Annotated in this window: 31 protein-coding genes and 2 riboswitches; of the genes, 8 read left to right on the forward strand and 23 right to left on the reverse strand. The window is 38.9% G+C overall.

The features are described 5' to 3' along the window. Positions 1 to 357 precede the first annotated feature (357 nt). From ptsG to ypfJ, 8 genes are all read right to left on the reverse strand, one after another. Positions 358 to 2,403, reverse strand: a complete 2,046-nt coding sequence (gene ptsG, locus AAHB15_RS27650; protein WP_335574135.1) for a glucose-specific PTS transporter subunit IIBC — start codon at positions 2,401 to 2,403, stop codon at positions 358 to 360. A 188-nt stretch (positions 2,404 to 2,591) separates the two neighbouring features. After that, the gene (gene glcT / locus AAHB15_RS27655; protein ID WP_098532235.1) at positions 2,592 to 3,434 is read right to left on the reverse strand and encodes a glucose PTS transporter transcription antiterminator GlcT; all 843 of its coding nucleotides are present in this window, start codon (positions 3,432 to 3,434) and stop codon (positions 2,592 to 2,594) included. A gap of 175 nt (positions 3,435 to 3,609) precedes the next feature. Then, positions 3,610 to 4,935, reverse strand: coding sequence for an NCS2 family permease (locus AAHB15_RS27660; RefSeq protein WP_335574136.1), 1,326 nt, complete (start codon positions 4,933 to 4,935; stop codon positions 3,610 to 3,612). A gap of 107 nt (positions 4,936 to 5,042) precedes the next feature. Further along, positions 5,043 to 5,144, reverse strand: a riboswitch (purine riboswitch). A gap of 240 nt (positions 5,145 to 5,384) precedes the next feature. Continuing rightward, positions 5,385 to 6,923: a glutamine-hydrolyzing GMP synthase gene (guaA, locus tag AAHB15_RS27665; protein ID WP_144567742.1), complete on the reverse strand. Its 1,539-nt coding sequence runs from the start codon at positions 6,921 to 6,923 to the stop codon at positions 5,385 to 5,387. 129 nt (positions 6,924 to 7,052) lie between these two features. Further along, positions 7,053 to 7,154, reverse strand: a riboswitch (purine riboswitch). A gap of 160 nt (positions 7,155 to 7,314) precedes the next feature. Then, a complete protein-coding gene (locus AAHB15_RS27670) occupies positions 7,315 to 9,522 on the reverse strand; it encodes a DUF4129 domain-containing transglutaminase family protein (protein ID WP_342043742.1) in 2,208 nt (735 codons plus the stop codon). Then, on the reverse strand, positions 9,519 to 10,541 hold the full coding sequence (locus AAHB15_RS27675) for a DUF58 domain-containing protein (RefSeq protein ID WP_335574138.1): 1,023 nt from the start codon (positions 10,539 to 10,541) through the stop codon (positions 9,519 to 9,521). The genes AAHB15_RS27670 and AAHB15_RS27675 overlap by 4 nt, the downstream gene beginning before the upstream one ends. Before the next feature lie 200 nt (positions 10,542 to 10,741). Next, positions 10,742 to 11,683, reverse strand: coding sequence for an AAA family ATPase (locus tag AAHB15_RS27680; protein WP_342043748.1), 942 nt, complete (start codon positions 11,681 to 11,683; stop codon positions 10,742 to 10,744). A gap of 427 nt (positions 11,684 to 12,110) precedes the next feature. Next, positions 12,111 to 12,941, reverse strand: a complete 831-nt coding sequence (gene ypfJ, locus AAHB15_RS27685; protein ID WP_335574139.1) for a KPN_02809 family neutral zinc metallopeptidase — start codon at positions 12,939 to 12,941, stop codon at positions 12,111 to 12,113. Positions 12,942 to 13,202: 261 nt separating this feature from the next. Here ypfJ and AAHB15_RS27690 point away from each other — a divergent pair, with 261 nt between their 5' ends. After that, the gene (locus AAHB15_RS27690) at positions 13,203 to 15,590 is read left to right on the forward strand and encodes a M14 family zinc carboxypeptidase (protein WP_342043743.1); all 2,388 of its coding nucleotides are present in this window, start codon (positions 13,203 to 13,205) and stop codon (positions 15,588 to 15,590) included. Between the two features lie 47 nt (positions 15,591 to 15,637). On the opposite strand, the gene citG is transcribed toward AAHB15_RS27690, so the two are convergent. The 6 genes from citG to citC form a co-directional block, all read right to left on the reverse strand. Continuing rightward, entirely contained in the window at positions 15,638 to 16,501 is an 864-nt protein-coding gene (citG, locus tag AAHB15_RS27695; protein WP_342043744.1) for a triphosphoribosyl-dephospho-CoA synthase CitG, read from the reverse strand. Positions 16,502 to 16,615: 114 nt separating this feature from the next. Continuing rightward, complete coding sequence (gene citX / locus AAHB15_RS27700; protein WP_342043745.1) at positions 16,616 to 17,146, reverse strand: citrate lyase holo-[acyl-carrier protein] synthase; 531 nt, start codon at positions 17,144 to 17,146, stop codon at positions 16,616 to 16,618. Position 17,147: 1 nt separating this feature from the next. Beyond that, entirely contained in the window at positions 17,148 to 18,698 is a 1,551-nt protein-coding gene (gene citF / locus AAHB15_RS27705) for a citrate lyase subunit alpha (protein ID WP_342043746.1), read from the reverse strand. Beyond that, positions 18,691 to 19,593: a citrate (pro-3S)-lyase subunit beta gene (gene citE / locus AAHB15_RS27710; protein ID WP_335574145.1), complete on the reverse strand. Its 903-nt coding sequence runs from the start codon at positions 19,591 to 19,593 to the stop codon at positions 18,691 to 18,693. The genes citF and citE overlap by 8 nt, the downstream gene beginning before the upstream one ends. Before the next feature lies 1 nt (position 19,594). Further along, positions 19,595 to 19,909: a citrate lyase acyl carrier protein gene (citD, locus tag AAHB15_RS27715; RefSeq protein ID WP_335574146.1), complete on the reverse strand. Its 315-nt coding sequence runs from the start codon at positions 19,907 to 19,909 to the stop codon at positions 19,595 to 19,597. 26 nt (positions 19,910 to 19,935) lie between these two features. Then, on the reverse strand, positions 19,936 to 20,994 hold the full coding sequence (citC, locus tag AAHB15_RS27720) for a [citrate (pro-3S)-lyase] ligase (protein ID WP_342043747.1): 1,059 nt from the start codon (positions 20,992 to 20,994) through the stop codon (positions 19,936 to 19,938). A gap of 305 nt (positions 20,995 to 21,299) precedes the next feature. Here citC and AAHB15_RS27725 point away from each other — a divergent pair, with 305 nt between their 5' ends. The 5 genes from AAHB15_RS27725 (at position 21,300) to AAHB15_RS27745 (ending at position 26,430) form a co-directional block, all read left to right on the forward strand. Then, on the forward strand, positions 21,300 to 22,877 hold the full coding sequence (locus AAHB15_RS27725; protein WP_335574148.1) for a sensor histidine kinase: 1,578 nt from the start codon (positions 21,300 to 21,302) through the stop codon (positions 22,875 to 22,877). A 19-nt stretch (positions 22,878 to 22,896) separates the two neighbouring features. Continuing rightward, positions 22,897 to 23,601 carry a response regulator gene (locus AAHB15_RS27730; protein ID WP_335574149.1) on the forward strand — a complete coding sequence of 235 codons (705 nt, stop codon included), beginning with the start codon at positions 22,897 to 22,899 and terminating at the stop codon, positions 23,599 to 23,601. Positions 23,602 to 23,981: 380 nt separating this feature from the next. Continuing rightward, complete coding sequence (locus AAHB15_RS27735; protein ID WP_335574150.1) at positions 23,982 to 25,337, forward strand: 2-hydroxycarboxylate transporter family protein; 1,356 nt, start codon at positions 23,982 to 23,984, stop codon at positions 25,335 to 25,337. Positions 25,338 to 25,419: 82 nt separating this feature from the next. Further along, positions 25,420 to 25,578: a hypothetical protein gene (locus AAHB15_RS27740; RefSeq protein ID WP_335574151.1), complete on the forward strand. Its 159-nt coding sequence runs from the start codon at positions 25,420 to 25,422 to the stop codon at positions 25,576 to 25,578. A 48-nt stretch (positions 25,579 to 25,626) separates the two neighbouring features. After that, on the forward strand, positions 25,627 to 26,430 hold the full coding sequence (locus AAHB15_RS27745) for a fumarylacetoacetate hydrolase family protein (protein WP_335574152.1): 804 nt from the start codon (positions 25,627 to 25,629) through the stop codon (positions 26,428 to 26,430). Between the two features lie 99 nt (positions 26,431 to 26,529). On the opposite strand, the gene AAHB15_RS27750 is transcribed toward AAHB15_RS27745, so the two are convergent. The 6 genes from AAHB15_RS27750 to AAHB15_RS27775 all read right to left on the reverse strand — a co-directional run bounded on the left by AAHB15_RS27750 (position 26,530) and on the right by AAHB15_RS27775 (position 33,845). Continuing rightward, entirely contained in the window at positions 26,530 to 28,281 is a 1,752-nt protein-coding gene (locus AAHB15_RS27750) for a CocE/NonD family hydrolase (RefSeq protein WP_335574153.1), read from the reverse strand. A 93-nt stretch (positions 28,282 to 28,374) separates the two neighbouring features. Beyond that, positions 28,375 to 29,853, reverse strand: a complete 1,479-nt coding sequence (locus AAHB15_RS27755) for a sodium:solute symporter family protein (RefSeq protein WP_335574154.1) — start codon at positions 29,851 to 29,853, stop codon at positions 28,375 to 28,377. Then, positions 29,846 to 30,037 carry a DUF3311 domain-containing protein gene (locus AAHB15_RS27760; protein ID WP_335574155.1) on the reverse strand — a complete coding sequence of 64 codons (192 nt, stop codon included), beginning with the start codon at positions 30,035 to 30,037 and terminating at the stop codon, positions 29,846 to 29,848. Before AAHB15_RS27760 ends, AAHB15_RS27755 begins: the two co-directional genes overlap by 8 nt. Before the next feature lie 192 nt (positions 30,038 to 30,229). Further along, positions 30,230 to 31,318, reverse strand: coding sequence for a tartrate dehydrogenase (locus tag AAHB15_RS27765; RefSeq protein ID WP_335574156.1), 1,089 nt, complete (start codon positions 31,316 to 31,318; stop codon positions 30,230 to 30,232). Then, positions 31,318 to 32,757, reverse strand: coding sequence for an aldehyde dehydrogenase family protein (locus tag AAHB15_RS27770; RefSeq protein WP_420491191.1), 1,440 nt, complete (start codon positions 32,755 to 32,757; stop codon positions 31,318 to 31,320). Before AAHB15_RS27770 ends, AAHB15_RS27765 begins: the two co-directional genes overlap by 1 nt. Before the next feature lie 5 nt (positions 32,758 to 32,762). Beyond that, positions 32,763 to 33,845, reverse strand: a complete 1,083-nt coding sequence (locus tag AAHB15_RS27775; RefSeq protein WP_335574158.1) for an aromatic ring-hydroxylating oxygenase subunit alpha — start codon at positions 33,843 to 33,845, stop codon at positions 32,763 to 32,765. A 397-nt stretch (positions 33,846 to 34,242) separates the two neighbouring features. Between AAHB15_RS27775 and AAHB15_RS27780 the strand changes: the two genes are divergently transcribed. After that, a complete protein-coding gene (locus tag AAHB15_RS27780) occupies positions 34,243 to 35,607 on the forward strand; it encodes a sigma-54 interaction domain-containing protein (protein WP_335574159.1) in 1,365 nt (454 codons plus the stop codon). Between the two features lie 132 nt (positions 35,608 to 35,739). On the opposite strand, the gene AAHB15_RS27785 is transcribed toward AAHB15_RS27780, so the two are convergent. After that, positions 35,740 to 37,863, reverse strand: a complete 2,124-nt coding sequence (locus tag AAHB15_RS27785) for a glycoside hydrolase family 3 protein (protein WP_335574160.1) — start codon at positions 37,861 to 37,863, stop codon at positions 35,740 to 35,742. 262 nt (positions 37,864 to 38,125) lie between these two features. Between AAHB15_RS27785 and AAHB15_RS27790 the strand changes: the two genes are divergently transcribed. After that, complete coding sequence (locus AAHB15_RS27790; protein WP_335574161.1) at positions 38,126 to 39,034, forward strand: AraC family transcriptional regulator; 909 nt, start codon at positions 38,126 to 38,128, stop codon at positions 39,032 to 39,034. Between the two features lie 213 nt (positions 39,035 to 39,247). Here the strand turns inward: AAHB15_RS27790 and AAHB15_RS27795 are convergent, their stop codons facing one another. Next, the gene (locus AAHB15_RS27795; protein WP_141561070.1) at positions 39,248 to 40,627 is read right to left on the reverse strand and encodes an amino acid permease; all 1,380 of its coding nucleotides are present in this window, start codon (positions 40,625 to 40,627) and stop codon (positions 39,248 to 39,250) included. A 451-nt stretch (positions 40,628 to 41,078) separates the two neighbouring features. Continuing rightward, positions 41,079 to 41,408 carry a TNT domain-containing protein gene (locus tag AAHB15_RS27800; RefSeq protein WP_335574162.1) on the reverse strand — a complete coding sequence of 110 codons (330 nt, stop codon included), beginning with the start codon at positions 41,406 to 41,408 and terminating at the stop codon, positions 41,079 to 41,081. Positions 41,409 to 41,649 lie beyond the last annotated feature (241 nt).

The following is a 41,649-nucleotide window of genomic DNA, read 5'->3' on the forward strand; positions in this document are numbered from 1 at the left end:
TTCGTCCTGAGCCAGGATCAAACTCTCCATGAAAGTTGATTAGCTCATTTTGTTACATTGGCTTAGTTTCTTGAGAAACTAATATTATTGTTTGTTGACGTTTTTGTTTGTTTAGTTTTCAAAGAACAATCATTTCGTTAATGCCTCAGCAGAAGCAACTTTACTAATATAACACATCGTTAAAACTGAGTCAATAACTTTTTTGTTTGAAATTGTTATTAACTTTCTCTCAACGACCGCTTAAATATAATACCACCATGATTAGTTTGGGTCAATACTAAATTTCACTTTTTCATTTCTTTTCTCCTATCAATTAAAAAAAAGAAGCCAGCCATTCGGCCAGCTTCTTTTTTAAACCTACTTAGTTATCTTAACAATACCTTCTTGTTTCATATTAACTTGACCCGACTTCTCAATTACCACCTTTTCGCCTTCAGCTAGGTTTGTAAATACAACCGGAGTAATGGTAGAAGTTGCATTTTCTTTAATATAGTTAATATCGAACTTCAAGAGTGGTTGACCTTGCTCAATGATTTCATTTTCTGTTACTAACGTTTCGAATCCTTGACCTTTTAAGTTAACCGTATCAATCCCTACATGGATGAGGATCTCACGTCCAGTATCAGAAAGAATGCCAATCGCATGTTTAGTTGGGAACAAGTTAACAATCTTACCATTAACAGGTGATACCACCATACCTTCTGAAGGTACAATCGCAAAACCATCACCCATCATCTTACCAGCAAACACTTGGTCAGGAACTTCCGTAATTGGCTTGATTTCGCCCTTAAGTGGTGCAGCGAATACTTCGTTTTGACGTGCATTCTGCATAGCATCAGTAGTAGTCGTCTGAGCCTGCTTTTGTTCAGGAGCCGCTGCACGAGGACGTTTCCCTGACATGATATCTTTCATTTGACCTTTAATGGTTTCAGAACGTGGGCCAAAGATAGCCTGAATATTGTTACCTACTTCAAGTACACCTGCCGCACCAAGTCGTTTTAATTCATCTTTGTTAACATTTTTAATATCTTTTACCGATACACGAAGGCGTGTAATACACGCATCAAGATTTGCGATATTATCCCTACCGCCCATAGCATCTAAAATATTAGAAGCTAAATCTCCACCTGCAGCCTTTCCTGCTGTTTGTTCGCCTTCTTCTTCCTCTAGCTCACGACCAGGTGTTTTAAGATCAAACTTACGAATTGCAAAACGGAAACCAAAGTAGTAAATAACCGCAAACACAAGGCCAACTGGAATTACAAGCCATGCATGTGTCTGTGGATTGATTAAACCAAATAGTACATAGTCAATTAAACCACCAGAGAATGTCATACCGATTTTTACATTTAACAGATGCATTACCATAAATGATAAACCAGCAAATATAGCGTGAATACCAAATAATACTGGCGCAACGAATAGGAATGAGAACTCAATTGGTTCAGTAATACCTGTTAGGAAAGCAGTTAGTCCAGCCGAAGCCATTAAACCACCAACAAATACTTTCTTTTCAGGCTTGGCTTCATGATAAATTGCTAATGCAGCTGCCGGAAGACCAAACATCATGAACGGGAATTTACCAGTCATAAATGTACCAGCAGTAAGATTTTTCACATGATCTGAAATCTGAGCCATAAAGATACGCTGGTCACCATGTACAACCTGACCTGCCTTAGTAGTATACGTTCCGAATTCATACCAGAAAGGTGAATAGAAAATATGATGTAATCCAAATGGAATCAATGCACGTTCAATAACCCCGAAAATAAATGCAGAAAGAGTTAGGTTCGCATTAACCATGTTGTTAGAGAATGCGTTCAATCCAGATTGGATTGGCGGCCAAATAACTAGCATGATTAATCCAAGAATGATTGCTGTAGCAGCTGTGATAATTGGAACGAAACGTTTTCCTGCAAAGAATCCTAAATAGGATGGAAGCTCAATTTCAAAAAACTTATTGTACATAGTTGCAGCGATGATACCAACAATAATACCGCCAAATACCCCAGTTTGAAGAGTTGGGATACCTAGGACACTTACATAACTTGTTCCATTAATAGACTTTGCATCAATACCTAAAACTGTACCCATTGTTACATTCATAATTAAGTAACCAATGATTGCTGCTAGTCCAGCTGTTCCTTCTCCGCCAGCTAAACCTACAGCAACACCGACGGCAAATAACAACGGCAGGTTACCGAAAACAATATCCCCGGCGTTCTTCATAACAGATGCAACCATCGCAACTCCACTATTATCTAGCCAAGGTGCTAGATTCAATAATGCCGGATTGACTAACGCAGCACCTAATGCAAGCAAGATTCCAGCAGCAGGTAAAAGAGCAACCGGAAGCATCAGTGCTTTACCAACTTTTTGTAAAGTACCAAAAGCGTTTTTCATTTAAATGACCTCCTGAAAATTTTTAGCTCATAAAGCGGTTACACAATAGGTAAAAAACAACAAAAAAGGCATGAGTAAAAGTACTATTGAAACGAAGTTTAGGTATAGACTACCCCAAATCCTTCAATTCAATTAATACTTTTCACTCATGCCTGATCGAATCAGTAACACGTAAAAAATAATAAGTGCTATTTAAATTTGTTTTGAAGTCTCTGCAAATGCATCGTTAAATAAACGGCTTCTGCATCGAAAACCTTCATTTTTAATGTTTGCTGCATCACTTTAATGAGCTTCCATGAAAGATTATAACACACCGGATATTCAACTTTCAATAGGTTTGCAATTTTTTCTGGTTCCTCAACCTTCTCAGCTTTTATCACGCGCTCAATTGCGAAACGGAGATGGCGGACAAGCCTCATGTAATCAATACTTTCTTTGTCAATTTCAATATCAAATTGATCCTCAACCATGGCAACTAATTTGCTGACAAGCTGTGAGTGCTGATTAACATCCGATAAATTTTTATTGGTCAAGGCACTATGAATGTGTAAAGCAATAAATCCGATTTCCCCTACCGGAAGGAGTATTCCTGTTTTTTCACCAATGTGTTCAACAACCGTTGAAGCGATTTCATATTCATGCCGATAAAGCGCCTTTGTTTCGACTAAAAATGGATTCCTCATTTCCATTCCTTTCGATGCTCTTGTAAGGGCGAACATTAAGTGGTCTGTTAGGGCAACATGAATATGTTCATTTAAATCTGTATGTGTACGCTGTTTGATTATATCAATCGCAGAGATAATGACTTCTAAATAATCCAAATCAATAAACGGAAGCAATTTAATGTAATTTTCTTGCTCCTTTTCATCTTTCAAAACAAAAAGCTTTTCAACGGTTTCTGTTTCTATATAGTCGCCTCGTTTTCGATTAAACCCTATACCTTTCCCGATCAAGACAACTTCTTTGAAGGAAGGGTGTTCAGCAATTAATACATTGTTATTTAATACTTTATCGATTAATAGGTTCGCCAAACCTTCACCCCCGTTTCTCCTGCAAACACTTACTATTTTCATGTTATAAGAGGTTAAACAGGAAGTCAACGCCATTGTTCGACAAAGATTCAAATAAATGAATGTAGTCTGTCACAATTTCGCCAGATATACAAAAAGGGAACTGTATGGTCACAGTTCCCTTGGAGTATTTGATTTATTTTAAGATAAAATATAACACAAAGATTACAAAGAATAGGTACATGATTGGGTTAATCTCTTTTACACGACCCTTTACAATCATAGTAATTGGGTAGAAAATAAACCCTACTGCAATCCCGGTCGCAATACTGTATGACAGCGGCATCGCAATCATTGTTAAGAAAGCAGGCACCGCAATTTCAAATTTTTTCCAATCGATGTTTCCTAATGACGATACCATTAATACTCCAACAATGATTAAAGCTGGTGCTGTTACAGATGATGTAACCACGGATAATAACGGAAAGAAAAAGATTGATAAGATAAACAGTCCAGCAGTTACTAGAGATGCAAATCCTGTTCTTGCTCCAGCAGCAACACCCGCTGACGACTCAATATACGATGTCGTAGTCGAAGTACCCAAAATCGCACCAACAGTTGAAGCAATCGAATCTGAAATTAAAGCGCGGCCGGCACGTGGCAGCTTATTATCTTTCATAATTCCCGCTTGGTTTGCTACAGCTACAAGCGTACCTGCATTATCAAAGAAGTCAACAAATAAGAAAGTTAAGATAATACCAAGCATTGATGTAGTATAAAACGAACTGTCTCCAAAGGAAGAAAAGGCTGCACCAAAAGTAGGCGCTAAACTCGGAACTGTGTCTACTACTTTATCTGGCATCTTAATTTCACCAAAGATCATACCCACAATAGCAGTGATAACCATACCATAGAAAACAGCACCATTAATGCCTCTTGTCATCAAAATTACTGTTATAACAATCCCAAATATAGCTAAAAGTGTAGGACCTGAAGTTAAGTCTCCTAAACCAACAAGTGTTGCATCATTATTTACAATAATCTTAGCATCTTGTAAGCCGACAAAGGTAATGAACAAACCAATACCAGCCCCAACTGCGTGTTTTAAATCAACAGGAATTGCGTTAATGATTTTCTCACGAAGACCAGTAAGTGTTAGTAAAAGAAAAAATATACCGGAAATAAGAACGGCACCGAGTGCATGCTGCCAAGGGATTCCACTCCCTAAAACAACTGTATAAGCAAAGAAAGCATTTAATCCCATACCAGGTGCTAGTGCCAGTGGATACTTTCCAAGTAGTCCCATTACGATAGATCCAAGGGCAGAGGCAAGGGCCGTAGCTACAAATACTGCACCATAGTCCATTCTAAGGGCATCTGGATAGTCTTTTATAGAAGCTAGTGATAATGTTAAGGGATTTACCACCAATATATATGCCATCGCCAAGAAAGTCGTTAATCCCCCAATAAATTCACGGCGATAATTTGTGCCATGTTTTTCAAACTCAAAATACTTTTGCATTTCTTTTCCCCCTATAAATCTTTTCTTTATTATGCAAAAAAATGCTCCGGTATATTCTACCGGAGCATGACTATAGGCTCGTGCAATATAAGAGGAAAAGAGAGCCTCTTTATTTCACACTGCCTCGTAGTCAAGCCATTTACGGTGGCTCGGTAGAAACTCTTGGGCCATATTCCCAATATTATACGATGCAATTGATTATTTACCTTATTTCCATTTTAATTTTAACAGGTCGTAAATAGCTTGTAAATAAAAAATACGAACGTTGTTATTAAAAAAAATAGCATTGTTCGTATTTTTGTTTAATCCTTCCAAAATTCATCCCCATTCACCATAAATCGACATGAACCATAACCCATATTGTGCATCTAGCTCCATGCCGACATAAAAATAAGACGAGCCTGCTATCGGCTCGTCTTATTTTTTTGCCCTAATAAAGGCTATTTAGTTTATTCCCATTCAATGGTCGCAGGCGGCTTGCTCGTGATATCGTAAACCACCCGGTTCACGTGAGGTACCTCATTCACGATTCGAGTAGAGATCAGTTCTAATACATCCCAAGGAATTCGCGCCCAGTCTGATGTCATCCCATCAATAGAAGTAACGGCGCGGATCCCGATTGTATAATCATAGGTCCGTGCATCACCCATAACACCAACACTGCGGATATCTGGCAGCACGGTGAAGTATTGCCAAATTTCGCGATCAAGCCCAGCCTTTTTGATTTCTTCGCGTAAAATCCAATCCGATTCACGGACAATTTCAAGCTTGTCATCTGAAATCGCTCCTAAGACACGAATTCCAAGACCCGGACCAGGGAATGGCTGACGCCAAACAATATCATCAGGAATGCCGAGTTCCGTACCAAGGGCACGAACCTCATCCTTAAATAAGGTATTGAGCGGTTCGATTAATTTAAATTGCATGTCCTCTGGAAGACCGCCTACATTGTGATGCGATTTAATGGTTTGTGCTGTTGCTGTTCCACTTTCAATGATATCCGTGTAAAGGGTACCTTGAGCTAAAAACTCGATTCCTTCAAGCTTTGTTGCTTCATCATCAAACACATAAATAAATTCATTGCCGATAATTTTTCGCTTTTTCTCCGGATCTGAAACGCCCTCTAATTTTGAAAGGAAGCGTTCCTTTGCATCGACTTTAATCACATTCATATGGAAGCCTTCCGAAAAAGTCTTCATGACACTCTCCGCTTCATTTTTCCGAAGCAGTCCATGGTCAACAAAGATACATGTAAGTTGGTCACCAATTGCTTTATGAATTAGCACTGCTACAACAGAAGAATCTACTCCGCCGCTCAACGCACAAAGGACTTTTTTGTCACCAACAGTCTCGCGAATCTTGGCCATTTCCATCTCAATAAAGTTTTCCATTGACCAAGTGGCATTGCATTCACAAACCTTAAAGACATAGTTCTTTAGCAATTCATTTCCATATACGGAATGAAGAACTTCCGGATGGAATTGAACGGCATAAAGTTTGCGCTGTTCATCGCTCATCGCCGCAATTGGACAAGATGGGCTTGTTCCATTAACGGTGAACCCTTCTGGTGTTTCAACAACAAGATCCCCATGACTCATCCAAACAGTCTGTTCACTAGGCAGTCCAGCAAATAAGGTTGATGGTTGTTCAACGACCACTGTAGCCTTCCCGTACTCACGCTGCTGCGCTTTTTCAACTTTCCCGTTAAAATGTACGGTCATTAACTGCATTCCATAACAAATCCCTAGAATTGGCAAGCCCATTTCAAAAATGGCTTCATCACAGCGGAATGAATTTTCATCATAAACGCTGTTTGGACCACCAGAAAAGATAATCCCCTTTGGATTCATTTTGCGAATTTCTTCTGCAGTTATCGTATGTGGATGAAGCTCACTGTACACACCGAACTCACGAATGCGGCGAGTAATCAGTTGATTATATTGGCTTCCAAAGTCTAACACAACAATTAAATCTTGCTTTTCCGTCAAAACAGTCACCCCTCAATTTCTAAATAATAATACTAGCTTATACAATTAAGCGGAAAAATAAAAAAAACTAGAATTCTCTTCCCAACATAAACAGGAAGGCAGAATTCTAGTTATCTCGCAAAAGTATCACTAAAAAAATTCCGCCTTCATAGTCAGGCCATTTACGGCGGCCCGGTAGATACTCTCGAACCCTATTTTCGAGGATATATGAAGGTATTCATACCCTATTAGAAAAGCGCAAGGCGCCTGTCTATCGGCGACAAGCACAAGACGAGCCGGCAGGAAGGTTGGTTTTTACCTTCATGACGGATTGGCTTGTGACCTCGAGCCGATGGCGCCTGGAGCTAGACATTGAATTAAAACTTATTGTAACAATAAGGCGTTTTTCCGGTCAAGCGATTGTCTTTTTAATTAAATTTTCCCACAATTTACGCGTTTCTTTCCAAGTTCCTTTTGGCAGACGTTGATGATAAAGATATTGTTCATAGCGTGCGGTTAAACGGGTCATTTCTCTTGTTGAAAAAAACGTATCAATATAACGTGCATAACTTCGAAGGGTTTGATCTTCTTTTCGCTTTAAACCATAACGCTCTAACTGATTTAATAATATCAGATACGCAGAGCCAAAATTTTCATCCTTTTTCTTGTATTTATAAAAGAATAGAATCCCATATGGAGCCCATCGTCCACGTAAGTGGTAAAGAAGGACCGCTATTCCAGCTAATAGAAGAGTAATAAAAAGAATCCTTCCCCAATGCAGTTTTACCTTATTCATGAATGCTTCCTTCCAATCGGATTGGTTAGAATCCTTCTTTGCCATTGTAGGATTTTTCTCTTCCTTCTGCGTTTTTTTTACGGATGAGGGTGTAATTGGCTGGTTACTTACGACCGAATCCCCTTCCACATCATAATTGATATTAACTTCATTGGAAAAGCCTACCGTCGGCTCAAATGGCACCCAGCCTAAATTGGGGAAGAAGGCCTCTACCCATGAATGGGCATTATTATTGGTAACTTCATAAAACTGCTTGGAAGAGCCCTCATCACCGTATGCCTGAAACTCACCTCCAGTGTAGCCCTTTACCCAGCGTGTAGGAATACCGATTGTTCTCAGCATGACCGCCATAGAAGTTGAAAAGTTATCACAGTAGCCTCTTTTGGTTTCGAACAAGAATTGATCGACATAATCATCCTTCTCACCCGGAACTGCAACATTTTTCTGATCATAGATATATCCGGTATTACCAAAATACTCTTCAACTGCCTTTGCCTTGTCATACCAGTTTGTCTTTCCCTTTGTAATTTCTTCTGCCAATTCTTTTACCCGCGGCGGCAAATCATTTGGCACCATCGTATATTTTTCATAAAAAGCCCTGTTCATCTCTGCAGGAAACGCAGTTGTCTTCAATAACTCAGAAGCTTTATATTTTGGAATATCAAATTCAACGGTAAAGGATTGGGGTACCACAGGCTGCTGATTGCTAGTAACAAAGCTAATTTTCTCATTGTGTCCATCGATTAAAAACTCATTTGTATTTTGGTTAGAAGGCTGTATAGATAATACCTTAGTAACCCCTGCTGGATACATGACATAATTAAATTTATAACTGCCGTTCAAAATCACACGGGCTGTTTCTTTTATTTTTTCCACTTCTGCCGGAATCGAATAAATAGGGACAAGATCGCCTTTTTTAAAAGATTGAAATGTTGATCCAGACGCAATCCAGCCCTTCCCCGTATACATATCTTTCGTTTCCATTTTCCAATAGTGTTCCCCATTGCCTTTATAGGCAAATACAGCCTGGTCATCCCCAACAAATGGACCACCTAAGGCTGTATCATCGGGACTATACCCGATTCGGTGCGGACCTGCTTCATGGCTGGATGTACCTGCCTTGTCGTTGCTAGCCGTCAAATACGGAACGGGATCCGGCCAGATTGGCGACGCTTTGGGTGCAGCTATCCCAACCAAAACACTGAAAAGAATCATCACGGATAGGGGAATCATCCACTTTCGAATCTTACCTGCGTCAAAATGAACCTTTTCTTTTTGGATGATTCGGTAAAAGGTCAGCATTCCCATAACCGCAAACCCCGCCACAACCGTTCGAATAATAGCTGTTTTCGCACTATAGGGTGTAAACGTATCTAGTACTGTTATATAGACCAGTGTCATAAAGAAAAAGATAAAGATCCGCTGTTTTCTTAAAAGCCAGTAGTGAATTAAGTAAACCATTAACCCTAGCAGGATAAAAAACAAAAGGGTTCGAAATTCATTTGATAGCTTGTACCACTGTCTGCCAATAAGGTAGCGGATATTATCCATACAATCCATCATGAAGGACGAGAACCAACTGATGTTAAAAAGTCCTTCCTCATAGTGCAGATGATGGATAGAAAATAGGATAAAAATGAGCATCAGGGTCGATTTCCAAATTCCCTTGAGATTTAGAAAAGATGCAGTAAAAGAAATAATTAAAAAAATAATAAAAATGCCCATATTACTAGTATCGGTTAATTGGTTGACCGGACGAAGCCATTCCCATAATAAGAAAAAACTGAACACGTATAAAAGAAACGTAGGAATATCCCTTTTCATACTCGTAAGCTCACCTCCGAAAAGGCTGAACTTTGCCCGCCTTCATTAACCATGACGACTCGAATTCCGCGGGCATTGGCAACCGTGATCAGAGAACGTTCATTGTCTGAGGCTGTTTCCTTTTTCCCTTTGATAAGAAAAAGGGTGATTGAACCTTTCCTTTGCCCAAGAAAACTTACCATTTCAATTAATGGTTTTGTCAACTGAGCCGTGACCAGTATAAAGGATACGTTTTGCTGAATAAACAGCCCCTCTGCTTCAATAACCTTTTCAAACATCTTTGAGCTTTTCGCCTCGATTTTAGCCAGATGATAAAAGAGTTGTCTAAGGTGTGGTTCTCCCCCGCTAATAGGAAAGTATGCCCTGTCTTTACTAAAGGTTAAGAATCCTGTCTGTGCACCCTTCTTTAAAACAGCTCGAACGAGTGAAGCCGTATAGGATACAACTGCCTCAAAGCACTTATCAGGTGCACAGTCCATAATCACCAACACATCGTGTGATTGGCGCTGTTCAAATTCCTTTGTCATGATTTCGTTTCTCTTAGCTGACGCTTTCCAATTAATCCAAGAAAAACGGTCTCCCGGCTGGTAATCTCTTACCCCAACCGCCATGGAAGTATCACGCTGGACCCGTTCTCTCGATGCAGTTAGGCCTTGATCGTATTGGTTCTCAAATGGCTGGTAAAACAGCTCGGAATAAGCAGGATAGACAATGACTTTTCCTTCTTGAGTAAAGGTTTTTTCTTTTTCAATTAACCCTAGAGGATCGCCAATTTTAAGTGTAAAAGAACGAAAAAAATGTTCACCGCGCGGCAGTTCATCGATGATATATTCATAAGAAAATTCTTTTTTCAAACCTGGCAGGATAAGGGCCTTTGCTTTTTTACGTTGTTGAGCTGATTTTAGAGGTTCATCCAATTGATCTTCGATAAGTAGAAAGAATAAGGGGAAGGCTTTCGTTCGCTTTACCTTTACGGTTACCTTTAAGGATTCCCCGTCATTGAAATCACTCTTTGGCAAAATCCTTGTGACTTCCAATTCATTTAATGAATATAGGGATAATGCAATGCAATAAATAGCAAATGGTAAAAAGCTATAAAATAAAAACCAGCTGACAAATCCTCCTTCGAACATGGCATATGAAAACGTGAGGAGAATCAGAATAGATAAGAGAATAAATCTCCATATTTTTTTAAAAAGACTCGACTGTCCTATCATGATTACTTCACAAGCCTTTGAACCGGTACAGGTACTCTTGCAATTACACGGTTGACAATTTCTTCTGCTGTGATCCCCTCAAATTTTGCCTCTGACTTCAAAATAATACGGTGTGGTAAAACAAATTGAGCTAAATACTGAATATCATCCGGCAGACAAAAGTCACGGTTGTACATAAACGCATAGGCCTGGGCAGCTTTCATAAGGGCAATCGATCCCCTTGGACTTGCCCCAAGATAGACGCTGCCATGCCCTCTTGTCCTGTTGACAATATCGACTATGTAACGCTTTATTGTATCATCGACAAAAACATTTTTAATTTCATTTTGGAGACCAATCAATTCTTCGAGGTTAATCACTGGTGTAAGCTCCTCAATCGGCGGTATCTTTTGGGCCCGGTTGAGGACTTCCATTTCCTCTTGCAAATCTGGGTAGCCCATTTTCATCTTTAGCAAGAAGCGATCAAGCTGCGCCTCGGGAAGTGGATACGTCCCCTCGTACTCAATTGTGTTTTGTGTAGCCATTACAAAAAAAGGCCGGTTCAATTTATGGGTCACACCATCAATGGTAACGCTCGCTTCTTCCATCCCTTCTAGGAGTGCGGATTGAGTTTTCGGTGATGTGCGATTGATTTCATCAGCTAGGATAATGTTTCCCATGAGAGGACCTGGACGAAATTGAAATTCCAGTTCTTTTGGATTGTATATGGATACACCCGTTACGTCGGACGGTAAAAGATCCGGTGTGAATTGGATCCTTCGAAAGTTGGCATTGATGGACGTGGCTAGGGCACGAACCATCATCGTTTTTCCGACACCAGGGACATCTTCAAGTAACACATGTCCTCCGGCAAGCAGTGCCACTAAACTTAATTCTGCGACATTCCGTTTTCCAATCATCACCTTTTCAATGTTATCTATAATTTTTTCAATCGTGGGGTTCATTTGTTCATGTGACAAGGTAATACCTCCTAGCAGTTTAACCAGTTTATGGCATTCCACTATGTATTCTCTTTTTTTCGGAAAAATCCTGTATAAAAAGACACATAGTTATTCAACATGCAGACAAATACTTGACTGAAATATGATGGTAATATTTCAAAAAATCTTGTGTTGTTCTCATTGATAGATACATATAGGTTTTTCCTTTTATGCTTGGCGGAATACAAAAAGACCCCTCCGATAAGGAGAGATCTCGCTTTATTGAAAGGGTATTACGGTTACTGTTGACACCTTTTCCCTTCTGTCATTACTACTTTTTCTAAAACTTTAAGTCATAGTTCCCGTCTTCCTATTTTTCTGACTCCTTCGGCAACGTGGAATCTGTAAGATTCTCTAATTCTTCGATGGCAGAAAGAGCATTAGAAAACAATCAAAGGTTAGCAGCCTTAAAGGTATCCCCGCCCTCAATGGTCCCGGTCCTAAACCCTTTATTAAACCAGCGCATTCTTTGCTCGGAGCTTCCATGTGTAAAACTCTCAGGAACCACATAGCCCTGTGCTTTTTTCTGAATATTATCGTCACCAACAGAGCTAGCTGCATTTAATGCCTCTTCCAAGTCACCCTTTTCGAGGTATCCCTTCCCCTGCGCGTAGTGAGCCCAAACACCGGCCAAATAGTCTGCCTGTAATTCATACCGGACAGAGTACTCATTTGTTCGCTTCCTGGCTGCGGAAACTTGATCTCCCGAATGCAAAAGCGTCTGTACATGGTGACCTACCTCATGGGCAATGACGTAGGCCATCGCAAAATCACCTGGTGCTTGAAATTCGTCTTTCAGTTCCTGATAAAAACTTAAATCAATGTACAGTTTGTGATCACCTGGACAATAAAACGGACCCACAGCAGCACTTTGAGATCCACAAGCTGATTGGACACTGCCGCTGTACAAAACGAGCTTAGGGTTTTCGTAGGTGAGGCCTCTTTTTTTAAATTCCTCAGACCATATATCTTCTGTATCTGCCAGAACGACAGAGACAAAATCCGCTTGTTCCTTTTCTTTTGCAGTTTCTTGGTATGGAGTATTGGTGTCAGATCCATTATTTGTTGACATGTTGTTCATTATATCCCCGGGATTTCCCCCAAGAAGTGTAAAGAGGAGCACGATGATGATACTGCCTATCCCTCCTCCAATAATGGTTTTGCCGCCAATTCCTCTACGGTCTTCAACATTCGAGCTTTCGCGTCTTCCCTTCCATTTCATTATTTTACCTCCCTAAAAATGATAGCGGGTTGCCATTTACTATTTCTATAGTGTTATACCCATTTAGGAGTATTAAAAGTATGTATATATTCTGAAAGTTATTATGTTAATGATCGTTACCATAGCCCTATCTTTATTATCCATTTTACCCAAATTAAGGAAAATAGTAGGTTGTTATTTTAATGAATATAATAATAGAATAGTAATGTATATAAAATACATAAAAAATAATAAATATACAAAATTAGGAGGTAAATAGGTGTGAATAAAAAGAAAAAGAAAAAAGCCGTTGCCGGCTTTCTGGTTGCGACTCTTGTTACCACTATTCCATGGGCAACAGGTTTTGCCGAGGGACAAAAGTGGACGAACGTTAATGCATACGAAGAGCAGGATGGAAGCAAGTTTAATAGTGAAAACTATGATTTTGTCAAGTTCTCTCAAATAGGCGCGATGCTGAGCAGCATTGAGAAACAATCCAACCGTGTGAAAGTGGAGGTTCGCGGAACATCAGCAGATGGTAATCCTCTATATGTGGTAACCATTGCCGATCCAACCACCCAAGGAAAGTTTGGTAAAATACAATCTTTACGAAAACAAATGTTTAAAAATCCTGGCAGGGCCCAGGATTGGATTGCCGCTAACCCGGATTTTAAGGTTCCGGTTATGATTAACGGTTCTATCCATGGAACTGAATTTGTAGGAAGCGATGCTGTTCTTCAGTTAATTGAACGCTTTGCTACACAGAATGATGCCGAGACCAAAAAGATTTTAGCCAACAATATTCTTATATTTAATGTTGTTCAAAATCCTGACGGCCGTGTCAATGCGACACGTTTTAATGGGGAAGGAATTGACTTAAACCGCGACTTCATTACGCAGTCACAACCGGAAACACAGGAAACCGTTGCACTGATTAAAGAGTGGAATCCAATGGTATTCCTTGATACACATGGATATGTAAAGAACTATGCTCCAAACCGTCAAGGGTTAATCGAACCTTGTACACCGCCGCATAATCCAAACTATGAATATGACCTTTATAATAAGTGGGCTTATCAGCAGGCAGAAGCAATGGAAGCAAACATTATGGCAGATAACGCTAGTTTTAAAGGCGATCTTTACAAGACCATGCAAGGCGTTTACGTTCCACAGCGTGATGACACAGCCGGCTGGGATGACTATCCGCCAATTTTCACTCCAATGTATGCCATGTATCATGGTGCCTACGGACATACACTAGAAGCGCCGACCAACGATTGGGATGGTGTCCGCTGGCAGTATGATGCCATTATGGGTGCACTGAAATTCGCAACAGAGAATAAGCAAGCAATGATTACCGATCAAATTGAAATGTTTAAACGCGGCATCAACTTTGACCATCCTTTCCACCCAGATGGCTTCTTCCCGAAGGCTTATGTTCTTCCGGTTGACGAAAAGGACTCAACAGTAACTGATAAAGCCGTTAATCATTTACTGACAAATGACATTGAGGTCGAGCAGGCTGCAAAAGCATTTACTGCTGATGGAAAAACATATCCTAAAGGAACTTACATTGTGAGGATGGACCAAGCCAAGGCCGGTTTAGCTAATACCATGCTTTGGGATGGTGAGGATATCACAAACGATACACCAGCCATGTATGATATTTCAGCATGGAGCCTGTCAGAACTTTGGGGATTTGAGGCGGTTCCTACACAAACTTCCGTCCATGTTACATCAACTAAAGTAACTCAAATTACTGAACAAGGTTCTGTTATTGGTAAGGGACCATTCTTAATTCCTAACAGTTCCGTGAAAGCTGTTAATCTAGCAAATACATTGTTACAGCAAGGGATAACTGTAACACGTGATGCAAAGGGTAACTTCTATACTGAAGCAGCAGCAAATCAGATTTCTGCAGCAGTGAAGGTATCCGGATTGAAGGTTGAATCAACTGCTAATGCACCTGGGGATGCAGTTCCTTTATCCGGCTTGAAGGTAGCTATTTTAAAGGATGGCGGGATGAGTAAACAACAATCTCACAGTGGAACAAAGCTTGCCCTAAAGCGTTTAGGTTTTGATGTCACTGAAGTGACCCCAGTGGAGGCCGCCGAAAAGGGCCTTACCGGGTTTGATGTATTTGTTTACAGCGGTACAGAAAGCCTTATTTCTACAAACTTATCTCCTGCAAACAAAGAATTTGGCTTCCAGAATGCTGGCCAGCTTGATTTATTCAAAGCTAACGTTAATGCTTTTATAGACAAGGGCGGTAAGTATATTGCCGTGGGTGCTGGAGCATCTAGAGCAACGAAAACACTTGGACTTACGGATGATACAATTAATACCGGCGGTTCTAACAGCAATGGAATTGTAAAGGTAGATTATGAGGGCACTGGTGTCACTGCAGGATATGCTCAGGATGACCTAGGCTTCGTGTATCGTCCAGTTTGGTATACGGGGACTGACAATGATAAGGTCGTTGCAAACCTAGCAAACTCTGAGGATTTCTTCATAGCAGGTCATTGGGCAGGTAATGCCGCTGCCAAGGGTCAGGCTGTCATTGTTAAGGAACAGAATAAGGATGTAACCCTAATCGGATTAGAAGCAGGCTTCCGTGATCATACTGATTACTTATTCCGCCTCCTATCTAATGCTATTTTTGAAAAATAAGAATACAGCGAAGGCCTGGTTCCTAGGAGGAGCCAGGCCTTTTTTAGCTAATTTGAGAGGAGATCAAAGATAACTGTTACAGCCAGAAGATCCGCTGAACCTCCAGGGCTTATATTTCTCATAATGAATTCCCTGTCCATTTCATATACCATCTGCACGCCTTCTTTTATTAACATTCCGCCGGAATCAAGTACCCTTTGGGAATAATGATGAACAAATTCCAGAGTTTTTAAATCATGTCTTGCAACAATATTAGTATCCTCGTTTACAGCCATTAGATGGAGAAGCGTGTGAACCAAGATATCATTCCAATGTAAAGTCTTCATTGATCTTAATTTTGTTAATACAGGGAGAGAGTAATTTCGCACCGTCGGAAAACCATTTTCAACCTCACCGCGTATACCTTTAAGTCCATAATTCTGATAAAGTTTTTCTCCATATGTTAGGTCTTCGGTCTTGTTCAAGCAGGTGAGTTCCCTCATACATAAACCTTGTGTCATTTGGGAAACTTTTGTACAAATTGTTTCTGTATCGACATTTTTGTTTTTGCTTTCTATCATGCAGCAAGAAGCTGCAGCACAGATAATACCTAAAGAAAAAATCAGACCTTTATGGGTATTGACGTTATTTGTTGCCTCAAACATTGCCTTTTCAGCTTCCATCCCAATAGTTCTTAAAGCTTTAAACAGTTCTTGTGGATTTTTCCCAGAATATTTTACTCCCTCCGAAACACATTCATTGAAGTAATTACTCAAGGCTGCACCGCTGGCCATAAAAGTAAAAAAATCCATATCTTTATGTGCTCCCGCGTTGAATCTGTCTACTAATCCAGGCTTAGGACTTGCAGAAACCTCATAGAGTAAAGAAAGCAGTGCTTTTTGCGAAATGGTTTGTATCCACTGATTAACCATCTACCATGTTTCTCCTTCCACCTATCCAAAATCATCAAAAAAGAGCGGCCAAACTCGACAAAATGTGGTAGTTTACCAACAGAAAGTTTATCGAAGTTTGACCCTATAATATACTTAAGGTACAAGATTTAAATATAAATCTACCATACTTTTAATCTTCTGCATTAGTTCCTCGATTGTATGTTTTCTGCTCCGTCCACATCCATGGGCATCTGCATGACAGAGCAGGCATTTCCGATTAGAATTACCAAAGTTCTCCCTTGAAATGGGAATCCCGTCCACTCCAATCACATCCAGATCAAATAGCCGCCCTAAAGGATGCTCATTCTCAATTTCAAGCATTAAAGCTTTTAATTTCCGTTGATTCTTATTTACAACATAGTACACCTCAAACCCAGTATTGTAGTGGTTGGTTTCATAGTATACTATTGAGGAGTCAGCCTCTTTGAGTTTATTTGCTAGTGCATTACAGCCCTCTAAAAATATAATGGTGCTCTCAGGTGTTATCTTTACTGGACCCGGTATATTGATAGTGAAAGAAATCAAAGGAAGATTGTAATTCTCAATTAATTCCTTCTGATGGGCAGCTCTATATTCGCGAGCTGTTAATAATTGATCAAGGGTTACCTCTTTGGCTTCTTTCATTTTAAAAGTCCTTTTTCACTTGATGAATCACATCGATAACTGATCCATCCCTATACTTAACGACACCGATAATTTTATCTTCAACTTTAATTTGTTCTGGAACTCCGACAATTTGATTTGCCTTAACCTTCAGTTCTTCAATGGACATGACCGGCAAGTTCGCTTTTTTAAGATTTTGATATAAATCCTGTCTTTTAGGGTTAACAGCAATTCCTTGGTCTGTTACCAGCACATCGATTGAACAGCCTGGCGTTACTATCGTATGTACTCTGTCAAGAATGGATGGCATTCTGCCCCTGATAAGTGGTGCCACAATAATGGAACATGCCGCTCCTGCTGCTGAATCACAGTGTCCTCCTGAAGCACCGCGTATCACTCCATCTGAACCTGTGATAACATTCACATTAAAATCCAAATCGATTTCTAATGCGCTTAATACGGTTATATCTAATTGATTAACAGCACTTCCTGGATTATCAGGGCTAGCATAATACTCCGCACAAATTTGCTGATGAAAACGGTTGTTTTTAAGGGAAGCGACCGCTTTGAGATCAAATCCTTGGACATCCAATAACTTTTTAATCAGTCCTTCCTCATGGAGATCAACCATTTGGCCAGTAATTCCGCCCAATGCAAAGCTTGCTGTAATGTTTCTCTCAATCATCTTTTCTCTTAAAAACCTCGTAGCAGCCAGCGAAGCTCCTCCAGACCCGGTTTGCAATGAAAATCCGTCTTCGAAATAGCCTGAAGCAGCAATCACATCAGCAGCACTTTGAGCAATTAATAGGTCTTTCGGATTCTTGGTAAAGCGTGTTGCACCTGACATGATTCCTTTGGGATCGCCGATGGAATCCACAACTACGATATAATCCACCTGAGATTCAGGAATACCAAATGGGGTATTGGGATATTCAACCAAATGATCTGTGATTAGAACAACTTTATTTGCATATTGGGCATCCACCTTTGCATACCCCAACGAGCCGCATTCCGATAGTGCTGAATTATCCCTGGAATATCCATTGGCATTGCCAGCTGGGTCACAAGAAGGTACCCCTAAGAAGGCAACATCAATCGGTAATACTCCCGAAGCAATTGCCCTTGCTCTGCCCCCATGGGAATTGATGACGACTGGAATGTTCATCAAGCCGTTCGATATACTCTCAGCCAGTTCACCCCTTAATCCGCTAGTTTCAATTCTGCGAATGACTCCAGTTTTTATATGGTTAATTAATGGGGCATGGATATCGGCAAGGGAACTTGGTGCGATAGTAAGATCCTTAATTCCCATTCCCGCAATCGCATTCATCACCATATTAATGATATAATCACCATTTCGGAAGTGATGGTGGAAGGAAATGGTCATTCCATCTTTTAACCCTGTTTCGCGAATGGATGTCTGGAGAGAATCAAGAATTTTATTCCGCTCAGAATTTCTCTGCCGATGTTTAGACTGTTGTGTATTTTTCACCAACCCATTCGAATCAAACTGCTGTAGAGTTCCAAGTCCGAAAATCTCTTCAGGTATTTTACGTCCAATTGTATTAAACATATTGCAACATCTCCTCAACGCAACCTTTATTTACCGCCTTAGCTAATTCAAGTACTCTATACGCTCTCTCGATGATTGGCTTATCAATCATTTTACCGTTTAAGCTAATAACACCCGAACCTTTTCTTTCGGCTTCTTTAGCCGCCTCAATAATTGCGATGGATTTGGTAATTTCCGCTTCCGTTGGCGAATAGATCTCATGCACCATATTAATTTGACGCGGGTTAATAAGCGATTTTCCATCAAACCCTAGCTGTTTAATGAGTTGGACCTCTTGAATAAAGCCTTCTTCATCATCCACATCAGAAAAAACCGTATCTAGCGCATCTATACCTGCAGCCCTTGCTGCAAAAAGGATCTGGCTTCTTGCTGCCAGCAATTCTATGCCTTCTTTCGATCTTGTTGTTTTTAAATCCGTGACAAAATCCTCGGCACCAATGGCAATCCCAATTAACCGTTTACTTGCTGTAGCAATCTTATAGGCGTTAATAACCCCTAATGCACTTTCAATCGCGGCCATTAGCTTGATGGTTCCATACTCCATTCCAGCTGCTTTTTCAATTTGCGTAATTAATCGATCTGCTTCCTCTACATCTTCCGGTTTTTCAGTTTTAGGAAGACGGATGGCATCAGGTTTTGCTCTGATAATCGCTTCAAAGTCATCTCTACCATATGGAGTATCTAGGCCATTCACGCGGACAAGGATTTCCGTCCGTCCATAATCAATAGTTTTCAGAGCTTCATAGACTAATAATCTTGCTGAATCTTTCTCGTGGAGCGACACAGAATCTTCTAGATCAAACATGATGGAGTCTGCTCTATAAATATTTGCATCCCTGATCATACCTGGATTGTTGCCTGGAACGTATAACATACTTCTTCTTAGCCGGTTCATTTTATTTCGCCTCCCATGGAAAACAATCATGATGGGTAGCCCTGCTTACAGCTGTCCTTACTCTTGCACGAATCGTACAATCTAAAGCCCCTTTATCTTTGGCAACGACAAGCGCATCCTCTACCCCTAGTTCTTGCAGCGTTTCTAAAATGACCTTCTTGATCTGTTTGCCAAATTGATTTTCAACCGTACTTCTCAGTTCAAGTTCAATTCCTCTGCCGTCATTCTTTTCAATGTGGATGGTGATATCACTTGATTCACAGGTTCCTGCAATCCCTACTTCTTCAATCTTTACTCTTTCTTGTAGCATCAACATGTTTATCAGCCTCCTATTAATCGTTTTTATGGCCCGCCTAAAATTTGTTGGATGGTTTCTTCAGCCTCATCTGATAAAAGAAACCGATACGTTGTTTCGGGAACCAGCTTTTTTACATCAGAAAGTCTTCCCTCACGGATTAATCTCCGTACTCTCGAGGCGCTGATTGGCTGCCCCCCATACTCCATCCTCGGTAATACCTCAATCCCTATACCATCAACAGGGAGAATCTCCTGCATGACAGTGTTATAGGCTGCTGTTACTTTGCAATATGGCTCATCACCTACAAATCTCTTTTGAATTCCAAGTGTGGGGGCGATATATTTTGTAAATAGTTCTAAATCTAGCTTTGCATGGGTTTCAACTATAGTCTGAGATTCTTTTATAAAATAGGATGGGAATGTCGCTTCGGAAATAATATAGTCCCTCCCTTGATGGACAACCACATTGTCCAGATGTTGAACTCCTTCCTTTACCAATCGGTACCGGATTCCTGAAGGAAAACTTGACTTGTCCTCCTCGAGAACAAAAACATGCAGGGTTTGGCATTTTGAAGCTGCATACTCAATTAGGTATTGGTGGCCTAATGTGAATGGATTGCAGTTAACAATAACAGCCCCTACACCCTCTCTATCTTGATTTTTAAGTAATTGGTCCTTTTCCCCTTTTCTGATTTCCTTAAGATAGTTTTTAATCCCAAATGGCCTGTTCTCCATAAGAATCACCTTTGACGGAACCTCTGCAATTAGGTAAAAGCCCAAGTCTGCAAATATATTCTTATTCTCAGGCTTTGTATAGATAAAGAGGTGTGTCCTTCCCTTCGAGTAGGCTTTCTGGATAAGATCACTGACAACAGCAGTGGATAAACCCATGTTCTGATATTTTTCATCAACCGCAATGCATTTTAAAATCCTTCCTCCTAGAGAACCTGTCGCTATCATTTTTCCTTTATCAAAAAAGGCAACTGTATACTCTACCTCGCGATCAAAATCCAAATTCTGCTTAGTTAGGAATTCCTCAACTTGAATCTTTTCTGACCTTAAATGAAGATTTAGGGTTTTTTTACTAAAATTGTCATACCACATTTTCCAATTCCCCATTATTTGTTAGATTGGAGCAAAATATCTCAAGTTATTGATCTCTATTATTGAATATAGATACTTGCAAGCCTTTTCTTTTCTATTTATTTTTTTTAATATTAAGATATTATGTTCAAAGGATACCTCCTTCATCAAATGTTCAAATCTATTACTTTGTTTTTTGAGTATAATTCATACTAACTCATAAAATTTTAGAGATATAGATTAGAAAAATAAGCGCCAATAAGATTATTTAGGCGAATTAAGTACGTTTTGTTCATAGCAAAAAAACATCAAGAGGGGGATAATTAGTGCGGTTACAAACGAAGTTATCATTATTAATTTTATCTTTGATCTTACCGATCATCCTTGTATTTAGCTTTTATTTCCATTCGTTAATCTCCAATTCCTTAACAAGCCAACTTGGTGACAGAGTCTTGTCTATTGCTGAAACTGTGGCTTCTATTCCCGAAGTTCGGCAAGCATTTTCAGCAAAAAAACCGGCTCAAATCATTCAACCTATCGCAGAAAAAGTTCGAAAACAAACGGGGGCTGATTTTGTCGTTGTTGGCAATAGTGAAAAAATCCGTTATTCCCATCCGCTTCCTGAAAGGATTGGGCAAAACATGGTAGGGAAGGATAATGATGAGGCACTAAAAGGAAAATATATCATTTCACAGGAAAGAGGTTCGTTGGGTCCATCATTAAGAGGAATCGTCCCTATTTACAGCCAACATGGGAAAATCCTTGGAATTGTCGCAGTGGGCTATTCACTGAAAAATATTGAAGATATTACGACGAATTACCGAAATAAAATTATTTTGATTTCTGTTGGAGTTATTTTCGTGGGGATCATCGGTTCGCTCCTCATTGCAAGAGGCATGAAACGCGCAATTCTAGGACTTGAACCGGAAGAAATCACCCATTTATATCAAGAAAACAAAGCCATTTTGGAATCAGTTAAAGAAGGGATCGTCGCAGTAAATTTAGATGGGACTATTACAATGGTTAACCAAAAGGCTATCAATATGCTCCGAGTGTCAAATGAAAAAGTAGTTCTGGGTGAAAACATTCTCGACATTTCACCGTACTCCCCTTTTCTAGAAATTATTGAACATGGGAAAGCGGTGTTTGATAAAGAATTTTATATAAATGATGAATCCTTTATTGCCAATTACTTGCCAATAAAGGATGAAAAGGAAAATATAATTGGCTGGGTATCAAGTTTCCGCAGCAAATCAGAGATGTATCGTCTTACTCAAGAACTTTCACAAGTAAAACAATATTCCGAAGCCTTACGTGCCCAAACACATGAGTATTCAAACAAGCTCTATATGATTTCAGGGCTAATTCAACTTCAATCCTATCAAGAAGCCGTTGAGTTTATTGCACGTGAATTTGATATTCATCAAAACTTATTAAACTTTATTAGACAAGAAATTCCTGATGTAATGATAGGAGGATTATTAATCGGCAAATTTAACCAGGCTAATGAACTAAAAATACATCTCGATATTGATCGGGAAAGTAGTTTTAAGGAAATCCCCGAAACGGTTGAACGTGATAGTCTGACAACCATCTTAGGAAATCTCATCGATAATGCAATGGATGCAGTAATGAAGCCTGGCGCTAAAGAAAAAAATATAAAAATATACTTTTCGGATTTTGGGAAGGATTTACTTTTGGAAGTTGAAGATTCCGGTATAGGTATCGCAGCTGAATTTCAAGATAAGATCTTTGAAAGAGGTTTTTCAACTAAAAAAGTGAAAAATCACGGTGTCGGCCTCTTCTTAGTGCAAAATATCATTAAGAAATTAAATGGATATATTTCATATACACCTAACCCAGAAGGTGGATCTATTTTTACCGTTATTATTCCAAAATCATAGCATATTAGGAGGATCCCACATGGCATACCAACCACCAATAGAGGAAATTTCCGTATTAATAATAGAAGACGACGTACGAATTGCCGAAATTAACCGCCGGCTGGTTGAAAAAGTTCCTGGATATAAAGTTATTGGCATTGCTACAGACGGACAGGAGGCAAAAGAGCAGTTAGATATTCTCTGTCCCCACTTGGTACTCTTAGATATTTATTTTCCTGATATGAACGGATTGGAATTTCTGGAAGTTATCCATCAACAATTTCAGGAAACAGATGTAATTATGATAACTGCCTCCCGAGAAATTAGTTCTGTTAAAGAAGCACTTCGCAATGGAGTTTTTGATTTTATTGTTAAACCCTTAGTCTTTGAACGTTTGAAAAATTCTCTTGAGAAATATCAAGAATTTCGCAATAAATTAAAAAAGATACAAACTGAAAATCAATCCATTAACCAAGAAGAAATTGACGAATTAATAAATAGACAAAAAGAGCAGCTCCATTCTTATCTTCCAAAGGGAATTGATAAGATTACATTGCAAAAAGTAACAGAAGTATTAAATCACTCTGAAGAAGGTCTGAATGCAGAAAGGCTCGCCAAGCAAATCGGTATTAGCCGCCCCACTGCCCGCCGCTATTTAGAATACCTGGTAGCTAAAGATCAAATCGGGGCTGATTTATCTTATGGGGATGTTGGACGTCCTGAAAGAATTTATAGAAAAAAATAGAATATGTGTATAAGAGAATGGTGGATGCACCATTCTCTTATTTTTATTCACCTGCTAGTATTCTCCTGCGTAATTTTCGTGAACAAAAGGTTCAAAATAGACCATAATATTCTTTTTAGTTCTTATTTTTATAATATTCATTTTATTAACCTTAATTGTTATTTTATACATAGATAAATCACTATAGACGGAAAGGGGAAGATTTATGCGTTTTTTTTAACCCTCACCTGAAAACGGTTGCATTTCGCTTCTATTTAAAAATTTAATCATCCAGATTTACTTTACATCGTGTACCAAGTAACATCCATTTTCTTTACGCAGTTATCAGATCTACTAATGCATTCTAATCTATCAGTATTAAATTCTTAGGAGGAACATCAATGGGACTTAAAAATGAAATACCAGTATATTCAGAGGCACAGCCGGCCGCCTCTTCGAAATTAGGATTTATCAATTATAATGTTTATGGTTTGCCTTTATGGGGATGGCTCGCGGGTGCAGCAATTTTATCATTCAGTATCATGACTAAATCCCTCCCTGTAAACTTTGCCACAGATATCCTTGTTCTATTTGTTGTTGGATTCTTCTTTGGAAAGGTTGGCGACACCCTGCCGATATGGAAGGACTATCTTGGCGGTGGTTCCCTGCTTGCTTTCTTAGGCGCTTCCTATTTGGTTTCTACAGGAATTATTACAAAAGATGTATCTGATGGGGTTAAGACTCTTTTCGATGACATGGGTATGCTTGACTTCTTTATTTCCGTTATTATTACGAGCTCCATTCTTTCTATCAAGAGAAACTTTCTAGCTAAAGCCATTGGCGGCTTCATCCCATTGGTTCTCATTGGCACACTTTCCGCCTTTGTCTTGGCCATTGTTGGCGGGTTGATTGTTGGTGTAGATTATAAAGAGGTAATCATGAACTATGCTCTGCCAATTATGGGTGGAGGAAATGGCGCTGGTGCGATTCCAATGAGCCAAATCTGGGGAGAAGTGACTGGAAAGGATCCTAAGATTTGGTACTCTTCTGCTATTACAATCTTAACGATTAGTAACATTTTTGCTATTATGGTAGGTGCTCTTTTAAATGGTCTTGGAAAGAAAGTGCCGAAATGGACTGGAAATGGTGAATTAATTAAAGGCCAGGTTACGAAACAAGAAGCAAAAGAAAAAAATACTGCTTCAATGGAAGATGCTGCTTTTGGACTATTTGTTGCTGTTGCCTTCTATGCACTATCAAATTTTGTAGGAGTAGGATTACTTCCAAAAATCGGTTCTTTCTCTATTCATCCTTATGCCTATATGGTTATTCTATTAATCATCGCTAACGCATTGGATATCATTCCTGAACGTGCAAGAAATGGGTTAAAAAAGGTAAATGAATTTATGATGGGTAAACTATTATTCGTCTTTTTAGCAGGTGTTGGTATTACTTATACCGATTTTAGTGCACTAATCCATGCCCTTTCCCTTCAAACAGCTGTTATTTCTTTATTTACAGTGTTTGGAGCTGTAGCTGGATGCTGGATTTTTGCGAAAGTGGTTGGATTCTATGAAATTGAAGCATCCATCGCTGGAGGTTTATGCCACGTTAACCGCGGGGGATCAGGTGACCTTGAAATATTAGGCGCATCTAATCGAATGATCTTAATGTCCTATGCTCAGTTAGCTACCCGGCTCGGAGGAGCGATTATCCTTGTCCTAGCAAGCTTTTTCTTTGGCCTGTGGGCTAAGTAAACCAACCTAATGAGAGAAACAAGGCTCTGAATTTATATCCTTCACAGCCTTGTTCTTAATTATATATAAAGGAGAATCTACGATGTGGATTATCACTGTGTTTTCAAATGGTGAAAATATAAGAATATTTGAGTTCGAGACGGAAAAAGAAGCAAGAGAAGCTTTCCATCATATTCAAGGCTATAAGATTCTTACCGAAATGGTTTGCCTTGAACCAAGTTCCTCTTTAGTAGCCATATAAATTTGTTGGTAAAGAGTTAATTATTTATCTATATGGAGTTGATGCGGCATGGTAATGCAGTTATTACAAAAGACACAAACGATAGTCCGCTATCAGAATCGTAACGGAAACATCTATTACGGAATTGTTGAGGATGACGATATTCTGCAGCTTTCCAGTAATTTTACTGATATTGTAAACAAAGATATAAAATTTGATGGGATAAGAGTGAAATCCTATGATGTAAAAATATTAGAACCTGTTAAACCTTCAAAAATCATTAATTTCGGCTGGACCTATGCGGCACACGCAAAAGAGACTGGTGGAAAAGCCAATCTAAAAGAACCTTTTTTATTTCTAAAACCTGCTTCTTCCTTGATTCCAGATCAAGGGGAAATTATTCTTCCATCAAGCGGCTTAACTAACCAGGTAGAAATGGAGGGTGAAGTCGCACTTGTTATCGGAAAAAGAGGCAAAAATATAAAGGAAGAAGATGCATTGGATTATATTTTTGGCTGTACGATATTTAATGATGTAACGGCAAGAGACCTTACAAAGAAAGATCCTCAGTTTACACGGGGTAAAGGTTTTGACACTTTCGGACCCTTAGGCCCATATATTGTGACAGGCTTAGATCCTACTAATTTACGAATCGTGACCACACTAAACGGCGAAGTCGTACAGGATGGAAATACTAACCAGATGTCATTATCAATTCCGTATCTGGTGAGTTGGGTTTCACAGGTTATGACACTACAGCCAGGTGATGTTTTAGCTACCGGTTCTCCTTCTGGCAGTTGTCCTATGAAATCAGGCGATATTGTATCAGTGGAGGTAGAGCATATCGGCAGGTTAAGTAATTATGTCATATAGTGGGTTACCTAAACAATAACGATTTAAAAAGTAAGGCCCGGCTCAAATACATGAGCCAGGCTTTTCGTAATATGCGTTTCTTTAGACAATTCCTTCTGTTCACTCCTTGTTTTCTGTAACTGGAATAATTGGAAGGATAATATGAGAAGGATACCGCTTGTTATGAAAAATGGTTTGCTTTGCTTTTATTGATAGATTGCTGCTAATCAAAGAGCTTCCTGTATTTGGATTAGGCAGGTATTGCGGAAAGCTGCTCGAGGAAATTTCTAGCGTGATTCGATGCCCCGGAAGGAACACATTACTAGTAGCCCAAAGATCAATTTCATATTCAGTCACTTCCCCATTTAATTCCTGTTCAGGATAAAATCCGTTCCGGTACTTCGCATTGATAATTCCTTCAGCTAAATTTATAGCCCTGCCATCGGGAGCAGTATCGACGAGCTTTGCTGTGAAATCTGTATCCTTCGCATCCGTTAAAGCCCATAACTTCACTTTCACTGGCCCTGTCACTTCTACAGCCTCCGTTAAAGGTTCAGTCGAGTAAACAAGTACATCTTCTCGTTCTTCAATCTCACTTTGGTCAAATGGTCCCATTGTCAGCGGGCCAGCAAATAATGTACCCCCTCCTTTAGTCGGCACAGGATCTGTTGGCTCATATATAAAGGTATCTATCTGCTCATCTTCAGGTTTAATTACTGATAGACGACCATCACCTAGTTTCGTATTAGCATTGCCCTCACTATGCAAATAAAAATTAGTATATTCGGTTCGTTCAAGCGGCCACTTCATTTCATCACGCCATTGATTAATTCCCATAACAAAAATTTTAACAGGCGCCTCGGTTTCTACTTTGTTTTCTATCCCTAATAACCAATGGCTAAACCAGTTAATATGGAGATCCGTAATGTTCTCTTTTAAATTGATCCAGTCACCGGAAGCTTGAACACCGAAGGAGCATTCTCCTTGTACAGAGGAAAAATATCCATGCCCCCATGGCCCGACAATCAGTTTTTGATGCAGACCATTTTTGGCCATCTCCACGTAATTGGTTAAGGTTGGCCCAATAAAACAGTCATACCAGCCCCCTAAGTGGAAAGCTGGAACCTGCAAATCTTCATACTTATCAGTAATACTTGAACCCTTCCAATATTCTTCATCTTCAATAGAATGGAGCAATTCCTCAAAAAAGTAATCAGCAACACCAAGTTCCTTTAACGGCGGCCACTGATTAACCGGAGTAAAATGGTAAAGTTTCTCTAATTTATCCAGATGAACTCCAAGATTTTTTAATGCTGCTATTCTTTCCATTGGCTTTTTATATTTCCGTTTCAATAAATCAGGGGCAATAGATTCGAGTGTCCAAGTTTCAGAAAATCCCAACTGATAAACACCGTTTCGGTATAAGGCCCCATTTCTTTGGTCATTTAATGTCATCGCCGGAAAAATCGCAGCTAAGTGCGGCGGCTTTTTCGATGCAGCCATCATTTGGGTATATCCATAGTAAGACATGCCAAACATTCCAATTTTTCCTGTCGAATACGGCAGGGATGCAGCCCATTCCACTGTATCATAACCATCATTTCCTTCCTGTCTAAACGATTGAAACTCCCCTGCCGACTGAAATCGCCCTCTCACATCTTGAATAATCACAATAAAACCATTTTCAACTAGGCGGTTTGTGTTAAGATACCGATGTGAATAATGTGGCAAATCCTTACTGTAAGGAAGTCGGGTTAATAAAACAGGATAGGTTCCCTCCCTATTTGGCCGGTAAATATCTGCATAAAGGACCACACCATCTCTCATCTCACATGGAACATTTTTCTCTACTAAAATCTGAAACTGTTTCAAATAAAATCCCCTAATTTCTTTTAATTTTTTAAATTGAATGAGATTAAAATACTATCCCATGAGTCTGAAGACTTCATGGGATAGCGTTAGTTTTTATAGATTACTTGCTTGACTGATTTGATCTTCCTGGATAACGGAAACCTTTTTAGTAAATAAACTAAAAGCAAGCATAATAACCGTATTAACCGTAATCGCTACGACACCAATGTCTAAATCTTGAATGAAATGAGGGGCACTTGGAAACATTGTGGCCATTGTTGTGCCTTCTAGTGTTTGATAAGCGACAATTGCCACCCCCACAATCATCCCAGCGGAAGCACCAATTTTACTAATCGGATTCTTCTTCAATAAGCTGAAAGCAAGTGGCGGGAAGAGTTGAAGAACAAAGCTGTAAGCCATTGTCAGCAGTGCAATCATTGTATTTCCTCCATAAAAAGTAAAGAACAAAGAAATTAAAGCAATAATCGGAACAAAGATACGTGTTAATTTTGCCAGTTTCTGATCAGACGTGTTCGGCTTGAAATGTTTAAATATATTTTTCGAAAGAAGTGTTGATGCTGTTAGGATGAGCAATGAACAAGGAATGAGGGCTGCGAGTAATCCTGCTGATCCAATTACACCAATAAACCAGGTAGGCAGTGATTCTTTGGCAATTTTAAATAACGCAAGGTCCGAAGCTGTCCCTTCCAGATTTGGAATTTTCAGTACAGCTGTAAAACCAATAAATAGAATAAATACAAGAACGATTTGATACAAAGGTAAAATGGCCGTGTTTTTTCTTAAGGCAGTTTCACTCTTGGATGATAAGCTGGCACCAAAGCAATGAGGCCACATATATTGACCCAAAGCAATTGTGATACAGATAGAAACATACCAAGAAATACTTAACCCTTTATTAGGCATTAAAAGGAATCCTGGTTTGGCTTTATCTAAAGTCTCAAACATCGGCTGGATTCCACCGTAGTAATGATAGGGCAAATAGAATCCCAAAAATAGAATAACAGTAAGCATAAGAATATCTTTTAATACCGCAGTCCATGCAGAACCATGAATCCCAGAGATATAAACGAAAATGGTTACGGCAATTAAGCCGATCCATACGGCTATCTTCGGGGGAATTGCTCCGTAAGATGCTTCAGAAACAATAATTTGAAATCCTTTCAGCTGTAAAACAATATATGGAATCATTGAAATTACACCAATTATTGCTACAAGCAACCCCAAATTCTTACTTTGGTATTTTTGGGCGAAGAAATCTGATTGGGTGATGAGATTGTTTTTTTTAGCATAGCGCCAAACTGGAGGCAGAATCCAAAAAGGAATAACATAGGTAAGGGCACAAAAGACATAAATCGTAGGCCCCCCCATCCGGTAAGCTCCACCGCTAGCACCTAAGAACACGAATGTGGAAAACATTTCTCCTGCCATTAACACAAACATAATCAGTGAACCGAAATTTCTCTCGGCAACGGCCCACTGTTCGAGCTTCATATCCCGTCCTTTTCGAGCTCTTATTCCTAAGTAAATAGCGAAGGCAAGTGTTAAACCAATAATAAAAATGGAGCTATTCATTATTTTGCTCCTTTCGATCATAAATGACGTTACATACCAATAGACAGACTGATGTGAGGATGAGCCATAATGTAGACCAAAATACAATAAACGGTAAACCCAAAATATAAGGTTCAATTTTATTAACAACAGTTAATGACCCAATTGCAGGTAAGATCGTAAGCAACGCAATCCACTTCTTCATTAGCAAAAATCCCTTCTAATGTAAATTTTACAGGAGTCCTAGCCCACTTATATGTAGGCGTTTTCATTAACCAGAAGAACGAATTTACTTTATATTCAGATAAATACTTCCAAAAATCACCCTTCTTATAAACGGAAAATAAGAAGGGATATAATAGACCATCTTTTACCCCATCAAACGATCAAGCCATGTTTAGTATGAAGCCTTTAACGAAATAAGTGAGTGAATAATCTCTACCGCACGGTTCCCCACTTCCGTAGTCGATGCAGTTCCATTCATATCAGGTGTCAACACCTTACCCTCCACAAGCAGTTCCTCAATTGAGTCTAGAACTAACTTTCCGTATTTATCGTATCCTAGAAAGTCGAGCAGCTGGCTGGCGGACCAAATCGTTGCTAAAGGATTGGCGACACCTTTTCCGGCAATATCGGGAGCAGATCCGTGAATCGGTTCAAACATCGAAGGATACGTTTTATCTGGATTGATATTAGCCCCAGCCGCAAGCCCAATTCCCCCGGCCAAAGCTGCCCCTAAATCGGTTAAAATGTCTCCAAACAAATTAGATGTTACCACGACTTCAAATCGCTTGGGATCGGTAATCATAAGCATTGCTGCAGCATCCACTAGATAGGATGCTGTTTTTACATCCGGATACTCCTTGCTTACCTCTTCAAAAACCTGATCCCAAAAGACCATTGAATAATTCAAGGCATTACCCTTACTAATACTTGTTAACAATTTTCCTTCTCGTCTTGCCGTTTCAAACGCATAACGAATGACTCGTTCTGTTCCTTTACGGGAAAACACCCCAGTTTGCAATACTACTTCGTTTTCTAAGCCCTTAAATAACCAATCCCCGGCTCCTGCATATTCACCCTCAGTATTTTCCCGGATAAACAGCATGTCCACATCTTGAGCATTGACACCCTTCAATGGACATACGGCGCCTTTCATTAACTTTATTGGACGAATATTGATATACTGATCAAAGCCCTTTCGAATTTTTAATAGTAAATCCCATAATGAGATATGATCCGGTACACCTGGATATCCAACAGCACCTAAAAAAATAGCATCGAAGTTTTTTAATTTCTCCATTCCGTCTGGATCCATCATTACGCCATGTTTCGTGTAATATTCACAGCCCCATGGAAAATACGTGTAATCGAATTGTAGAGATTGGTCCAATTCGGCAATTGTATTTAATACTTTAATTCCTTCCTGCAGGACTTCAGGTCCAATTCCATCCCCAGGAATAACAGCAATTTTATAGGTTCCCATCAATTTTCTCCTCTGTTCCAAACAATTAATTTTAATTCTGTCATTTCCTCCACTGCATATTTAATCCCTTCACGACCTGTACCGCTTTCTTTTACACCGCCATAAGGCATTTGGTCAACCCGGAAAGTTGGAATATCGTTGATTATAACAGCCCCTACTTCGAGCGTCTCACTCGCTAATAAAGCTTGATCAATATTTTTTGTATAAATACCTGCCTGAAGCCCGTAACGGGAATTATTCACGTAGCCAATTGCCTCTTCAACTGATTTTATTTTATTAACAATCACAATCGGAGCAAATACCTCCTGGCAGGATACTTTTAACAGTGGATCAACATTCACAATGACTGTCGGCTCTAAAATTCCATCGATTAGTTTCCCTCCGGTCAATACCAATGCCTCGTTTTGTTTCGCCTCTTCAATCCAGCTTACTGCACGTTCCGTTTCTTTCTTTGAAATTAACGAAGAAATAAAAGTTTCCGGATCTAAGGGATCTCCAATCTTTAATTTCTTGGCCGCTTCAACTAACTTCTCAACAAATTGATCATATACCTCTTCATGGGCATAAACACGCTGTAATGAAATACAAACCTGCCCTTGGTTTGAAAACGCACCCATAATACAACGGTCAATGACTTCATCGATATTTGTATCTTTATCTAAAATAACCGCTGCGTTTGACCCCAGCTCTAAAGTTGTTTTCTTTAAACCAGCTTTATTGCGGATACCGATTCCAACCGCGGGACTTCCCGTAAAGGTAATCATTTGCACCCGATCATCTTTTATTATTGCCTCTCCCACAACTGAACCCGGACCAGTCACAACATTCAATATTCCATCAGGTAATCCAGCCTCTTTAAAAAGATCAGCAATATATAAAGCGGAAAGCGGTGTTTGTAATGCCGGTTTTAATACGATTGAATTTCCAGATGCAATCGCTGGGCCAACTTTGTGGGCAACTAGATTCATTGGAAAGTTAAACGGTGTAATTGCCCCAATAACGCCAATGGGCTTGCGAACGGTATAACCGATTCTCCCCACTCCGCCCGGTGCCGCATCAAAGGGTATCGTTTCACCATGAATTCTTTTTGCCTCCTCTGCTGCAAATTTATAAGTTTCAATCGTTCTTGCAACTTCACCTTTAGCAAAAGAAATCGGCTTTGCTGATTCCATTGCGATCACTTTTGCCGCTTCATCTGCTCTTTCTTTCAATAATTCTACCACTTTTTCTAAAATCGCAGACCGTTCAAATGCTGGCATTTTTGAAATTACTTGAAATGCTTTCTGAGCTGATTTAATCGCTTCCTTGGTTAACTGCTCATCTGCCATGGCAATTTCAGCAACCACTTCTCCAGAATATGGGGAATGAAGAGGCGCATAAATAGAAGTCCCTACTTCCTGACCGTTGATAAATAAATGTTTTTTTTCGACAGTCCTCATATTTGTCATCGACCTAACGCCTCCAATACCATTTCATGGAATTGAACAATTGCCTTTTCTGATTTGGAGTATACTCCTTGGTTAAATGCACGGGAACGGAATCCAATTTGTTCTAATTCTACTAATTCAACATCTTCCTGCCTTACCTGTTCCGCAAACGTAACTAGATCCTTTTCTTCTTGCGTCAAGTTTTCATCTCTAAAATAATAGGTGTAAACTCCTAGGGTAGTATCTTGGTCAATCGGAATCATTTGAATGGTTGCCATATTTCCAGGACCTGGGTAAATTGTTACCATCAGATTTGGCCATAACCAATAGAACTCTCCACCCTGCATTTCTGCCTCATTCAAATCTGTTGTTCCCATTGTTTTATCCGGTTTTACTACCGACCCCTGTACGGAGTAGTTTTGACAGGTCATAATTTGATAGTTTTTCATATCAAGAGTGGCAACAAAGCTAGGATGTGCAACATGACAGTGGTCACATTCTAAATAGTTGTCAATAAATGCTTTCCAGTTTGCTTTAATAACACGAGTCTTTTGACTAACTCTTTTTAACTCGCCTAGGAACGGAAACTTACCTAAACGTTCAAAGAAATCACCGTAAGTTTCACTTAAAGATTTTGCATTATCATCAAGGTTAACAAAAATTAAAGATTCCAAGATTTCCATTTTGACAGATCTTAGACAGCGGTCCCCAACACAATGAGCATCTTCACCAGTAAAGTTTGGGGCTTTATTTAAAGTACCATTTAAATGAAATGTCCAGCCGTGATATCCGCATTGAAGAATTTTCTTTTGGCCAGCTTCGTTTTTTTCAAGCTTTGTTGCACGATGCGGACAAACATTATAAAATGCTCGAATTACTTCGTCCATACCACGAGTAACAATAATGGGCTCTCCTGCAACATCAGTGGTAAAGAATTGCCCTGGTTTTTCTAACTGACTCACATGACCAACCACCTGCCAAGATTTAGCGAAAACATCCTTCATTTCTTGTTCATACACTTTTGAATCTGTATATAAATCATAAGTCAATGTTCTTTCAAAGTTCCGATTTGTTTTATTCTGTACCTCATTATAGGCCATTATGGTTTGCCTCCTCTTATTGTTTACATCATTTTTTGCAGTTTAGTAACTTAATAAATTATCATCTTATTTTTAATGTTCCATCCCTCCCTTATTAACATCATGAGTCATTTGTAATTCACCTCTGAATTTCCTAAATGCACTGTGTTAACAGTCAAAATAAAACGTTTACAAGAATATGAATATCTTGTTTAATTAACTCAGGTGAGTTACTTCATCCATGTTTATCGACATTCACTTTTATATAATGCAAGTATCGTGCCATTATTTTTAATTATCTTACAACATAGCAAAATATCACTTTTTTCGAAATTTTGTTGAAATCCGAATAAAAAAGCGAGTTGATTTCAACTCACAAGAACTAAAAACAACTCATTCTGCAAGGAGAGAGAATGAAATGGTACCTGAAATTCAAAGCCCTTTTGAAATTACAGTAGAGACATTAAAGAAAATCCTCGATTATTCATCAGATGAGATATTTGTGCTGGATTCTGAGCAGCGTGTTATTTATGTTAATGGTGCTTGCGAAAAGCATTACGGTTTAAAGCCAGAAGATGTGGTAGGGAAAAAAAACTCAGAGCTCTATGAAAAAGGATATTGGAAGCCTTCCATTGTTCCATTAGTTTTCAAGGAAAAAAAGACAGTTACTATAAAGATGACTACATATTTAGGGGCAGAACTGTTAACGACAGCGGTCCCAATTTTAAATGAAAAAAATGAAATTGAATTTGTGGTGACTACCTCACAAGAACTGCAAAATTATAAAAGTATCCAAACCGAGAAAGAAGAAAAATTATCTTTCGACAACCATAACAGCGCTACACCAATCACAAATTGTGAAAAGATGAAGAACATCTTAAAAGTATGTGAAAAAATTGCCAAGGTCGATTCAACTATCTTAATCCAAGGTGAATCAGGTACTGGAAAAGGAGTACTTGCTCATTACATCCATAACATCAGTAAACGTAACGGTAAAACTTTTTTAAAAATAAACTGTGCTGCTTTACCTGAGGACTTACTGGAATCAGAACTGTTTGGATATACAGAAGGGGCATTTACAGGGGCAAGCAAGAACGGTAAAAAAGGCTTGCTTGAAGTAGCGGATCAAGGTACATTATTCCTTGATGAAATCGGTGAAATGCCCTTATCGCTTCAGGCAAAACTTCTACAAGTGATTCAAGAAAAGCAGTTTCTTGCAATCGGCGGCCATAAGATGAAGAAAGTGGATGTTAGGATTATTGCTGCAACCAATCGCGATTTAGTGGAAATGGTACGCAAAAATCAGTTTCGTGAGGACTTATTTTATCGCCTAAACATTATTGATATTCATCTGCCGCCGCTGCGGGAGCGGAGAGAGGATATTATACCGTTAACCTATAATTTCTTATATAAATTTAATAAAACCTATGAAATGAATAAAATTATCTCTCAACAATGCCTGGATTTATTTTATTGGTATTCCTGGCCGGGAAACATCCGCCAACTTGAAAATCTGATGGAGAGATTGGTGGTCACGAGCGATTCAATCATACAGCAAAGTGATTTACCTGATTTAATCTTAAGCAATATTACACCAAGAACACAGCATCTTCTCCCCTCTAATCTGGATGATGCAATCGAGCATGTTAAGAAAACACTTGTAATACAGTCCTATAAAAAACTAAAGAGTTCAAGAAAAGTGGCAATTGACTTAAATATTAGCCAAACGAGGGCAGTGAAGTTGATTAGTCAATACTGCAATAGTTTAGAGGAACGAGACTGACTGGTGCCATAAATCAGTATAATTAAGAATATAATGAAGGCCTGGTTTAATATGAGCCAGGCCTTTTTACAGCATTTATATAAAAGAAATGCTGCCCATAAGGCAGCCCTTCAAGTTATTATTTCTGACTTTTTAATAGGTCAATCCATGACCAAGCTTATAAATATTACCATCACTATCTTTATAAGCATACTGGAGACCTTCCGGCATATATTTGTCCTTGTCATATCCCGGTACATCATTTCTTGACACACAATTACCTTCTTCATCGACCGCAATGACAGCTTCACTTGCAGGCAATGTTAACGGCAATACACCTACTGGGCGGCTATTGCCAGCGATTACCTCATACTGCGCCTTATAGTAAGTATCGTAACCAGCAATTACGACATCAGCCAAAGGTTCGACATTTCCAAGGATCCATGGCAAAATGACATTCACACTCATAATAACTTTTCCACCACGAACATGGATACTATCTGCCACTTCCTTTAGATGGTCCAATCCACTTAAAGTGGTTTCTTGATAGGTAGACCCATCCAAAGCCGTTTCTGTTTTATCTTCACAGATTTCAAGTTCTAACAGTCCTGGGGTTGCATTAAAATAAGCACCAGATTTTGGGCTTAAGAATAGAATCGCAATGTCAGCTTCTTCATAGTTATCAGTCAAAGTAAATTGACCAAGTTCCTGACATTCCTGTCTTGCTTTTTCCGTATAAGCAGTTGCCCGCTCTGGTTCCTTGTGGAACACTTCTACATAAACCTTTTGATTACCAAGCTTATCAGCTGTTAATGGTAAGGTCTGTTTGGAATTTTTAAGAACGGTTACCGATTTTTTATGAGCTTCATAAGCAGCATCCCAGTTAGCTTGATTACTAACCACTGAAGCAGCGTTTTCTGGTGAAACATAAGTGCGATCATCAAAAAGTCCTAAAGCAAACATTTCAGTAAGGAGCCTTACATTGGCTTCATTAATACGTTTTTCACTGATCCAGCCATTTTCGATGGCTTTTTTAAGGTTTTCAATATCATTGGTATCAGCGACAAGATCTGTACCTGCGTTAATTGCCTTTGCAAAACGTTCAGCCTCGCTCTTGTCTTCAACTCCCCAGCACATTTTACTTGTTATACCACTGTCACTATTTACATAGCCCTTGAACCCTAGCTTTTCTCTAAGGATATGATTTAAGAAATAATGATTAAAGGTAAAGCCAACCTCTTCGAAAGGAATGTCTTCTCCTTCAAATTCTTGAACCACACTATTTTTAATACTCGGGATAGAATAATATGGCATTATAGATGAAGTGCCATGGTCTACTGCAGCCTGAAACGGTGGCAGGTGGTATTTTTCTAAGCTGCCTGGAGTTGGATATAAGTTCCACTTTCCTTCTGCATAATGTGGATCGAATCCATTTTCCCTTGCACCGCCGCCAGGGAAGTGTTTTGTTGTCATCGCAATACTATGTTTTCCGACGGTCTCACCTTGGAATCCGTCAATGATCCGGCCGATTGCATCAGAAATAAATTCTGGGTCTTCGCCAAATGTACCATACGTCCGCTGCCATCTAGGATCAGTAGCTGTATCGGCCATATACATATAACCTTTTCTGATTCCGACTGCATCCCACTCATCATGTGCTATTTCAGCAAATTGGCTGATAAGGGAGGCATCGCCGCCATTTTTGATTTCCCCTTTTGCTGCTGCTGCAAGTCCTAATGTTCCAGGCCAAGTCGAAAAAATTCCGGCTGCGTCATTCATACCAAAGATGAATTCTGTATTTTCGTTTCTTGAATTAGATGCTATTAAGCAAGGAATACCAAGACGTGTTCCCTCGCATACTTCATTCATGGTATTAACCCACTCTGCCATTTGAGCCGGGCTCCAGTTGTCTCGCAAAATGAAGTGGCGCAAATGCATGTTTTCAATCGTATGCGTTGTGCCATATACTTTTGCCAAAGCAAAAATAGTCTCGCCTTTTTCAACAATTCCTTCATCTAACACACCATCATGGCTTGTCTTACTCTTATCTTTTTGGGAAAGACCCATCTGACGAGTATTAATCAGCATCATGCCGACCTTTTCATCAATATTCATCAAGGAGACTAGGTTCTCAGCACGTTCCTTAGGGCTTAAACGCCAATCTTTATACGGTTCAAGTTTCCCGCTATTATTCAAATCTTTAAATTTTAATCCATCAACTTCGATGATATTCTTGACTCTGACCTCTAAATTTGGTTGTTTATGGTTAGATTCCACTTTATTGCCTCCTAATCTTGCTCACCCTAATAAGATGCTCGAAATTTATCTTTTGATTTTTACTTTGATTAAACTTTACTATTTCATACGATAGGGTGCTCAATTTTGGGTATATCCATTTATTTACTAAGCAGTTTATTTAGATATTGCTAAAAAAATGGATGTTACCGCTTGCAGTTATAGAATAACAACAAAAAGCTCAAAATATATAGCACTTTTTGCTAGAATTATTGTAAATGTTGCTGTACGAAAGGAGGATATTATGAGGCAGTCCGTTTTTATCCCAGTAATTGGTAAGGATTTTGAAATTTATTACTTCAACAAAAAATATCATTCCGAAGATCATCTTAAGAAATATAATGAATCATCAGTGAACTTTTCCCAATTAGAGACATTATTCCGCCTTCACAGTCATGATGTTTATGAGTTCCTTGTATTTCTAGGCGGGGAATGTGAATTTTTCTGTGAGGGAAAGACCTATAACCTGAGGAGAGGGGATGTTGTGGTCATCCCTCCTTATGCCGTTCATGAGGCTAATGTTGAAGATATCGATAAATATGAACGCATTATTGTTATGGTTAGTAAGCATTTAATGGCAGACTTTTCCTCTAGTTCACCATCGATGAAAGAGGATATTGTTTATCAAAAGACACAAGGATCGTTTGTGTTACATCTTCATTCAAAAAATTTCCAAAATATCATTTCTTTATTTCTTGAAATCATTAATAGAATCAAGAATGATGAGGAGAATTTTTCCTTTACACTGCATTACTTATTACTTCAAGCTCTACAAGTTATTTTTAATCCTGCAAGCAGTACACCAAACCTTAGCAACAAAGATGAATTAGACCAGAGGTTTGTCTCTATTTTACAATACATAGATTCACATTTGACTGAGCCGGATTTAAGTTTAGAAAGAGTATCAAATCATTTCCATTTAAACAAATACTATTTTTCTCATTATTTCAAGAAAAACATGAACCTGCCTTTTTATCGTTACGTCTCATTAAAGCGTCTATCTTATTCTGTCACTTTGATTAAACAAAATCAGTTCTCTATCGAGACAATTGCATTAAAATCTGGGTTTCCTGATTATTCGAGTTTTTACAGGCTCTTTAAAAGAGAGTACAATCTTTCTCCAAAAAATTTACAAAAGGAATATAAAAATTAAAAAGTAACAAATAGTGATATTAATCTTTTTAGGATATAGACGCAGGATCGCAAATATAAAAAAGGTCTCCTTAAGTCTAATAACTTCATGGAGACCTAATGAGTTTTTTAACTAGCTGACATTCATTTACCTAATTGTTTCGTTTCACAATAAAAACAGGGGCATTGTTGTAACTGCCCCTGTTCATCAATATATTGATATTTTCAAGAAGTCTTAAGAGACACGTTTAATCTGAGCTCCCTCTGCACGCTTTCCGATGCCAAACGCGTAATAGCTGATAGAAACAAGCGCCAGAAAAACAATCCCTACAACAAGCGATACACGTGTATCTTTATTAAACCACATTCCTATTAATATTAGAACCAGAAAAGCGATTGTCAGGTAGTTTGATACAGGGGCAAAAGGCATTTTGAATGGATGATTGTCCATTTTGTCCCCCTTCTCTTTTCTGAATTGAATTTGGCTGATCAGAATAACAAACCACGGAATCATCCCCGGAAGTACACTAGCACTATAGACATAGACGAATAAATTTTTTGGTGCAATATAACTTAAAATAATGCCCACTGCCAAACCAACCAGCACACCAATCGTACTTAAAAGGGGTACCCCATTCGAAGAAAGTTTCGTAAAGATTTTTGGTGCTTGCCCATTGACGCCCAATGTGTAAAGCATTCGTCCTGCACTATAAATCCCGCTGTTACATCCGGACATTGCCGAAGTGATGACAACAAAGTTAATAATTCCGGCTGCTGCTGTAACTCCAAGTTTTGCAAATGTTGCAACAAATGGACTGCCAATTGAATGTAGCTGATCCCAAGGATAAACGGTCACAATCACAAAGATTGCCCCAATGTAAAAAATTAAAATCCGCCAAATAATGCTTTGAGTCGCTTTTGTTAACGTTTTTTGCGGATCTTCTGCTTCTCCGGCTGTAATCCCGATTAATTCGACACCTTGATATGCCCCAATAACCAGTGACAGAGCAAAAAAGAATCCTGACCAGCCACCTGTAAAGAAGCCGCCATGTTCCCAAAGGTTTGCCAACCCGGTTGGGATTCCTCCATTGCCAATTCCGAAGAAAATAAGACCAAATCCAGCAACTATCATGATTAAAATAGTGACAACTTTTATTAACGAAAACCAAAACTCAAATTCACCAAACGATTTAACCGAAATTAAGTTGGCTGCCCCGAGAATCACAAATGCAACCAAACCGGGAATCCAAGCGGGGAGATCTGGGAACCAATACTTCATGTACGCCCCAACGGCAATAATTTCTGACATACCGACAATTACCCATTGAAACCAGTTGCTCCATGCCGTTAAATACCCTGCTAATGGATGAATATACTTATAGCCGAATGTTGCGAAAGAGCCCGTACTTGGCTCTAAATATAACATTTCTCCCATTGCCCGCATAATAAAAAAGATAAAAATTCCTGCAATGATATAGGCAAACAGCACAGAAGGACCCGTCCATTGAATTGTACTTGCTGAACCCATAAATAATCCGACACCAATTGTACCGCCTAACGCAATCATTTGAATATGACGCGATTTTAAGCCTCTCTTTAATTCTTTCGTTTCCACTTTGACGCCCTCCTTCCAACTAATTGCTTGTTATTTACTTATCTGAATTATTATTCAATTATAATACTACTATCTGAAAAATACAATTGTCTTTTTCAGAAAAACATCTATTTATCTAGCTTTTTTAAATAAGAGTATTGAGAATATAAATTTATTTTCGAATTTTACAATAACTTTATTTGATTTTACCATCAGCTGCTTTTAACTACTAACTCATCCGCCTTTAAACTTATTTTTGATAATTCCTCCTTCTCGCTATCCTATGACTCCTGCCTAATACGTCTTTATAATCAGCAAATCCATTTTCAACTTTATCTTTTTCATTTTTACTAACTAATTTCAACATACCATTGCTATTATTAAATTTATATACTTTACCTTCATACAAACAATTTTAACGTTATAACAAAAAAGCACATGATGCCTTTTGTAGACAATCAAGTGCTTTAAGTTAATATATTTTTAAGTAGCATAAATTTGTAAGTTTTGTTGTAACAGTATCCCTTTTATATGTAGTGACAGGTGTTTTGTTAAACTGAATACCAAGACCTACTTCATCGAACCACGGCGCAATTGTTCCTGCCTCTACTTCAACCGGCCTTGTGACTACATATATACTATAAGGTTTTAGGTAAGTTTCTGGAGCTAAAGCACGCGCTTCATACGGTACACCATAAAGTGATACAAATGTTCCGCCTTCGTAACCAAATCTATCTATAATTGTACCAGGTTTTAATGTTACTGTTTTGGATTCTCCCAATAACTCTCGGTTAGTGGTCATTCTTCAAATTGCCTAGGGTACAGCCTGTCAGCTTTGGTAGTTCTTTGTTTCTAGACTTTTTTGGAGGTAGGATTCTACTATAGAAAAGTTAGAGAAAAATCATTCCAACTTACTGTGACAATAGGAATGTTTTTTGAATCATCTCACCGACACATTACAAATATTAGGTATTTTTTACTGTTTTTGTAGAAAATTTTTATATGGCTCGGTTTTAAAAAAAGAGGACTACCCCTTTTTTGGA

The sequence above is a fragment of the Bacillus sp. OTU2372 genome (assembly GCF_038440275.1).
Classification (GTDB): domain Bacteria; phylum Bacillota; class Bacilli; order Bacillales; family Cytobacillaceae; genus Neobacillus; species Neobacillus bataviensis_B.

What these genes read in the sequence shown, in the direction of transcription:
- citX (WP_342043745.1), bottom strand. Translation starts at nt 17,146, where the DNA reads ATGAAAGAAGCCAAAGAGGTAACCCTTGATCAATTATTAACAGCTCGC.
- AAHB15_RS27735 (WP_335574150.1), top strand. Translation starts at nt 23,982, where the DNA reads ATGGGACTTAAAAATGAAATACCAGTATATTCAGAGGCACAGCCGGCC.
- AAHB15_RS27760 (WP_335574155.1), bottom strand. Translation starts at nt 30,037, where the DNA reads ATGAAGAAGTGGATTGCGTTGCTTACGATCTTACCTGCAATTGGGTCA.
- citG (WP_342043744.1), bottom strand. Translation starts at nt 16,501, where the DNA reads ATGGTTAATCAGTGGATACAAACCATTTCGCAAAAAGCACTGCTTTCT.
- AAHB15_RS27745 (WP_335574152.1), top strand. Translation starts at nt 25,627, where the DNA reads ATGGTAATGCAGTTATTACAAAAGACACAAACGATAGTCCGCTATCAG.
- AAHB15_RS27670 (WP_342043742.1), bottom strand. Translation starts at nt 9,522, where the DNA reads ATGAAAAGGGATATTCCTACGTTTCTTTTATACGTGTTCAGTTTTTTC.
- citC (WP_342043747.1), bottom strand. Translation starts at nt 20,994, where the DNA reads ATGTGGTATGACAATTTTAGTAAAAAAACCCTAAATCTTCATTTAAGG.
- ypfJ (WP_335574139.1), bottom strand. Translation starts at nt 12,941, where the DNA reads ATGAAATGGAAGGGAAGACGCGAAAGCTCGAATGTTGAAGACCGTAGA.
- AAHB15_RS27740 (WP_335574151.1), top strand. Translation starts at nt 25,420, where the DNA reads ATGTGGATTATCACTGTGTTTTCAAATGGTGAAAATATAAGAATATTT.
- AAHB15_RS27765 (WP_335574156.1), bottom strand. Translation starts at nt 31,318, where the DNA reads ATGGGAACCTATAAAATTGCTGTTATTCCTGGGGATGGAATTGGACCT.
- AAHB15_RS27680 (WP_342043748.1), bottom strand. Translation starts at nt 11,683, where the DNA reads ATGAACCCCACGATTGAAAAAATTATAGATAACATTGAAAAGGTGATG.
- citE (WP_335574145.1), bottom strand. Translation starts at nt 19,593, where the DNA reads ATGAACCGGCTAAGAAGAAGTATGTTATACGTTCCAGGCAACAATCCA.
- ptsG (WP_335574135.1), bottom strand. Translation starts at nt 2,403, where the DNA reads ATGAAAAACGCTTTTGGTACTTTACAAAAAGTTGGTAAAGCACTGATG.
- AAHB15_RS27770 (WP_420491191.1), bottom strand. Translation starts at nt 32,757, where the DNA reads ATGAGGACTGTCGAAAAAAAACATTTATTTATCAACGGTCAGGAAGTA.
- citF (WP_342043746.1), bottom strand. Translation starts at nt 18,698, where the DNA reads ATGTTTAATACAATTGGACGTAAAATACCTGAAGAGATTTTCGGACTT.
- AAHB15_RS27755 (WP_335574154.1), bottom strand. Translation starts at nt 29,853, where the DNA reads ATGAATAGCTCCATTTTTATTATTGGTTTAACACTTGCCTTCGCTATT.
- AAHB15_RS27730 (WP_335574149.1), top strand. Translation starts at nt 22,897, where the DNA reads ATGGCATACCAACCACCAATAGAGGAAATTTCCGTATTAATAATAGAA.
- AAHB15_RS27800 (WP_335574162.1), bottom strand. Translation starts at nt 41,408, where the DNA reads ATGACCACTAACCGAGAGTTATTGGGAGAATCCAAAACAGTAACATTA.
- citD (WP_335574146.1), bottom strand. Translation starts at nt 19,909, where the DNA reads ATGTTGATGCTACAAGAAAGAGTAAAGATTGAAGAAGTAGGGATTGCA.
- AAHB15_RS27780 (WP_335574159.1), top strand. Translation starts at nt 34,243, where the DNA reads ATGGTACCTGAAATTCAAAGCCCTTTTGAAATTACAGTAGAGACATTA.
- AAHB15_RS27775 (WP_335574158.1), bottom strand. Translation starts at nt 33,845, where the DNA reads ATGGCCTATAATGAGGTACAGAATAAAACAAATCGGAACTTTGAAAGA.
- AAHB15_RS27660 (WP_335574136.1), bottom strand. Translation starts at nt 4,935, where the DNA reads ATGCAAAAGTATTTTGAGTTTGAAAAACATGGCACAAATTATCGCCGT.
- AAHB15_RS27790 (WP_335574161.1), top strand. Translation starts at nt 38,126, where the DNA reads ATGAGGCAGTCCGTTTTTATCCCAGTAATTGGTAAGGATTTTGAAATT.